The organism is Bacteroidales bacterium (assembly GCA_029210725.1).
Lineage (GTDB): Bacteria > Bacteroidota > Bacteroidia > Bacteroidales.
This window is the reverse complement of record JARGFM010000020.1, coordinates 1-57,671: the sequence shown is the minus strand read 5'-3', so window position 1 is coordinate 57,671 and position 57,671 is coordinate 1. Positions and strand designations below refer to the sequence as shown.

Genomic DNA, 57,671 nt, shown 5'->3' with positions numbered 1-57,671 from the left:
CTGCACGCCTCCATTCGACATATTCTCCACTATGAAAACGGCTATGTCCTGCTGCTCACTGCGGTTCAGGGCGGCACGCAGAACGATGTTGTGAACATTCCCGTCGACGTAATCAGAAACCGTTATATAATCAATGAGGTTGTCCCCATTCAGGTCCAGGTTATTGATCATTTGTTCTTCACTATTCAGCGCCTGCTCAAATTTTTCAAGAGTCTCCGCTTCCTGGAAAAGGTTCATAACGGCATAGAGGTTCAGGTTGTCTCCCGGCAGACCAAGATATTCATCGGGATAGTCCTGGGCACTCACGAACATGGTGGCTGCTGCGAGGACTATGAATGTATATATGGCGTGTATTGTTTTCATGGTGTTCAGTTTATTGGTTCTGGTAATTCATAAGCAAATGCTGTGCCAAGTAATTTCAACCAGCCCTAAAAGATGATCTTCTGGCAATATGCGGGTGATCCAGGGAATTACAGTGGGTATTCCAATACCTGCTGATTTAGCCGGGCGTCGAAACAGGCCCGTTTATATCAAAGATTATTTTCATATTCCCGGTTTTGGAGAGCTTCTGCATGTCCTCTTATTCAGTTATATCAAGTATATAACCAACGGTTGGGATTGTGGTAATTTTGGCCGAAGAATCTTCTTTAAGATAAGCTCTTAATTTTGAAATAAATACATCAAGACTTCTGCCTGTATAATAATCAGAGTCACCCCATACGTTCAGCATGATTTCTTCTCTTTTTACAATATTATTGATGGAACCGGAAAGCATTCCCAGGATATTGCTTTCCTTCAGAGTGAGTCTTTGACATTTGTCCCTAAACCTTAGAACCTGATTTGCCTGGTCAAACTCATACTGGCCTACCATGGTTGTTTTAAGTTCTTTCTTTGTTTCCGGAATGAGATTTGTTCTGTTCAGGATGGCTTTGATGCGATATAAGAGCTCTTCTTCGTCAAAAGGTTTAGTCAGGTAATCATCGATGCCAAGTCGGAATCCCTTTATTTTGTCATCTTTTAGTGATCTGGCTGATAAAAGCATGACAGGTACTTTCTTGTCAGATTCTTTGATTCTTTCAAGCAAAGTAAATCCATCCATGCGGGGCAGCATGATGTCGAGAATGCAAAAGTCAAAATGGCTTAAATGAAATCCTTTTAGTCCAGCTTCTCCATCCCTGTACAGGTTTACATCATATCCACTGGATTCAAGAAAATCGACAAGGAGAAATCCGAGATTCAGATCATCTTCAACCAAAAGTATCTTTATTTTTTTTTCTTCTGGTTTCATCCTTTTGAAACAGGAAATACTAAAGTAAATGTGGTACCCTTATCCATGTTGCTTGTCACCCTGATGTTCCCATGCATTTGTGCAACCGTATTTTTAACAAAGTATAGACCGAGACCGAATCCTTCATTTTCGTGGATATCCCCGGTTGGGATTCTGTAGAATTTTTCGAAAATACGCGGAAGGTTTTCTTTACGGATACCCTTTCCATTATCGCTAATGGAGATTGAAATACGTTCACTGTCGGATTTCAGGTCGATGATTATCCTTGGAGAATTACTATTATACTTTATTGCATTATCTATCAGATTGCCTATGGCAACCTGAAACATTTCGATATTTCCCGATAAAGTAAAATTATTACCTGAAGAATTGACAGAAAACGAACCTTTTCTTTCATTTATCCGCACCGTAAATGTATCAACGACATTTTTTATTTCAAATGCAGCATCAAACTGTTCTGTGCGGAATGGATTTCCGTTTTCTGATAAAGCGGCTTGTAAGAGTACCTGAACCTTCTCTTTAAGCCGCTGGTGTTCGTTTTTTATGACTTTGGAATAGGAAGCCAGCTTTTGATCCTTCTCAACAATCTCGTTCTTTGAAAGCATCCCGTTGGCCAATGCGATGTTTGTCAGAGGCGTTTTAAACTCATGGGTCATGTTATTTATGAAATCAATGATATTTTCGGTGAGTTTCCTTTCACGTTTGTAAAATTTATAAATTAGTATAAAAGAGCCGTTTACAAGCAAAAGCAAGGCAATTGAACTAATAAAAATATATCCGATCTGAGCCTTGATGAATTCACTTTTCTCCGGGAACCTGAGTCTTAGTTCATACCCGGCCTGTTCCAGTACTTTCTCAAGATTATCATTTATATAAGTGTCCCCGTCTGAAATCAAAGAGACCTCTGCTCCCTTTTCAACGATATCAAATTCATAATCGAGGTTGATGTTGTAATACTTCAGATCATTATTAATCAGCGTGTCCAGATACACCCATTCCATTCTGTTTTTCATAAGAAGGAAACAGGAGTGTGATTTGCCTGATCGAAGGCAATTATTCATTTCGGAGCATATGTCCTGGTTTTGCGAAAGATTCTCCACGATTCGGTTCATTGCCAGGGTGACCGTATGATTGAACTGGGCTTCCTGCATCCTGGCCGATTTCAATACCCAGCTGATCTGGATCCCAACCAGCAGAATCAGGCTGGTTATTGTAAGAATAAGCAGAATTAACTGGATTTTTTTTCTTTTCATAACGATCAAAAATACACAGTATTTAGATAGATGAGAACAATTTAACATCAGCATAACATGAATTAACCCCGGCTTAACCCGGAGCCAGTCGTATTTGTTATATTTTCGAATGGTATTAAACTAAAACCAATGAACATGAAAAAACTGTTAATCAGCATCGGAAGCATATTGATCATGACCTTTGTGGTTATTCTGTTTGTAAATGCTGCAGAATCAAAGAAAGACCCGAAGAAAGCCAAATCTGAAACCACAAAAACAGAAGTTACTGCACCATGCCCGGCGACCTGCAATCACTCAACAGGTGAAAAACCAACAACCTGTGATCCCGCGTCCTGCCCTGATCACAAAGACGGAGCATGTGATCCTGCAACCTGCATGGCTCATAAGGATGGAAATTGCGATCCGGCTGCCTGCGCAGCTCACAAGGAGGAAGCAAGCACAGTAGGACCTGCATGCGGAGGCACAACTCCCTGCAAGCATGTAAAACCCGCAGAAATTTAATCAGGCTTTTTACTTTCCTGCAAGACGGATCCGGACTTATAGAAAAACAGGTATGTGTGCGGCCGAAGGAAGTATTTTCCTTTTGTTGCCCATGACATAAACCGGATGCAAATTTCAACAGAAAAGCTCCTTCTCCCTGCGAATAAAGTCGCGCAGGCTAGAAGGTGCCTTTCCTGTCAGTTGCTCATAAGAGCGTGATATGCTTGGTTCTTTCTGAACCCTTGGCAGGAAGTGGAGCAACAGCATTACCACGATCATCCCCCGGACCATTCCTTCCTTTTTCCTGATCCGGAAGAACCTCAGGGGATTTACGCTAACATACCTGACCGGTAAATTTATTTCTTGATTAAACAATTCAGCTACCTGGTAGAAGTTTTTATTCTCATATCCTGTCAGTTCGATTGCCTGATTCTTATGTGTTGAAAAATCAGAAAGCATCATGGCAGCAACTTCTGCAATATTTTCAATATCGATCCAATTAAATTTTCCCCTGCCCGATGGAAGGATGATTTTCCTTTTTTCCTGGATATCCTGGAGCAGGGTGGTGGTCAGATTCTGCATGAAATAGCTCGGACGGAGGAAGATAAAGTCCAGATCGTGTGCTTTGATCAGTTGCTCGATCCGGTGGTGGGGGATCACCTTGCTTCGTTCGGCTCCCTGAACGGAAAGGAATACAACCTCCTTTATCTGTTTCTCCTTCAACACCGAGATCAATGGCCTGAAATATTTTTCGATATCCGAGATGTGCGGCGGCCGCAACAGAAATACCGTGTCGATGTTCTCAAGCGCAGTTTCAAATGTATCTGGCTGCTCAAAATCAAATCGGACATATTTTAATTCTTTGAATTCTTTGAGTTTTTCCCGGGCTTTATCCATATGACGGACACCGGCTACGATGTTCCTGGGCTGAACAGTTCTTTGCAGGTATCTGATTACCTCTACTCGATATTTCCGCTTGCCCCGGTGATCAAAATATGTTTCATACGCATTTGCAGTCCTATTGCAGCATTCATTCTTTTCTGATTTTTGCCCGAAATGATTCGGACTATTGGTTTAACCACTTCTTGAAATCTGCAGAGCGGTCAATACTTACGATGGTCTCATCCTCTTTATCGGGTCTGGGCCTGATCTCAAGCTTAACACGTGAATGGGAGTAGGCCACCATATTTTCGATAGAAGCAATGTTAATCAGGTATTTGCGGTTTATCCGGAAGAACGAATACGGGTTGAGCATTTCCTCCAGTTTATCCAGATTGAAATCGACATTGTAGGTATTTCCCTGGAAAGTCCGCATGTAAACCCCTTTATCCAGTACAAAAAAGTAAGCTATATCGCTTACCTCCACCATCTTGATTTTACTTCTGACTGCCATGGAGAAACGTTCGCGATAGCTTGCTTCCTTCGTGGTAAGAAGATTGTAAAGCGATTGCAAATCAACAGAACTGGTATGCAGTCCGCTGAACTGATTGTACTTTTTCAGGGCCGATGCCAGCTCTTCATGAACAATGGGTTTAAGCAGGTAATCGATGCTCTTTAGCTTAAAGGCCTTAATGGCATACTCGTCAAAAGCCGTGGTGAAGATAACAGGGCTTGAGATGCTCACCTGGTCGAAGATGGCAAAGCTTAGATCATCCTCCAGGTGAATATCCAGGAAAATCAGGTCGGGTTCGGGGTTCGATTTGAACCACTTTACCGATTCGGCGACCGATTCGAGTTCAGCCACGATGTTTATTTCCGGATTGTAATCCAGTATCATCTTTTTTAATCTTAAAGCCGCAAAGCTTTCGTCTTCTATTATTACAACTTTCATCTCTTTAATATTATTCGTTCTCCGATTTCAGTAAAGGCAGTCTGGCAATAAACTGATCTTTGGTTTTGAAAAACTCCGGTTTTTGTTCGGATACCAGCGCATACCTTCGCTTTATATTCTCCAGTCCGACTCCGGTTGAAACCAGTTTTGTTTCGCGTATATTTAGGTTGTTTACAATGTTTAATCGCTGCTCCTTATCCACGAAAATATCCATTTTCAATGGCAGAGTTTTAGAAAAGACATTGTGCTTGATCGCATTTTCGATAATGAGCTGGATGGCAATGGGCAGTATCTGGTAATCGTTATAGGATTTGTCAATTTCAATATGGATCAACAATTTATTCATGAATCTGATTTCCAGGAGGAAGAGGTAGGAGTTCAGGAATTCCAGCTCGGTACTCAGCGCTACCAGGTCTTTCTCCTTGTTTTCCAGCACGTACCGATATACTTTCGACAGTTGCTCGGTAAACGATTCCGCCAGATCGGGATCAATCTTGATCAGGGAGGTCAGGACATTCAGGCTGTTGAAAAGAAAATGCGGGTTTACCTGTTGTTTAAGCACTTCGAACTGCGATTGCAGATTTTCCTTCTGCACTTTTAATAGCAGTGTATTTGTTTCGGTCAGCTGTTTCGTACGTTCGGTCACGCTTTGTTCAAGCATGTTGTTAATCCGCTCTAATAAGACAAATCAACAATTATTTTCTGCTGCAGCGATGAAAACGGAAGAAATTCTTCATGGACTTCATAGAATTGCAAACGATTATTCGACCATCGCCCTGATCTGGCATGTTCTTTTTTATGCCCTGATTATCTTATTGATTGCCAGGTGGCTGCCGACAAACAGGTTATTTGGGCTTTTTATTTGTGTACCCTTCCTTTCTGTTGCGGCATTGGCGTTTCTCTCTGGAAATCCGTTTAATGGCATCCTTTATTCACTTCTTACGGTCCTGCTATTCGTTTTCGGTCTGAAGGCAAGCACTCAACCCGTACAGATGTCACAACTGGTTTTCATGGTCACCGGCATACTGATGATTGTGTTTGGTCTGGTATATCCGCACTTCATAACTACAGATTCCTTCGTAAAATATCTCTATGCATCTCCTGCCGGACTGATTCCATGCCCGACATTATCCGTGATCATCGGTTTTTTGCTTCTGTATAACGTATTTGGTTCCCAGTCGATTACCCTGACTGTGGTAATCTTCGGACTTTTTTACGGGATTTTTGGGGCGCTGAAACTGGCCATTTATCTGGACCTGTTCCTGATATTTGGAGCCGTCTCATTGCTTGTCAAATATATTTTGGCTGTTAGAGCATAATTTCTGAATTCCTATAATTATTTGAAGATTTCCGGAATTCTCTTATCTGTCTTTTTGTGCGCTGTTATCCATGAAAGAAATGAAATTACAGGAACAACCAGGAGCAGCTTCCCTCATCCGTTTTGTTTCATAAACTTCTTTTTGTAATTAAAGGATCCATCCGGTATCACTGGGACAGCTTAGTAATTCTCCGGCAGCTTTCGGGGTGCCAAATACAGGAATGTCATGCTCCCATTTGAATTTCTGGATAAAGGTGTAGCGGGGGGTGTTCCCGTCAGGGCTCAGGCGGGCGTGAAAAACGATCCAGTCCTCTGTTCCGTCCGGGGAGGTGGTGAAGGAGTTGTGACCGGTGGAATAGACTCCCGCTTCCGGATCCTGCTGGAATACGGGACCGACCTTGGTCCAGGAGCCGGGATTCAGGAGGTCTCCGTCCGTATTTACCAGGTATCCCAGTGCATATTCGGGAGTCAGGTAACCGCTTCCGGAATACACGATAAAGGTCTTCCCGTTCTTCTGAAGCACGGCAGCCCCTTCGTTCACGGGCCATCCATTCAGTTCCCAGGGCTGATCCGGGCAGGAGATCAGGACTCGCTTTACCCCGATGGAAGTGGGGGAGAGGAGTTCAGCAATATAGAGGCACTGGCTCTGGGGCTGGCCCGGAATATTGAACTGGGACCAGATAATGTAGTGTTTGCCATCGGTGTGCGTAAAGATGGTCTCATCGATGGCACCCATTCCGGGCATCAGCCAGGATACAAATTCATAGGGGCCGAACGGATCTCCGGTAGTGCTTTTGAGCACGAACATTTCCTGATCCTCCTGGATATAGGCTCGTGCTTCCTGGTTGTTGTCCAGTCCTGTATTCTGGCCACAGGAATATATGTACCACTGCTCATCGATCCTGTGCAGTTCAGGGGCCCATATATGACCTCCCACAGGGGTATTCCGGAATTCCCAGGCACGGATCTCGTTCAGGGGTCCGATCTTCTCCAGTTTCGGGGAGCTTTTGATTGTGATCCGGTCGCCCCGGGTCACCAGGAGGTAATATTTCCCCTCGTGGAAAGATGCATGCGGATCGGCCCCCTCCATAAGCGGGTTCATATAGGTGCATTGCGCGTTTGCGTGTCCAGCCAGCTGAAACATGAAGCTGATCAGCAGGATCACTCTGGAGAATCTGAATTTCCTCATTTCATTCGTATTAGTCCTGAAAATAATGGTGCAGCCTGTCTTTTGAGAGCAATTCCCACAGGGAGGATACCACCCACCCCGGAGCAAAAATGTCGTTGTAATACCCTTTGCCGAATTGTCCGTAATCCCAGTTGGTGTGCTGTACAACTTCGGGATAGTACCCGATCTTGCCGATGCCGCACATCCTGCCTTCCACCGGGAGCAGCTGGTCGCGCATGGAAGTACTTCCACCAGAGGGATCGATAATTTCCATCCGGGCATTGAAGGCATTCAGCAGGACCCAGTCCGGGAGACCAAAAAAGCGCTTATAGAAGGAGAAGTAGTTCATGCAGAAAGTGCTGCGAAGACTATGATGCTTAAAAATCCATAAAAGCTGTACCAGATAATTTGATCCATCTACATGACCGGGCATGGAACCATTTTATGCCTGGTTCTTCGTTTTTTGTGTTCATTGAATATGTAGCTCAATGAAATTTCATGAGCTCCACCTGTTTGATTAATCAAGCGGCTCAGTGTAAAATCATAACTATATCCAATGTGTATGCCCTTGTGTTTGGCTCCGACAGAAAGAGCAAGGGCGCCTACGTTAGGATTGTCCGGAAAGATGGGGAGCCCCCTGTACCAGATACCGAAAATGATGGGTGCTTTGGTGTAGTACAAGCCTAAATCCATGTACTTTATCCTGTTCTGGGTCATAAAATTCAGTGCAACTGTAATGCTCTCTTCCCTGCGCATCAGGGTGTTGCCATATATCATGTGTTTTGCCCCCCCGAAGACCGAATACCTCGGTGGGATATAGTCGCCCTGCTCAGAAAGTATTTCACTATAATACATCAGGTGATCCAGCGTAAATCCAACCCAGTAGATTTCGGAATAGGCCATCACTGAAGTGGCAAAGTCAAAATGGGAGACGGGCTCCAGATTTTGAAGGGTTGTCATTTCCACCGAGGAGCCTGCATTGCCATAGTTGTCTCCACGTAGAATCTGATCGCCGAATCGAAAGGCATTAAAATTAATTGACCTGGTATAATAATAGGCAGACAAGCCAGGGCGAATGCTCCATTTCGGACTAACGTCAAAATTGTAGGAATATACCAGGCCTGCACTGGTGGTATTCATCAAGCCGTCCTCTCCTGCCTGATCACGCAGCACCATCAACCCGATGCCGCTCTTGTATTTTCCGTAATAATAATCTGCTGAAAAGGCATAGGTGAGATAAGTAGAGGCAAGTTGTGGCCACTGATCCCGGTAATTCAAAATAACTCTTCCGCCACCCGTTGCTCCGGCAAATGAAGGGGCCAGGTACAGGGGAGAGGAATAAAACTGGGAAAACTGAGGATCCTGTGTCTTTCCGACCGAAAAGACAAAAGCCAGTATCACCATCAACTTTATATGTTTCAAATGAATGAACATGGCTTATTCGTTATAAATTATCATCACACTTCCCACATCAGTGAATGTTTCCCCACTATTGTAGGTTCCGGAAATCCGGAATACATACACCCCTTCCTCTGCAAGTTCTCCATTAAAATATCCATCCCAGCCCACATTGATATCTTCGCTTTCAAACATCCGGATTCCAAGCCGGTTATATATCTCCAGCCGGTAATCATCCACATCCCTGGCGAAGCAATGGAACACATCGTTGCTGTAGTCGTTCTCGACCACTATTCCACCTGTTCCTCCTCCAAGATTCGGAGTAAACACATTGGGGCACTCGATGGATCCCTTCAGTTTAACCATTACGGCCCCCTGTATTGTTTCACTGTCGTAGCACTGGTTCTCTGTAACCACGTGCAGGGTGACATCATACACACCAGTCTCCAGGTAGTTGTGAATGGGGTTAATTTTGGTGGAAGTGGTTCCATCCCCGAAATCCCAGGTTACCGTTTCATATTCGGTGGTAAGGTTATAAAAGTTAACAGGTTTATCAGACGGACTTGGAGGATCTGAAACAAAGACCAGGTCAGGAGTAACTTCTAATTCAGCATCGGGCTGTTCGTATACAATAACCGTGGTGTCCTTCGTAATGATGATGCCATCGGGGCCTGTACCGGACAGGCGCACATGATAGGTGCCAGGCGTATCATAAGTATGCATGGGATTGGTCTCTGTGGAAACCGTGCCATCTCCGAAATCCCAGTTGAAGGGATATCCTCCTACGGAGCTGTTGATAAAGTCAACCAATAAGCTCGGACAGCCATTCTGAGGCGTTGGCATAAAGTCTACCTCAGGCAGTACATAATAGGTAATGATCACCGCATCACTTGCCACGCAGCCATCATTGTTTATGGTCCAGTAGAATGAATTGGCACCCTCGCCCAAATTAGTTACGGTGGTTTCAAAGTTGTGAGGATCTATAATGACTCCCATTCCTGCATTCAACTGCCATTCACCCACGCCGGCCTGGGGCTTGTTTCCCACAAGCTGGACAGTGGGCTGGTACACAATCTCATCCAGGCCCGCATCCGCCACGGCAAGATTGTTAGTGATGATCACGTCGTCCACCGAGGTACAACGCCCGTTTTCGGTTGTCCACCTCAGGGTATTGGAACCAAATCCGAGATTTGTAATTTGCGTATTGTAGTCGTTCTCATCTGCAATGATTCCAAATCCGCTTACCACATCCCAGGTCCCGGTACCTGTTACCGGCGGGTTGGCCAGCAGGTTGGCGGTCGTATTGCACACAGCCCGGTCTTCGCCCGCATAGGAAATTGTTGGCATGCTGTTGATGATGAGCACCTCGTCACTGATCTGACAACTTCCATTGGTCGTGATCCAGCTCAGCGTGTTGACCCCATTCCCAACATTGCTTATTCTCGTATAGGGATCATTCCCATTCTCGAAGGTGGCAGAGCCACTTACTATGCTCCAGTGCCCGGTCCCGATCTGGGGGGCATTTGCAGCCATTAATGCTTCAGCAGAACACAAGTCCTGGTCTGGCCCGGCCGATGGGATAGATGGCAGATTATTGACGATCAGTACAGTGTCGGAATTGCTGCAACCAGAGATGGTCACGGTCCAGACGAGCCTGTTTTCACCCATTTCAAGGTTGCTGACATCGGTGTTGTACAGGGTGTTATCGTCAAAGGTCGCTGATCCTTCGGCAATGGACCAGCGTCCATATCCACCCACGGGTTGAGAGGAGTAGAGCGATGTGTAACTGGCACATAAATACTGATCCAGGCCTGCATCGATATTAGTCGGTTGGTCGTTGGTGATATTGACCTCATCCGTGGATATACACCCGGCATGACTGATCGTCCATCTCAGAGTGTTGTTTCCCACACTTAAATTTGAGACCTCCGAATTATACCGATCCGGCGATTCGATGGTTGCCGAACCGCTTAACACCGACCATGTCCCAAGCCCCACGATGGGATTGTTCGCGTTCAGGTTGATGGCTTCGCCACATACGGAACGGTCGGCTCCTGCGTAGGCATCACTTGGTCTGTTATTGGTAATGATTACATCGTCGTAGGAGACACAACCGCGGTTTGTTACCGTCCAGCGAAGCAGGTTATCGCCCCTGTCGAGGCCGGTAACTTCCGTGGTGGCCATGTCCGGGTTGGTGAAGACCGCAGAGCCGGAACCTCCAACGATGGACCATTGTCCGCTTCCCACCCCCGGGCTGCTTGCCGACATGATCGTGAAATTATCGCATAAGGTCAGATCGGGTCCCGCATTTGTGAAAATCAGGTCATAACTCACATCGAACTCCGCATAGGAGGTACACTCCTCATAGCTAATGGTCCACCTGAGCCTGTTCAGCCCCAGTCCCAGGTCTTCGGCCAGGGTATTGGGATCTGAGGGATCCGTCAGGACCGCGCTTCCGCTTAATATGCTCCACTGACCGGTACCGTACTGGGGGGCATTCCCCGGAAGTACCATGTTATCAACACAAATGGATAATGGTGACATAGGCAGGGCACGGGATGGTTTATGACTGGTGATCATGACCGTATCGGCAGATATACACCCATTATTGGTGATGGCCCACCGGAAGTAGTTATCATTGGTAGCAATGCCATAGGCCATATTGCCCACGAAGGTGGCCGATCCACTGACCAGGCTCCATTCGCCCGTTCCAACGGTAGGTGTATTGGGGAAGAGGGCAATGGAATCCTCGCAGGTAATCTGGTCCACCCCGGCATGGGCTGTGGTGGGCATATCGTTGATAATAAATATCTCGTCGGAGGAGCTGCAGGCCCCATTGGTAATGGTCCACCTGAAGGTGTTGGTTCCACGGCTCAGATTTCCTACGGCAGAATTGAATGCGTGATCATCAGCAATATTTGCCGAGCCCCCGATGATGTACCACTGTCCCGATCCGATAAGCGGTTCATTCCCGAAAAGGCTTGTCTGGTCCATGCAGATTCGCTGATCTATGCCGGCATTGGCGTTATCCGGTGCCTGATTGGTTATGGTGACCTGGTCGGATTCTGTTTCGTATTCGTAAATGGTCCACTGGAATACATTGACTCCCTGACCCAGATCGTACACTTCTGTTTCGCGATCTGAAGCGTCAACGAAGCTTCCTGATCCCTGTACAACAGTCCACTGTCCTGTTCCATAATTGGGCTGGGAGCCGGACAGGGTTGTGTTACTGGTACACAGGGTCTGGTCGGGTCCGGCATCTACGATGGAGGGACTGTAGTTGAGCACGCGAACCAGGTCTTCAGAAAAACAGGCATTGTTGGAGATGAACCACCTGAATATATTCTCCCCAATGCCCAGGTTCGTTACGGTGGAGGTGGGCAGGGAAGGATTCGTGATGGATCCGGAACCACTGACCAGGGACCAGGTTCCGGTCCCGATGCCAGGAGTATTTCCTTCCAGCGTATAGGCGTCAGTTAATAATATGGTATCACGGCCGGCAAAGGCATTGCTTGGCAGATCGTTGATGATCGCTACCGTATCCCGGCTGTTACATCCCGCATTATTAACGGTCCAGATGAGCAGGTTGGTGCCTCTTTGTATAAAGGTAACCGGGCTGCTTGGATTCCAGGGCTGGACAATGTTAGCGCCTCCGCTGCCCGATGCAATGGACCAGCTTCCGACTCCCTCTGATGGTACGGAAGCATTGAGAACGGTGGAAGTACCGCACAGGATCTGATCCTGTCCGGCATTCAGTGTTACCTGGTTGTTCCTGATGGTAAGCGTATCCGAGGAAACACAGCCGTTTTCCGTTACCGTCCACATCAGTTCATTGTCTCCCCGTCCAAGATAGCTTACCCCTGTATTATACAGGTCCGCATCATCAAAAGTGGCAAATCCACTCAGCAGGGTCCAGGTACCATTGGGATTGTTATTTGCATTGAGGGCCGTGCTTGAACCGCAGATGCTCTGGTCAAATCCGGCCTGGGCTACGGGTTTTGGATGGACCGTGATGGTAAGTGGTGCCGATACAGGCCCCACACCACAGGCATTGCGTCCCCTTACGGTGATCATTCCTCCTACGGCATCCAGTCCATAGTTCACCACGATAAACCTGCTGCCTGCTCCGCTCTCAATGGTTGCGCCATAGGGCAGGGTCCATTCGTAGAAATCGGCGTTGGCGATATCAGGCACCTCGTATGAGAAGGCTGTCTCTCCCTGGCACAGGGTGGTGGTGCCGTTAATAGCTCCCGGGGCAGCCGGGTATTCATTCACCGTAAGGGTGGAAGGATTTGTTATAATATTGCCGCAACTTCCCGTGATGACGCAGCGGTATGTGCCTTCGTCCGTCGTTGTTACACTGGAAAGGCTGAGTATGCTGCTGGTGGAACCAAATACGTTCCCGCCGTCGACCAGAGCGGTGCCATCCTTTTCCCAGGAATAGACCAGGTTATCTCCCGTTACCTCCACCGTAAAGAAGATATTTTCGTTTTCACAGGTGTTCCGGATGCCCGGGGGCTGGGAAACCAGCATGGTGACGGGCAGAATCTCCAGGGTGACAGCAGCCGTACTCGCCTCCCCTCCATCTCCTGAAACAACACAGGTATAGCTTGCCATATCGGCCATTGTCACCAGCGATATGGTGAGGTTGGGTGTGCCTGATCCAGCAATCCTGCCGCTCTGATCCACCAGGGCGACCCCATCCTTCCTCCATTCATAGCTCAGGTTCTCGCCGGTGGCGGTGACGGAGAATACAACAGCGTCTCCTTCACATTTGACCTGGCTCAGGGGATTGCTGGTAACAAGGGTTTCCGAGTTGACCGTCAGGTTTGCCGGGTCACTGAAGGTAGTATTACAGGGGCCGGTGACCACACAGGTATAGGCCCCTTCATCGGCTATAGTCACGGCCGGGATGGTATAGAAGCTGCTGTTGGCTCCCGGAATATTGGTGCCATTTCGCTGCCACTGGTATGTGAGCGGATCGCCCTGTGAATCAATGGTAAAGGTAACAGGAGATCCTTCATCCACATTCTGGTGCAGGGGCTGCATGGAGATGATGGCCGTTGGCAGCACCTCCAAATCCGCCAGCCCGCTGTTCACGCTGTCGCATACCCCGTATATCAGGCAGCTGTATACGCCTGCCTCGGAAAGAGCCAGGCCGGTGATGGTAAGATTTGGGGTGTTCACACCTGAATACTTGCCTCCCTCCGTGAGTTTAACCCCGTCCTTCTTCCAGTGGAAACCATTGGAGACATTCCCCGATACCACGGTATAGGTAACGGACTGGCCCTCACACCTGCTTTCGTCAACGGGCTGAGTGATGATCTGGACCAGCGGGTTGACAGTGAGATCGGCAGGATTGCTCAGGTAGTCCCCACAGGTACCGGTCACAAAGCACTGGTAACTGCCCTCGTCGGAGATTAGCAGGTCGTTAATGATCAGGGTTTTTGTGTCGGAACCAATGATATGCGCACCGTCCTCGACCAGGGCCACCCCGTCCAGTCTCCATTCGTAGACCAGTCCCAGCCCCTCGGCTTCCACCAGGAAAATGGCATCGTCTCCCTCACAGAGTTCTTTATCGGTGGGCTGACCGGTAACGAGTGTCTTGGGGCTCACCGTGAGCGTAGCCACCAGGGAATTATCGGAGCCACACGGTCCGGCCACCTCACAACTGTAGGCTCCTTCGTCGGATACCAGTAGACCTGATATCGTGAGATCCCTGGAATTTGCGCCGGATATCCTCCCGCCGTTCACCAGGTTCGTACCGCCCTTTTTCCACTGGTAGGAGATAGCCCCGCCGTCGGCAGTGATGCTGAAGGTGGCCGGGGCTCCTGCGCACCTGGACAGGGATAGGGGCTCCGAGGTGATGGCTGTATTCTCATGTACCACGAGCGTGGCCGGGTTAGACACATCGTTGGCGCATACACCCGTCACGATGCAGGTATAAATACCGCCGTCGGCCACCGTTAGACTGGAAACAGACAAAGTCTCCGTATCCACGCCACTTACCCTTCCGTCCTCGACCAGGTCCACCCCGTCCAGTTGCCACTGGTAGCCCGTTATATTTCCGGCCACCCCGATCACAAACAAGGCATCGTCCCCTTCACAGCGGTTAGCATCCAGTGGCTGCAGGGTGATATTTGTCAGTTCATTGACCACAAGCGTGGTGGGGTAACTGTTTTCTGTGCCTTCGTCGCCGTTCACCAGGCAGGAATAGGAGCCTGCATCGTTAAACCGGAGATCATCGATGGTCAGGCTGGCCGTTGATGAACCGCTGATCCGGAGATCATCCACCAGGTCCACCCCGTTCCTGCGCCAGACAAAGCTCAGGTTGGTACCCGTGGCAAGCACATCGAAACTGACGCTTTCCCCCACGCATTTTTCCCCGGGATCGGCAGGGTGGACGGTGATCAGAGTCAGCAGGTTCACATTCAGGAGTCCCGGTTCACTGGTAACCGTATTGCACGTGCCCGTGATGACGCAATAGTATGAATCGGCATGGATTGAAGTCAGGTTGGTCAGGGTCAGGATGGAAGTGGTGGCGCCACTAAAAACACCGCCATCCGCCACAGGCTGGCCATCGGATACCCGGTACCACTGGTAGGAAAGGATCTCGCCCGAGGCATTTACCGAGAAGCTTGCATGGCCATTTTCCACGGCATTAAATACCACCGGCTGTGTGGTAATGGTCACCGACTCATCCACCACCAGGCTGGCAGGAGCGGTATTTTCAAAACCGCAGGAATTGCTGACCTGACAGGAGTAGGCAGCCTGGTCCCCTTCCACAATGCTATTGATGTTCAGGGTGCTGGAATTTACTCCCGTGATCCGGCCGTCGTTGACCAGATTCGCCCCGTTCTTTTTCCACTGGTAGATGAGGTTGCTGCCAGTGGCCGTGACGGAGAAGCTCGCATTATTGCCTTCACAAATCTGCCTGTTTGCAGGCTGGCTCACAATACTTACAAGATTTGTCATGGTCAGGCCGGCGGCAGTGGAAAAGCTTGTTCCACAGGCCACGGTGAGCCTGCACCTGTATATCCCTTCATCGGCAGCGGAAACAGCAGGTATCAGCAGGGTGCCGGTATTGGCGGTAGGATTGACTGCCAGGGGAATATCGGCCCCGTTGTGCTGCCACTGGTAGCTAAGATTGGTTCCGGAGGCCTCGACAATGAACTGGACATTGGTGCCCGGACAAACGGTCTGGTTCACCGGTTGCGAGGAGATGCTGATATTTTCATTGACGATCAGCGTGGCGGGATTGGAGTTGATGTTTCCGCAGCTGCCGGAGATCTCACAAACATAGATCCCGCCGTGGGTCATGTCCAGGTTACTAATGATCAGGGAGGCGGTCCCGGTGCCTGAATAGTTTTCCCCGTCGTTGATGGCTGACCCGTTAAGTGTCCAGGAGTAAGTGATATCCGATCCTGTTACAGTCACGGTCATGTTGGTATTATCCCCTTCACACATAATATCATCTGTTGGCTGGGCCACAATAACCGTGGGATCGTTCATGGTCAGAACGGCAGTTTCAGATGTTTGCGGTACGCAGGAATTGGAGACCTCGCAATGGTAGGATCCCTCATCAGCAGCTGTTGTCCCGGCAATTACCAGGCTGCTTGAAGTTCTGCCCGGGAGGATGGCTCCGTCCCTGTACCACTGGTACTGCAGGTTAGTGCCCGTGGCAACCGTGTTCAGAATAACATCGTCCGTTTCGCAGAAATCCTGGTCCGCCGGGTTCGTGGTAATCACGATGGCCTCGTTCACCAGCAGGCTCACATTATTCGAAGTCACGCTGTTGCACTGGCCGGTCACCACACAGCTGTAGGCTCCGGCACTGGCCGCTGTGAGGTTGGAAAGGGTCAGGTTAGGGCTGTTTGTCCCTGTGATATCGGGGGAATTCACCAGCGCTACGCCGCTTCTCCGCCACTGGTAGCCGGTCATGGATCCTGAAGCAGCTATATTGAAATCAGCTGACGCTCCCTCGCAGGTAGCCACCGAGGTGGGTTGGAGGGTGATGCTCAGGTTCTCATAGACCACCAGGGTGGCCTGATTGCTTGTTCTTGTCCCGCAGGTGCCGGTGATCACACAGTTATAGATGCCCGCATCGGTAGCATCCACGCCGCCAAGGTTCAGGGTCGGCGAAGTGGCCCCCGGGATATCCACATGATTAAACTGCCATTGATAGGACAGCCCGGTGCCTGTGGCGGCCACCGTGAAGGATGTGCTGTTACCCGGACAAATGCTTTTGCTTAAGGGCTGGGAGGTAAAGATGATATTCTCGTTCACTGTAAGGACAGCAGGGGCGGAGTTAAGGTTTCCGCAGCTTGCGGTGATTTCACATACGTAGACCCCCTCATGCGAAATATCCAGGTTATTGATGAACAGGGAGGAGGTCTTGGTTCCCGAGTAGGCTCCGCCATCGTTGATGGGGGTCCCGTTATGCGTCCAGGAATAGCTGATATTCGAGCCTGTTACGGTAACGCTCATGTTTGCATTGTCCCCTTCACATACCAGGTCATCCAGGGGCTGGGTCACAATAAGGGTTGGTTCGTTAAGGCTTAATCCCACGATGTCGGAAGTCTGGGAATTACAGGAATTGGAGACACGGCTGTAATAGGTCCCCACATCAGCGGCCGTAGCCCCGTTGATCACCAGGTTGCTGCCATTTTCACCGGGCATGATGGCCCCATCCCTGTACCACTGGTACTGCAGGTTGGTTCCTGTGGCAACCGAGGTAAAGATCACATTCTCCGTCTCGCAAAATTCCTGATCCACCGGATCCGTTGTGATCAAAACCGCCTGATCCACCACGAGCCCCACGGTGTTGGAGGTCACGTTGTCACACTGTCCGCTGACCACGCAGCTGTAGCCTCCAGAATGTGCCAGGGTGAGATTGTTAATGGTCAGGTTCGGACTGTTTGCTCCCGAGATGTCGCCGCCATTCACAAGCGCCACACCGTTCTGTCGCCACTGGTATCCAGTGACGGATCCGGAGGCTACCACATTGAAAGCTGCCGTTGAGCCCTCACAGCCGGATACGGCCGAGGGCTGAAGGTCGATGCTCACGTTTTCATGCACCACCAGGCTTGCCAGGTTACTTATTTCTGTATTGCAGCTGCCGGTGATCACGCAGTTGTAGTTTCCGGCATCCGCGGCATCCGCAGCAGCGAGGTTCAGCGTGGGTGAATTTGCTCCCGGGATATCCACATTGTTATGCTGCCACTGGTATGCCGGGTTGGAGCCTGTGACCTCGACGCTGAAGGAGGTGGTCCCCCCTGTGCACAAACTTTTCGTAACCGGCTGGGTGATGATAGAGATCTCGGTATCCACGGTTAGTGTCCTGGAGATAGTCGTCTGGTCGCCGCAGTCGCCGCTGACCACGCAGGTGTATACGGCCATATCGGCAAGCGAGATATTGGAGATCACCAGGATGTTGGTGGCCGAACCGATGATGTTTCCGCCATCTGACAAATCGACGCCATTCTTTCTCCAGGTATAGGTGAGCCCCGATCCGGTGGCCTGGACCATGAAGCTGACGTTGGTCCCTTCACATTCATTCACCGCCACAGGTTGTACGGTTATCACGGTAGGGGGCAGCACATCCAGGGAAGCCGATGCGCTGGTGAGATCCGGTCCGCATGAGCTGGACACCACGCAGCGGTATTCGCCTGCATGCGAAGCGTTTATATTGCTCAGGCTCAAAATGCTGGACGTGGCCAGGGGAATATCCACTCCGTTAAACTGCCACTGGTAAGTCAGGTCCACGCCCGTGGCTGTTACGGAAAAACTTTCGTTATCGCCGGCGCAGGCTATTTTGTTTGTGGGATTATTGACCAGCACTGAAAGGGGATTTACCGTCACGGTGCCCGTTCCGTTACCCGCATTGCTGCAGCCGTTTGCTTGTGTTACAGAGAGGATCGTATAGACCGATGAAATGGTGGGGGCCAGGTTCAGTACATAGGGATTGGCCACATTGCTGATGTTCTGGTTGGAGGTGCCATTATAATAGGTGAAGTCGAAGGGCCCTGTTCCCGTGAAAGTTACATCAAGGGTGGCGGGATCTCCGATACATATGGTAGCGCTTCCCGAAATGGTGGCCGTTGGAATGGGCAATATGGAGGTCTGTTTCGAATTGGAATTCGTGCAGCCGGTGACCCCGTCCGTATAGGTATAGGTCACGGTATAGGGACCTCCCCCCACGGAGAGGCTTGAAGGATCAAACGAGGCGGTGCCATTTCCCAGGTCAGTGATCCCCGGACCCGAGAAGGTGCCCAGGGGGGCCCTGTTCCCTGTAAGAATCACAGCTGCTTCATTGATGCAGTATCCAAGGGGGTCAAATCCAAAAAAATCCACCACCGGCGTGGAATACACCGTGACTGTTCTTGTCAGCGTACTGGTACAACCCATGTAGGAATAGGTATACTGGATATTGCTGGTGGTTCCCCCGGCTGCCGCGGGACTGAAGGTGGCTGTTCCATCCCCGTGATCCGTCAATCCCGGGATGGAGGTGAAAACGCCGCCCAAAGGACTGTAGGTGAAATCCACATCCGGGTCGTTCTGGCAATACTGACTGTTGAAGGATGAGAACACAATGGGTTCCGGCCCCACCATGATGGTTTGCGCCTCGCTGGTATCCCTGCACAAGCCGTTGCTCACCACGTAGGAAATGGAATAATTTCCAGGGCCGTAGAGCCCGGGATCAAATTCGGTGATTACCGCCACTTCGTCCAGGAGATAGAAGCCATTGGCCGGATTCCCTTCGTTTAAAAAATGCGGGGGATCATCTTCGCATAGAAAAGCAGGAAGCGGACCAAGGGTTGCATCGGGGATATTGCTCCTGACGGTAGTCGTAAAATCCACGCCCTCATAGATGATGTGCGCCGTGTTACCAGTAAGATCAGCTGCTGCGGGGTAAAATACGGCAATGGCCGGATCCCAGGATATCTGGGTTACTCCTGTCCGGTTACCCGCCCCGTAAAATGCCTCGAAAACTCCATTGCTGGGACTGTTACCGTATATGGTATCCACAGGGGAATTAGTGCAGTATTCCACATTCAAACCGGTTACGGTCTGACTGAATGTATCAGTGGAAAATAGAACTATCAGAAATACCAGTGTGATAATTAGGATATTCCTCGCCTCTTTCGTCTTCATGTATGTATCTGTAACCTTGGGGTGTTAACTGTTGATACGAATTATATCAGATTTTGTTTGCTTTTTACTCCGGCCTGTTCAAGCTGACAACTCTCTTTATTTATTTTCATTCCGGAGTATAAGCCATAAAGAGTAAATGATTACCAGCAGCAGTTTTACATAGCCAACGGAACATTCTTTTTCAATACCGGGCCAGAGAGTGGTCATCTCCCGTACCTGATTATGTCAAAAGAGAACGATATCCTGAATGGAGGGACTCTTATATTAAACAAATGCCTGAAATCATGAGAAGATCCTTCCAGTTATTCCTGATGCTGCTGTTTTTGGTGCCCTTGTCCTGTTCTGAAAAATTAAAAGAAGCGCCTTCACCGGAAAAAAGGTCATAATTGGCTTCGTGCCAGGTTTCCGGGGGCTGGATCAGTTGAAAGAGATCAATTTGGATCTGAAGATTTTGATTTCCATCGGGGGCTGGATGATGTGGTCCACCAGGGATTTCACAATAGCTCCGAAGTATATTGCCAATATCAGGCCTACAGCCATTTCAATCACATTGCCTTTGGCAATAAATCGTTTAAATTCTTTAAGCATCGTTTAATGAATTAATAATTGTAATAAAAATATTAAAAATTGATTCTCAATCTCATAGCGGCACATGGTCCACGTTTTGCTTCCTGCAATTTAATGGAATTTAGGACCTCTATTCACTTTTCAGAGGCCGGGATGGACGATTTTCTTCGCCCGGAATCGCACGCTGGTATGTACGAAAACGGATAATTGCCGAACACCCGAACAATGGTAACTGTTTAAATATCAGCAGATAATAAATTATGGCCCTTTTTTTGAATGATTCATGAAATTTTTAAAATGAACCCCATGCATGTTTCCAGAATCGTTTTCCTCCCGGCACTTTTAATATTCATTCAGCAATTGGGATTTTCCCAGCCTTACTCAGCAAACCATGCGACCGGACCTTCGGAAAACCTCCGGTGCGGCGAACTGATCTCCACCTACCGGGAATTCTTTAAATACAAAGAATATATCCTGGGCAAGGATGCCTGGTGGACCTTGTTTCATGAGTTTCCTGGTGAAAGCGAGCGGCTTTACGTGGATGGAGTGACCATGTACCGCCACTTTATCGAAGATGCACCCGATGGACCGTGGAGGGATGCCAGGATAGATACCCTGATGCTTATATACGACCAGCGCATGGCGCATTTCGGGGGAGAGGGGAATATTCTTGGCCGCAAGGGATGCGATTTACTCAGGTACCGGAGTGCTGACAAAGATCAGCTTCAGTCGGCCTATGGAATGCTCAAACAGAGCCTGGAAATCCAGGGAGCCCGATCCCTGGAAGTGGTTATGCTTAATTACATGGCAGCCGGTCTCAAACTGAATCAGGCAGCTATCATAGAAAACAGTCAGGTCCTGGAGGATTACTTGCTGGTTACCGGGCTTCTCGACCAGCAGGAGTGAAGAAGTTCCCACAGGGAAAGAGCCAGGGCCTCTGTGGATGAAATGGTAAAGAAAGAAGGTATTCTCACCTGTGAAGGACTGGATCTCCATTTCGGACCGCAGTTTGAGAAAAACAGCGGGGAACCGCATCTGCTTGAAAAGATAACGAAGGCCTATACCTATGCAGGATGCGGTCAGTCGGCTCTTTATATCGCTGCATCTGAAAAGCTGTATGAAATAGATCCCGGTCCTGAACCGGCGCATCAGCTGGCCCTGCTTTTTATCGGAAGGAATGAACTGGATAAGGCTGCCTGGTACTTGCAGATGGCCGTACTGGATGATCATCTTCCCAATGAAACCAGGGCTGAATGGTTTTTTGAACTCAGCATCGTTAGCCTGGCCAATGGAGAGCACTGCGAGGCCATCAATTTTGCCAGGGAAGCCATTGCCTACAGAAATGGTTATGGGAAAGCATACATGGCCCTTGGAGATGCTTTTATCGCCTGCCGCAAACATCTGGGTGATGACTTTAAGCAACAGAGTGTTTACTGGGCAGCAGCTGACATGTATCAGGAAGCTGCCAGGGTGGATCCGGCCCTTGCTGAAAAATCCAGTGAAAAACTGGCTATGTGTACAGCCCAGTATCCCAGCACAGAAGATATCTTCTTTCAGGATCTGCAGGCGGGAAGCAGCTTTCTGGTGGGCGGATGCATCCAGGAAAATACCACTGTAAGATCCAGGGATTAAGTCTAAAGTAACATGGAGATGGCCAGAATGATCAGGCCCAGCAGAAAACCGGCCACAGCCAGGACCTTCTGGGACCGTTGAGCTCTTCGCAGTTTTGGGCCCGGGCCTTCTGCCGCTATCCGTGCCACCCTTGGCCCAAGCATCTCAAAGGAGACAATGGCCAGGATAACTGTGAGGACGTACAGGGGAACCTTGATGACCAGAATGCCTATCATTTCGGTCCTGCCAGAGACAGATACACCGGAATTCAGATACAGGGATCCCAACAGAATGCCGGTAATCAGAAACACGGCCATGGAGATGTAGACCATCAAGCGGAACCGCTTCAAAACAGCAGCCATAAGCTTCCCGGCAACCGGGGAGTCCAGGGTCTTCCCGATAGCGGGAGTGTAAATCAGGAAACTGGTAAACATTCCACCGATCCAGGCCACTGTGGCGATCAGGTGAATCCATTTGAGCGAAAGAGAAAGTAATGTATCCACTGGAAATCAAAATTTGTGAGCTAATTATTTTTTTGAGGCAATTTAATATATCAGTAACCTTTTACCATGGGTTTTGTTTTGGCAGACCGGGTATTTTTTAATTTGTATTCTGGATACAAAATCAATGATATTCAGATTACATATTCCTGCCCGAATCTTATTCGAATAAGAATGTAATCCACAAAAATTCAGATCGGCTTACTGATGTTTTCGGGTTGGAACGATAAACAGGGGAATGGAACTATCCTGCACCACGTTTTCGGTAACACTTCCCATAAGTATGTTCTCCAGCCATTTCTGACTGTGTGACCCGATTACAATAATATCGGCATGTAATTCTTCTGCGGTTTCCAGAATGGTTTCTGCAAAGTCCCCTTCTTTCACCAGGGTTTGAATCGATTGGTCGCCCAGGTGTTCCCGGGTTTTGTTCAGATACTGAAGGGATGCATCCTTCAGCCCTTCTACACTATCCATTACCGTCGGACTTACGTCCACAAAGCCGTTATAGCCCATTATCGGAGAAAATCCAGGGGTGGCATAAAACACCAGATCTTTAATTACATGCAATAAGGTCACTTCGGCTTTCAAAGATTTTGCCAGTGTAAAACCTGTTTCAGCCACTTTTTGTGCAGTGGGATCATAATCCAGAGCAATTAAAACTTTTTTCATTTTATTTGGTAAGTTAAGTTTCTAATTGCAGTTAATGGTCATGATGGCCAAAGAAAATCTCCAAATATCTCTCCGGACTTTCCTGGTCCGGAGTCAGGCTGCTTTGGAGACCTGCTGCTGAGTCCACCTTTGTTGATTCCAGCAGGGGAAGTACTGTTCTCTTCAGATTCTTCAAAACTATTATATATTTACGGATCATGAAAACCGGAATTCACAGAATATACATCGCTGCCCTGGTCTTGATTTTGGTAGCAGTGACCTTCTGGCTTGGGTACAGGGGGTATTCGTATTACGGCACCTCTATGGAAGAAAGGTTTTATCACGACGACTACCAGTTGCTGAAACCTAACGGATTCCTTGGGCACGGGCTGGGCATCTTTGGATCGCTGTCCATGATCCTGGGTGTCAGCCTGTATATGCTCCGTAAACGGGTACGGGTATTCCAAAGGCTTGGACTGATCAGGCACTGGCTGGAATTCCACATCTTCCTGTGCGTACTGGGACCTGTTCTGGTTCTCTTCCATACTTCCTTTAAAGTCGGGGGACTGGTGGCGGTGAGCTTCTGGAGCATGGTGGCGGTGGTCCTGAGCGGGGTGGCCGGCAGGTACATTTATATCCGTATCCCCCGGACCATAGAGGGCCGTGAGCTGAGCCTGGTGGAGATCCGTAATCTTAAGAATGACCTGAACGAGTCGCTTTCGGCTACCCATGGACTTGATCGGGAAAGCCTGAAGGATATTGTGGAGGCGACGGAAAAATATTTCCATACCCGGAAAGGGATCCGGCTCACCCGGAAGTTTATCCGGAAGAGGGGGGTAAGAAGGAGGGAGCGCAGGAGGATCATCAGGCTTGTCCGGCGCGAGATCTCTCTGAACCGTCGGATCGACCGGCTCCAGCTGATGCAGAACCTTTTCAGATACTGGCATGTGGCCCATCTTCCCTTTGCACTGATCATGCTGGTAATCATGCTGGTCCATGTACTCGTATCCATTGTATTCGGCTATACCTGGGTCTTTTGATCCTTGCAGGATGCAATCCTTCCCCCTGTTGTTATTTAAATGAATTTTAAATAAGAGTTATCTACCGGCTTCCTGCACAACTATAAGAGTTCTCCGGGCGTTTTACTGGCAGTTTAAGTCTACATTTATTTCAGGGGAGCCCGGCTGTTTTATTAAATTAATGCCATGGAACTGCTACTAGAAAAGATTATTATTTACGGATTGGTGTTTCTCCTGTGCCTGCTGGTGCTTGTCATATACATGTTCAAGCTGAGGCGGACCAGCAGAAAAACCGCAGATAAAATTGCTGAAGCCAGGGCCTCCGGAACCTATGAGCCGGTATCCCTGCACCCGTTGGTGGATCCAAACAGTTGCATCGCTACCGGGGCATGTATTTCGGCCTGCCCTGAAAAGGACATCCTTGGCATTCTCCGGGGGAAGGCCACCACCATCAATGCAGCCCGGTGTGTAGGGCACGGGGCTTGTTTTCATGCCTGCCCCACCCAGGCCATCTCCCTTTGTATAGGCACCGAACAGAGGGGGGTGGACCTGCCTCACATGAACCGGGATTTTGAGACCAATATTCCGGGGATCTCCATTGCCGGCGAGCTCGGAGGGATGGGACTTATCCGTAATGCCGTGGAACAGGGACGGCAGGCGGTGGATCATATCGTCCGGGTGCTGGACCGGTCGCACCGGGCCGGGTATGACCTGATCATCGTGGGAGCAGGCCCGGCAGGGATCTCCGGTTCGCTGAGCGCAAAAAAGCATGGTCTGAGATTTCTCACCCTGGAGCAGGATTCGCTGGGCGGGACGGTTTATTCCTATCCCCGAAAAAAGGTGGTTATGACCTCTCTCATGGAACTTCCCCTGTATGGCCGCGTGAAGATGCATGAAACAAACAAGGGGGAACTTCTGGACCTTTGGAACCAGGTGCTCACGAAGCAGGACATTCATGTGATCGAGCACACGAAGGCGGAACGGATCTATCCGGACGGGAACCACTTCCGGATCACCACCTCCGCTGGTCAGGAATACACGGCCAAACATGTACTCCTGGCCATAGGCCGCCGGGGTACGCCACGAAAACTGAATGTTCCAGGGGAAGGGACCGAAAAGGTTGCCTACCGGCTGCTCGAACCCGAACAAATCCGGAATGAACACATTCTGATCGTTGGCGGCGGCGACTCGGCGGTGGAGGCGGCCCTGCAGCTCTGCGATCAAAACATCGTTAATCTTTCCTACCGCAAGGAGACTTTCAGCAGGATCAAAGCCAAAAACCAGGAAAAGATACAGGAAGCCATCCGCCTGGGTAAACTGGAGGTGTGGTTCAACAGCAACCTTCAGAGCATTGAAAGCGAAGAGGTGGCCCTGGTCAACGGGGAAAGAGGTGAGCAAAGGTTCCGGAACGACCGGGTGTATATTTTTGCCGGAGGCGAACTTCCCACCCAGTTTCTGAACAAGATCGGCATCCAGATCACCAGGAAATTCGGAGAAGCGATCCTGAAACACGACTAAGTGGCGAAGTTTTGAACAGAATAAGCTCTTATATACAAACCCTGGCGCTGCTGCTCCTTCTTACTGGTTTCCAGACAATTTCGCTTTTTGCCCAGCTTAGTCCGGGTGATCTGGCTAAGGCCCATGCACACCTGGAGGGGATGTCCAATTGTGTCAAATGCCACGTTCTGCGAAAGCAGGTCTCCAATGAAAAATGTCTGGACTGCCACCGGGAGATCGCATCGAGAATCGAAGCCAACAGGGGATATCATGTTTCAGTGGAGGTGAAGGGAAAGGAATGTGCCTCGTGCCACAATGACCACCACGGCAGGAATTTTGAGATGATCCGTTTCGACAGGGACCGGTTCGGGCATTCTCTGACGGGATACACGCTACAGGGTGCCCATGGAAGGATCGGTTGCAGCCAGTGTCATAAAAAGGAATTTATCGGGGATCCGGAGCTCAGGGAAAGGACAGACACTTACCTGGGGCTCGGGCAGGCCTGTAAGGATTGCCATGAGGACTACCACCAGGGGGACCTGGGGGTGAATTGCAGCTCCTGTCACGGGTATGAGCATTTCCGGCCGGCCCCTGGATTCAACCACAACAATTCCGCTTTCAGGCTGGCGGGGAAACACCAATCGGTCGATTGTGCAGCATGCCACCGGACCACTACCAGGAACGGCAGGGAAACCCGTATCTTCAGGGGGGGTGCCCATGGTAATTGCACCGACTGCCACCGGGATGTGCATGAGAACCGCTTCGGGCAGGACTGCAATAAGTGCCATACGGAGCTTTCCTTTAAGCAGATCAAAAATGCCGGGGATTTTGACCATGCGGCCACCGGCTTTCCTTTGAAAGGAAAACACGAATCGTTATCCTGCACCTCCTGCCACAAGAACGGGTACTCGGGAACGCTGAAGCATTCCCGCTGCGCCGACTGCCATACGGACTGCCACCGGAAACAATTCACCACCGTGTCGTCAGTGCCCGACTGCGCTGAATGCCATAGCGAACAAGGGTTTTCCCCCTCGCTGTTCACCATCCAGCGGCATAACAGTTTGCCCTTTGCCCTGGACGGGGCCCACCGGGCCACACCCTGCTTCGACTGTCACCGGAAAGATGAGCGCTGGGAATTCAGGGAGATCGGTAAAACCTGCAGTGACTGCCACCAGGACATCCATGCCGGGGTCCTCGATTCAAAGTATTATCCGGATAAGCAGTGTACGGCCTGCCACCAGGATTCCCGGTGGAGTGATATCTCCTTTGATCATGCTTTGACAGGATACCTTTTGGAAGGGGCCCACCGGAATCAGTCCTGCCGGGCCTGTCATATGAGTACCGGCGAACAGGTTTCACCGGTACAAAAATTCTCCAGACTGTCTTCCGATTGTCTGGAATACCACCGGGAGGTACATAACCGGCAGTTTGGCACCCTGGGTATTTCCTGCCTGAAATGCCACGATTACTTCGACTGGAAAGTGGGGCTTTTCGACCATTCACTCACTGCCTTCCCGCTGGACGGGAAGCACCGGGACGTGGACTGCGCCAAATGCCATCCGCAGGTAACAGAGGGCGATCTGATTTACACACGTTACAAACCCATATCCACCACATGCGAATCCTGCCACTGATACTGCCTGTCCTGTTAATGGTCTTCGTAAATGCAACACGGCAGACCGATTCCCCGCATGGGAACGATTTCAGGATTCCCTGCAACACCTGTCACAACACCAGGGGCTGGGAACTGGATCCCGAGGTCTATGCCTATGATCACAATACCGCTGGCATGTCCCTGGTGGGGCAACATGCCGAGATTAATTGCCGGCTGTGTCATACCTCTCTGGAATTCAAGGAGGCGGAAACGGATTGCTACTCTTGTCATACGGACCTGCACGAGCAGACTGTCGGGAATGACTGCGGCAGGTGTCATACCCCCCAATCCTGGATTGTGAGCAATGTAACGGATATCCACCGGCAGGGCCGCTTCCCGCTCCTGGGAGCCCATCTGGCGGCTGAATGTGCCGGCTGCCATTCATCGGCCTCTTCGCTTCGCTTCGAAGCCATGGGTGTGGAATGTGTCGACTGCCACATGGCCGACTACCAGGCCACGACGGAACCAAACCACATGGATGTGAACCTGGGGACGGAATGCGCGGACTGCCATTCCCTCACGGCCTTCAGCTGGAGCGGGGCGGGATTTGTGCACCAGTTCTTCCCGCTCACCCTGGGACATGACATCCGGGACTGCAGCAGCTGCCATAGCTCCGGAAGCTTCAGCGATACCTCCCCGGACTGTTATACCTGTCACCAGGACGATTACCAGAACACGGTAAATCCCGCCCACGAGGCAGCTGGAATCTCCACAGACTGCCAGCAGTGCCATACTACCCGGCCTGACTGGAAACCGGCCGGTTTTCCCATCCACGATGCTCAGTTCTTCCCCATTTATTCGGGCGAGCACCGGGGCGAATGGGACAACTGCACGCAATGCCATCAGGATGCGAACAATTACAGCAATTTCACCTGTCTGACCTGCCACGAGCACAGCCAGTCGAGGATGGATGACAAGCATTCGGGGGAGAACGATTATTCTTACAACAGCATGGCATGCCTGGAATGCCATCCAAGAGGGAGCGAAGATTGATGGGGATGCGCTACACCATATTACTCCTGGGGCTGTTCCTTGCCGAAGCACTTGCATCGGGACAGGCCCCCCTGGAAGGGAAGGTAAGCTACCTCACTTCCCAGCACGTTTATGTCAGGTTCAGCTCCACCGACGGGCTGCATGATGGAGACACCCTATTCATGAAGGATAGCCGGGGGGAGATCCCCGTGCTGGTGATCCTCAGCCACAGCTCCACTTCCTGTGTTTGCGATGCACTGAGGGAAAGGGAATTCCGTATATCAGATCCGGTTTTCGGCCGTCCGGTAGAACTGAAATCGATCGAATCGGCCAAGCCTTCCGAACCGGCCAAGCCTGCCGAAGCCGGGGAGACCGTGGAGGAAGCCGTCGATGAAGCAGCCCTGGCTGCTGCCGGCAAGAAGCAGGAGATCGATGGACGGTTCTCTGTATCGTCCTATACCTACCTGAAGAACCAGCAGACAGACGGCCGGCAACGCCTGCGTTACGCCTTCTCCCTGGCGGCCCGGAACATCGGCGGAAGCGGTCTGACGGTGGAGACATACTCGATTTTCAGCCATACTCTGGGGCAGTGGGATGAGATCAGGGAGAATGTTTTCAACGGAATGAAGATTTATAAACTTTCGGCAACTTATGCCTTCAGAAACTCTGTGTGGCTTACAGCCGGGAGGCGGATCAACCCGAAACTATCCTCGGTGGGGGCCATCGACGGCCTGCAGTTTGAAAAGGGATTCGGGGCCCTCTCCGCCGGAATGATCGCAGGTTTCCGTCCCGATTACCAGGATTATAGCATTAACACCGGGCTGTTCCAGTACGGGGCTTATCTGGCACATAATTTCAAGGGGGGGGCCGGGAGTATGCAAAACACTCTGGCCTTTATCGAGCAGATGAATCAGGGGGCAACCGACCGGCGCTTTATCTATATACAACATTCCAACACCCTGGTCAGGGACCTCTGGTTCTTCGGTTCTGTGGAGACCGACCTGTATCAGAAGGTGGGAGAAACCAAAGAAACGGTGTTTCATCTTTACAACACCTACCTGATGCTGCGGTACAGGATCGTTAGTCCCCTTAGCCTGTCTCTGTCCTACAGCGCCCGCAACAACCTGATTTATTACGAGAGCTACCGGGATTTTCTCGACAGGTTGCTGGATGAAAAGATTCTCCAGGGCTGGCGATTCCGGGTCAATTACCGTCCCGTCCCTTCTCTCTACCTCGGAGCCCATGCGGCCTACCGTTACCGGAAGGATGATCCTGTAGCCACTAAGAATGCACACGGGTATGCCACTTATTCCGGGATACCGGGCATCGGGGCAAGGGTGACCGCCACTTTTACCTGGATGCAGTCGGCCTACCTCGATGGTATGATTTACGGACTGGGGATCAACAGGGAGTTCCTGAAAGGGAAACTGCAGGCGGAACTGAAATACCATTATGTGGACCATCACTACCGGAGTGCAGAAATGGCCATTGCCCAGCATGTGGGGGAGGCCGGACTTTCCTGGTCCGTCTGCCGGAAGCTCTTCCTTTCGGTACACTACGAGGGCACCTTCGAAAAATCTTTGGGCTACAACCGGATCTTTGCCAGCCTGAGCCAGCGCTTCTGATTTCAGGGGGGCGTTTTCTTGACAGACCCATGATTATGTCGTACATTTATTTTGATGCCTGAACCGGCAGTTCAATTCAAAGTATAGCAAAATGGCACATCGACCTTTACGACTGGCAATAACAGCTTTTCTTCTGGCGGGTATGACAATGAGTCCATTTACACAGTCTTTATTTGCACAGGCACAAAAGAGTCACCTGAAGAACGGTGCAGCTTTGGAAGAACCGGTTTTATTACTCACACTCAAAGATCGTTGGGAGGAAGCATTGCTGGGTTCGCCGGCCGTATCTGACATTGACACCAATGGCGTTCAGGAAATCATCGTTCCGCGAGCCAATGCACTCGTGGTCTGGAAGGCTGACGGGTCCCTTTTCTGGAAGTTTAACGATACCCCTGGCCGGATATTTGCGGGCCCCGTTGTTGCTGATTTTCGCGGTGACTCCTGTGAGGAAATTGCTTTTGCAACAAGTGACCAGGTTTTTTTGCTTGACGCAGAGGGCAATCTGCTTTCCGGTTTTCCCGTCACCTGGGAAGGCGAGTTACGCAGTCTGGCCGGTGGTGATATTGATGGAGACGGAGAACTTGATCTGCTGGCGTCCCCGGCCATGGTATTACCCACTGACGTGGTGAATGCATGGCATGCCGATGGTACTCTGGTGGAAGGTTTTCCTCCAAATAGTGCCGGATCGAGTAGCTGTGATGAAGACTGTTTTCCTGCCGGAAGCTATGACCAGAACATAGCCGTGGGAGACCTTGACGGAGATCTTAAAATGGATATCGTTGTAACTCACGACAATATACACGCAAGTTTTTATAAGGGTTCGGGGGAAGCTTTCGATACAAATGACATGTTCCAGAGTTGCACAAAAACCCCCGGTGTACCCTATCTGCACGATTTGGCTCTCGCTATGCAGGGCTGGTCAGGTAACCAGGAAGTGGATCTGTAATCAGAGTTCACCGCTGCGGCACCTGCCATTGCCGATGTGGATGGCGACGGCTTCAATGAGATCGTGCTCCTGGGAGGGAATCTGGTGGGGGCGACCAACCAGGTTGCGATTGCCGATATCAATGCGGTCAAACCGGGCCCGGAATTTATTTTTGCCGGATTCGACGGCAGGATTCATGCCCTTGCTTCAGATAAAAGTGAACTATGGTCATTTATTTATACCACCCTTACCAACGTTTTGACAGGGGGAGTAGTGATCGGCGATCTTTCCGGGGACGGTCTCCCTGAGGTCTTGTTTAATACCTATTCCACAGAAAACGATCAGGGGGCACTTTTTATTCTGGATGCGGGCGGTAAGCTGCTTCACCGGATAATTATTCCCCGCCGGGGTGCCATGCCGGTACCCACCCTGGCCGATATCGATAACAATGGAACCGCAGAAATTGTCGTATCCCTGAAGGATGCTGTGGATAATGTGGAAAGTGTGCTGGTTTATACGCTTCCTTCATCTTCGGCCGACAAGCTGATCTGGTCAACGGGCCGGGGGAACTACTTGCGCAACGGCTGGTGGACAGAACCTGATTCGGGTCCCAACAGCGTGGAGGATGTCAACGGGAAAGCCCTGCAATACCGGCTTGACCAGAACTATCCGAATCCCTTTCATTCATCCACTCAGATTAAGTTCTGTCTGGCAGATCCCGTCGATGTAAGCATTGATGTATATAACACCCTGGGCAAAAATGTAGTGACGCTCCTCGAAAAGCCGTTACATGCAGGCCATCATGAAGTTGTACTCAGCGCCCGGGATTTGTCAGGCGGCATCTATTTTTATAAAATTCGTGCCGGTGCATTCCAGGAGGTGAAGAAGATGATAATTCTAAAATAGCTGCAATATCAATTTAAATGTTTGATTTGTTTCGGTCTTGCGGATTTCCTGGCTATGTTTTATCAGTGATAAACGATGCTCAGGCCGGCATAGCGGTATCCCGGAGTATTCCTGAATTGCCCGTAAGGAATGATCCCGGCGTAATACCTGAAAAAGAATCCCAGGTGATGACCTGAATTTCCAGCGAGATATTTCCAACCCAGATAGAGGTTGATATTCCAGCTTCTCTTCTCCCGGACAGCATCATCGTAGCTGAATTGGAGCCTGTTATTTGCCTCCACGGATAGTACATTCATCCATCTGCCGGAACAAAGAAATCCCCGGGTGCGCTGCCAGTTCAGCTGAACATAATATTCATAGTTTTTTTCGGAGGGGGGTACCATAAGCCCTTTTGTTTCAAGGCTGTCCGTTGAATAGTACCCTTTGCCGGGATTCCACAGCCTGTGGAACCCCAGCTTTGCCGAAAGCAGATTGGATTGAATGGTATCCGGATCATTGATGACAGCGGCTATTTCCCAGGCTTCATAGGAAACATTGACCCGGTTAAAGCCGGGAAGGTCATGATGGCCGTGGATGGAGAATTCATCTCCCAGGTGGGTGCTTTCATGAAACACGGGAACCATCTTCAGTCCGATGTTCCGGATGTAGGGATGATCGACGTATTTAATGGCAGCGGCTTTTAATCCGAAGAAGTAATCTGTGTTGATCACAGGGGCCGTATGCTCTTCAAACATATCGATCAGCAAGATATTCCCGATAAAGCCGCCGGCACTGAATTTGAAATCTTTTTGCCGGTTGACCAGGTAATACACCGGGAGTTCGGTCCCAAGATGTACCTCTATAAAGGGCCTGCCGGTATAGTCGCTTACATAGTAATTCTCATCCAGTGTATTCAGCCGGGCCAGCTCAGCTTTTATGGCAGTGCTCCTGATTTCAGAGAGAAAAGGTTTCAGGATGTAGGAGTCCTTGAAAAAAAAATGCTCCTTGTCCTGCCCCTTTAAGGCGGAAAAGGAAAGGATCAGAAGGATGGCACAAACAGGGATTATCTTCATGGCAGGATGGATTGATCATATATAAATATAGAACATTTTAATGCAGGAGGATCGGCCGTGGAAGGAGATATCATTTGAGATCCCCGTATTGGAATAATCATAAAAGCCAGTAACTTGAGTAAAAATGCTCAGGCATTTATTTATTTATAAAGCTTCACCGACATGAAACAAATTCTTTCAGACAACGATCGCGCCCTGCTCGATAAGCGCATCGCTGAAACTGAACAGCTGACCAGGGCACAGATCGTAGTGGCTTCGGTCCTGTGTAGCGACAGTTATGCGGAAATCCCCTGGAAAGCTTTTGCCTTCGGGGTTTCGATTGCGAGCCTGCTTTGCCTGTTGATGAACCTGTTTTTACTGGGCTGGCTCAGGGAAACTTTGTTACTTGTTTCAGTGGTAGTCATTCTTGCCACCGGGATTTTAGCGGTGCTACTGACCATCCTGTTTCCGGGATTTACCAGGTTGTTCCTGTCCTCGCACCGGAAAGAAACGGAAACCAGGCAATATGCCGAATCGCTTTTCCTTTCCCGTGAACTTTTTTCCACGCACGACCGGAGGGGAATCCTACTGATGGCCAGTCAGTTCGAACGGCAGATGGTGATTCTTCCAGACAAAGGCGTCCGGGATCTGCTGGGTGTGGAGGTCCTTTCGAAACTTATATCAAATATGAAAGATCAGCTCCGGAGAAGAGAACTGAGGCAAGCCATGGAGACCGGCCTTGACGGGATCCGGACTGCGCTGGATTCCCCTGTACCGGGCCGGACCAGAACAAACGAACTTTCAGATGAAATTATTGAGGAGGAGGGCTTATGAAAAAGTTATCAGCATGGGTTCTGCTCATTCTCCTGTTTGCGACGGTTCGGGTTGCCCGGAGTGCAGAAATTCCTTATTTAACCGGAAGAGTGAACGACTATGCCCAGATCCTTTCGGAGAATGGGAGAGAATTGCTGGGAGCGAAACTGAAGGAGCATGAAGACAGGACCACGAACCAGATTGTGGTCCTGACCATCCCTTCGCTGGAGGGGGAGAGCATCGAGGATTATTCAAACCTGGTCTACAACGAATGGAAATTGGGACTGAAAGACAGGGATAACGGTATTCTTATCGTGGTAGTCCCCTATGAAAAACAGATGAGGATCGAGGTGGGTTACGGCCTGGAGGGTGTGATAACGGATCTGATGGCCGGCCGCATCATCCGGGAGATCATGGCGCCCATGTTCAGGGAAGGGGACTTTGAAGGAGGAATTACAGAGGGTGCCCTGGCTGTAATAGGTGTTCTCGAGGGCCAGGAACTTCCCGAATACATGAATGAAAGCTCCGATTCTTCTTCCTATTCAGGCTTTTCGGATCTTGAAAGTCCGGATATGTCCCTGGGTGCGCGGATCCTGTTGGTGCCTTTATTTTTGGCCTCATAGGTATGTTCACGATCATTGGTGTTATAACCCCGGGCTTTGGATGGTTTCTCTATGTTTTCTTAATCCCTTTTTGGGCCACCTTCCCCATCATGGTTATAGGCTCAAGGGGAACCCTGGTCTGTCTGATTATCTATCTGATCGGGTACCCGGCAGCGAAATTGTATATCCGGACCACTCCGTGGTTTAAAAAGGCTAAATCAGATCTGCGTACCAAAGGAAGGGCTTCTATCGGGGGATTTTCATTCTCATCGGGAAGTTCCGGCGGATCATGGAGTTCAGGCGGCAGCAGTTCTTCAGGCGGGTTCTCCGGGGGAGGCGGATCATCGGGAGGCGGTGCTGCCTCGGGCGGATGGTAAAGTTAATAAACCGGAGAAAGAGATTTATCCCGGTGTTTTTTCCGGTTCCAGACAAAGCGTATGCTTATGGCCTTCTTGCTGCAGGTATCCACGCATCTGCCACAGAGGATGCACTCCGAACTGGTGACTAATCCGTTCCGGCTATCTGTATATGCTGTTAAGGGGATATTGACCAGGCATACGGCTTCGCACCTGGCACAGTAGTTGCAGGCTTCCGTATTGATGACCGGGATCAGCCTCGACCATGTGGATCCAAGGGCTGTGAAGAATCCCATAACGCAGAGATTCTTACAGGCCCATCGCTTCTCGAGCAAAAGTCCCAGGATCAGTGCTCCGACGGTATCATAGATCCAGATATGCTGATAATGGGAATTCAGTTCCGTGGAGAAGAAGCCGGGCTCAAAGCGAAACCCGCTGATCTCACCCCCGTTCTTCCGGATCAGGAAAAAGGTGATCGAAGATGCCAGAAATGCAAACGGCGCCAGTAGTCGAAGCCAGGTAATGGGCTTTCGTTTCTTTTGCATGAAAACCCCGTATCCGAAGGGCAGATCCTGCGTGGTTCCCACAAAGCAGAACCAGCCGCACCCGATGCGCCCGAACAGTGGAGAAACCAGAATAAACCCGAGCCAGATCAGGACCACGATGCTCCATACTCCCCAGTAGATGGAATGCCAGATAAAACCGAAGTTAAACCAGCGAAAAAAGGCCGGAGTTAACAGCAGGAACAGAATCCGGCTGACCGTGTTCCAGAAGGACAATTTCTTAAGCATACGATGCGATTTTGATTTAATGGAGGATTGAAGTTAGGCAGAGAATGTCTCACAGGGAAATGAATCGCCAGAAAGTACGTGAGCCTGTTGGTGGGTGGTGTGAACCTGTCGATGGTCAGAGTGGACCGGTCAGATCTCAAGCAGCTCCCGGATCTGTTCCGAGTAACCGGCACTGCTGACCAGTTCTGTGCGATCATCATTCAGTCGGACTTTATACCGCTTATGAGTATGTTTTGAAAGGGACCGGATTTTCTGCTTGTTTACCAGGTGTTTTCTGTGGATACGAATAAAGGCATGATCCAGTACCGGTTCCATGTAGCCCAGCGAATAATTGCACAATAATTTTTCCCCGTTGGTGCGAAACACAAAAGCATAATTGTCATAGGCTTCGATGTAAAGTACGCTGTCCAGTTCCACCAGGAGTGTTTCCCGCTTGTACCGGACGGGTATTCTGTCCAGACGGGTGGCCGGTTTCCGTAAAGAAAATGGAGGTGGGGAGACCTTCCCGGACTTTGTCGGAGCATCTGATACATAGTAGAATGTAAATCCCAGTACCGAAGTGATTACGGTGTTGGCCAGATAAAACTCCGGATTGCTGAAGGGGGAATAGGAGCTGTGGTTCCGGATGAAAAAACGAAATATATTCTCCAGTTCGGATGCCAGCAAAGCCAGCACTGCGAAGCTTAACAGGAGGAGGGCGATCTCCCCCAGTCTGGACCGCTTACCATAGAAGGTGTGCTTGTTGAAGATGATAATCATTAGCGGAAACCCGATATTAAAGGCGGTGAAAACCTGAATCAGCAGCACCTGCAGAAAGGATTCCTTTCCCTGAAAAAAATAGTGACCGATGGACAGAACAACACCCACCAGGACGACCAGGTACAGATTCCTGAGCGGCCTTTTCATATCTATTCTCTTTGCTGCAGCTTGTGAGTTCATCGTTCCTAAAATTACAACTTACCCGGAACATAGCGGCCAGATGGATGTACTTCCTTGACTCCACTTCGCTGTTAATTTCAGAATGCCACCGAAGAGTCCTTTCTGTAGCATCGTGTTGCGAACTTTTAGCTTAGTTGCTTGTTTAGGAATAAACAATCATATTTTCAGATAAAGAGATGAAAAGAAACATTATAATAAGCGGATTTTTAATCATGATGATGGGTACAGGATTTGCACAGACCAGTTTTTACGACTTTACGGTCAAAGATATTTCGGGGAACGATTTTCCCCTTTCGCAGTTGAAAGGCAAAAAGGTGCTGGTGGTGAATACCGCATCCAAATGCGGTTTTACGCCTCAGTATGAAGGCTTGCAGGAACTTTACGAAAAATACGGGGAAGATGATTTTATGATCATCGGATTTCCTGCCAATAATTTTATGAAGCAGGAACCCGGGTCCAATGAGGAAATAGCCACATTCTGCCAGAAAAATTATGGAGTGAGCTTCCCGATGATGAGTAAGATCTCAGTCAAGGGCGATGATCAGCATCCGCTTTACCGGTGGTTGACATCCAAAAGCGAAAATGGGGTAGAGAATAGCAAGGTCACCTGGAACTTCCAGAAGTATATGATCGACGAAGAGGGACAGCTGGCTGGACATTTGGCACCCACGACGAAACCGGATAATGAAAAGCTGGTCAGCTGGATTGTTAACTGAGAAGACGCCGGACATCTTAGCCTTTGGATGTCCTATGAACCCTGCGTTTAATTAATTTACACGAGGGTCTATGAATATAAAGGAGAGGCTTATTTACCCTTTTTTGACCAGGCTGTGAGCATCCAGTGATCCTTTTCGAAATGCTGGATAAAAGAAATCAGCATTCGTTCCGAACCTAAATCATTGATCAGCCGTGCTGATTGCACAGCCTGCTCGAGCAGGTCAATGAGGGTGCGGATGTCACTAATGACGATCTTTACCATTTCAAACGAGGAGACAGGAGGCTCCTGTTCCTCGATTTTAGATAGCTCGAGATATTCAGCCATGGTCGAAAGGGGGAATTTATCGAACAGCCTGATGCGTTCGGCGATTTCATCCGTCTCTGAGGAAGCCCTGAGGTACATGTTCCCGAACTGCTCATACAGCTCAAAAAAATCAGGACCGATCAGGTTCCAGTGGAAATTCCTGATTTTCTGATAATAAACGGAATAATGCGCCAGGATCCTGTTCAGATTGCTTACGATCTCAGCGGTATCCATATGCGTGTATCCCAGCTTTGCAAATGTTCTCTTTTCTGTTTTTGCTAAATTCATTTCGATTATTCCTGGTTAATAACAGGGGTTCAATTTCGCATTAACAATACCGCAATCTTCATACCTGAATGGGCCGCAGGTTCCGGAATATTCGAATACCGCACCTGATCAGTCAATTAGAGTGATCACTTTCATTCCGGCGGACTGTAAACCCCGGGCTGCATTGTAGAAAATCAGGGTAAAGTGTAGAGGAGATTCCTCACCTGATGATCACAGATCCGGCTCGCGGTCCGACGATCCCGGTTGATTTTTTTGCGATGTACATTACATGGAGAAATGTTATCTTTATCCATAAGGTATCGGGCCGGCCCATGCAAAAGATCCTGATCATAGACGATGACACCTATATCTGCAAGTTGCTGGACAATTTCCTGGCGAAAAGCGGATATAAGACCGAAACCGCTTTTTCGGGAGCCTCGGCAGCAAAGCTGATTACCCGGAACACCTATGACCTGGTTATCAGTGATTACCGGCTTCCCGACCGTGACGGATTCCATGTCCTGGAACAGGTCAGGAAGAAGAACCACCAGACGCCGGTCATCATCATGACTGCTTACAAGGAACTTGAGACTGCCATAAAGCTTATTAAGGCAGGAGCCTATGACTATATCACCAAGCCCCTGATCCCGGAGGAACTGCTCGGACTGATCCGGGAAGCCCTTCAAAAGGAGCAGAAAAAGGAAACATCTCTCTCTTTTGAACAGGGATTCATCCGGGGCGAAAGCAGAATCTTCATGGAAACCATGGAGCATGTGGAGATCGTCTCGCCGGTGGATTTGACCGTCATCATAGAGGGGGAAACAGGGGCCGGGAAAGAATATGTGGCCAGGGCCGTTCATTACAACAGTGAGCGGAAGAAAGGGCCTTTTTTGGCCGTGGATTGCGGGGCCCTGCCCAAAGGAGTGGTGAACAGCGAATTGTTTGGTCATGTAAAAGGCTCTTTTACAGGGGCAACTTTTGATAAGAAGGGTTTGTTCGAGCAAGCCGACGGGGGCACTCTTTTTCTGGACGAAATCTCTAACCTGGATGCGGAAAATCAGATGAAGCTGCTCCGCGTGTTGCAGGAAAAAACGGTGACCAGGATCGGTGACAGCTTGCCTGTCAGGGTGGACCTGCGGCTTATTGTTGCTTCCAATGAAGACTTGCTGGCAGAGGTCGGGAAAGGGAAAATCCGGGAAGATCTTTATCATCGCCTGAATGAATTCAAAATCAGGGTACCGCCCCTGCGTGAGAGGGAACAGGATATTTTATTGCTTGCAGACGCGTTTATCCGGGAAGCAGCCGGGAGGTTTGGAAAGGAGGTGAAGGGATATGACAACCGGGTGAAAGAGGTGCTCCTGAAATACCACTGGCCGGGAAATGTGAGGGAATTGAAGAATGTAATCACCCGGGCAGCCCTTCTGGCCACAGAGGATACTCTCACCCTGGAGCTGATCCCGGATGAGGTGAAAACCGGGCATGCCCTGCAGGGTCCGGGCGACCATGGCAAGCGGGGTGAGCTGAAGGAAGTCAACCTGAAAGATGCCGCTATACAGGCTGAAAAGGAAGCGATCATCCGGGCCCTGCTCAGAGCCCGATACAATAAATCCGAGGCGGCCCGCATTCTGAATATAGACCGTAAGACGCTCTACAACAAGATCAGGCAGTTCAAAATCTCCCCCATTGACTTAGGCTGAAGATTTCACCTGCTGCCTGGCTTCCTGAATGGCTATGGCGGTGACGATCTTCCTGTGGAGCCGGATGTCTCCATCGGCAAACATATTGTTGGCATTGGTGATGGCTCTGTTTCTGACCTCTTCAGGCAGCTTGTTCATTTCCGAAGGATAATCTTCTTTCGTATAAAAAGGTCTGTTTCCCATAGTTTTTTCTCCTATCCGTGCTAAAATAATGCCATAAAATGGAAGGTTCCTGCTAAGCAAGTATCGACAGAGCTTTCCGAACATTTGGCCGATCTGCCAATCCGGTCCGGTGTAGAAAAAATTCTACAATCACTGTACATCTTGAGGATCTGAGGATTGGATATATGAAGAGAAATTAGTATTTTTTGCTTATGTGGTTGCAATCGCTGAAAGCGGACCGGATCCGGGAAGTTATGGATCTTCTTCCGGATACTTCCTGGGTGCTTTACAACCGGGAGATGGAGATTCTCGAAGTAGCCGACCGGAACCGGGTCTTGAAGGACATACTGAAGAAATCCCGGCTGAGCGAAGATTTGCATCAAATTGCCGATCCTCCTTTCCATCCGGAGGTGAAAAGAGTCTCGGAGGAGGCCTTTACCCGGGGCCCCACCCAGACCCGCCTGAACAGTAAATCCGGTTTGGTGAAAGTGAGCGCTCTTCCGCTTGGAAAAGAATGCAGCCACCAGATGGGGCTGCTCATGGTTCAGGGAAATGAAGGCAGCCTGGTGGAATACCGCAGCGGACTGGAAAAAGAGAAGGAGGAGGCCCGGGAGACCAGCGAAGTAAAAAGCAGGTTCATGGCCCGGATCAGTCACGAGATCCGGACTCCGCTGAATGCCATTATCGGATTCATCGAACAGCTGCAGAAAACCAGCCTGGACAAGACTCAGAAAAATTACCTGAACATTGTCGATAAATCTGCGGTGTACCTGCTTGATCTGGTCAATGAGATTCTCACTTTTTCAAAGCTGGAATCTGGTAAACAGCAGCTGGATAAGGTCGATTTTAACCTGAAGGACATGTTCGGGGAAGTGTACAGTACCATGAAAAACAGGGCCGCTGAAAAAAAAATTAACCTGCGGTTTTCATTCGATAAGCAGATGAGCCAGGTGGTCCGGGGCGATGCCTTCCGGCTGAAACAGGTGCTCATTAACCTGATCAGCAATGCCATCAAATTCACAGCCTACGGGTACGTGGAAATAAAAGTGAATAAGCTCCGCGACGAAGGGGACCGGATCTGGACAGAAATCATCGTGGCGGATACAGGCATTGGCATCCCCGAAGAAAAGATCAGGGATATTTTTAAGGAATACAGACAGGCCAGTATCGGGATCGCGAGAAAACACGGGGGAACAGGGCTGGGTCTGACCATCTGTAAGCGACTGACCGAGCTTATGCATGGAAGCATTTCTGTGCAGAGTACGGAAGGAAAGGGATCCCGTTTTTTGGTGACGATCCCCCTGGAAAGGAGCAACCTGACCTATCTGACCAAGAATACGCTCCGGATAAATAATAAGGTGCTGGCACAACGGAGAGCAATGATCGTGGATGACGATGCCATGAACCGTATGCTGGGCCGGATTATCCTGGAAGGATTCAACATGGAGGTCAGCCTGGCTTCGGATGGCCGGGAAGCCATGGAACTGGCAGGGAAGAGTGCTTTTGATGTGATCCTGCTGGATATTCATATGCCCGAAATTAGCGGGTTGGATGTGGCACGCTACATCCGGAATGATCTGAATAATCAATCAGTGAAGATCCTGGCGGTCACCGCAGATATGATCAGGAAGGAACTGGAAAAGTACAAGAAAGAAGGGATCGACGATTATATGATCAAGCCTTACAGGGAAATAAACATGTTCAATAAGCTTTGCCAGGTGCTGGATGTGAATCCGGAGCTGATCAGGTACGAGACCGTTAAGATTGTGCTCAAGGAGGACCCCGGTGATGCCCTGTACGATCTGACAGAATTGCGTTCGGTAACCCGGGACCAGGCGTCTTTTTTTAATGAAATGCTTGAAACCTTTATGGAGAATGCTGCCGGGGGAACGGCCCGGATGCAGAAAGCCTTTGAACAGGGAGACTACGCCCTGGTCATGGAGACGGCACACCGGCTGATTCCTTCCTATAAACACTTAGCGATCACGAAGGTCGTTTCTGACCTGGTGGAGTTAAAGAACATCTGCGCCAGGGAATCTGACTCGGAACGCATGAATATGCTGGTCTCCCGGATAGCAAGCGATTCTGTGCGCATTATCGGGGAGCTGAAAAAGGAATTCATGTAAACCTGAGCAAGTTTTAGAGGTCGCCTGCAGGTCAATGGTCCTTCCGGCTTAGGTTTTCCCGGGTCAGATCATCAAGCTGCTTCCGGAATTCTTTATGTTCTTTCTGGATCTCAGGAATTCCAAGCTTTTCTCTCAGTAGATCCAGGTTTATTTCATTCTCCAGATGCTCCTTCAATTTGCCACGTAGCATCCGGTCCTTAGTTTTTCCCATTTCGACTCCATGTTCCAGTTCAAGGATGATTTTGCGCAGACTGGTAATATAAGTGATCCAGCTCAATACGCCAATCAGTATAAATCCCAGCAGGAAGAGTATAATGGATGGAGGCATTCTGACCACGCCAAATCCAAGGTTCACATTCAGGGAAAGGGTGAATACCTTCCAGTTGAATATCATGTAGTACAGGTATACAACGGAATATATAATCAGCGGAATCAGCTTTTTAAGTAGAAGGTTTTTTAACATGTTCTATGATTTGCTTTCTGAATCCAGTTTTTCCCCAATCTGGATGATTTGTTTGTCCAATTCTCTGACCTGCGCCATCAGTTTTTTGAATTCTTCACCTTTCAGGAACTCCACCCTGAACCTGTACCTCCCTGAATACTCCATGAAACACATGTATCCCAGTTCTTTGGCCACTTCATCCCTCTCTTCCTTCAGTTGCCTCATTTCGTTTTTATCCCTGAATTGTTCCAGGTAGCCCTGTGCGGACAGCGATACGCTTTCGTATATTTCGTTACCGGTATGAACGGCTGTTTCCGCGGTTTCTTTTACTTTTTCCAGAAAGGTGTCGAAGATGTCGGAAGCCTTTTCGGAAAATACTTTGGCACCTGTGACGATATGATCTGTTGATTCAGGGAAAACATCCCTCAGAGTTTTTTCGTTTTTTTGTTTGCTTGTTGTCATTGTTATCTGTTTTATAAGGTTACCAATTTCTTTGATCGTATACCTGGACGCTATTTGTTCTTTTTGGCCCTTTTACCCAGGAAATAAAATAAGCTTAACATGCCTGCTCCGGCCAGGATAATAATCAGTACCGTGACTCCGGCAACTCTTCCATACCGGGCTCTTTGTTCTGCAATCCTGGCCCGTTGTTCTGCCAGCCGTTCCCGGGTGCCCGCAATCTCTGCCTTTTCTGACTCGATCAGTGCGTTCAGTGAATCGATTTCATCGCCCAGCTGCACCAGACTTTTCATTTCTTCACTCAGGGAATCTGTCGTTTCTAACAGGGGCGGGTAAAGCTGTCCAACGAATTCTTCCAGCATACTGATCTCCTCGCGTGCCAGGTCCGCCTCTGTCTGTTCCATGGAGGCCTGCCGATCGAGGATATCGCTCATTTCCCTGTTTCTGATCAGCTTCATGTCCCGGTCCAGGTCGGCCATCCGCTGGTCGATATTATCAAGTTCAGTGGCAAAGGAGGCCTGTTCTTCCATCATCCGTTTGCGGGATTGACGGATGTTCTCCAGTTCTTCCTGCAAACGGTCCTTTTCAGAGGCAATAAAAGATTCAATAATTTCCTGGCGGTTGTATTCTTCATGGATATTTTGGTTCAGGTCTTCCATGACACGGTCGGTTTCGGCAATGAACTGCTCTGCCTGTTTTTTCTCCTCTTTCAGCGAACCAAGGGATTTTTTTTCTGCGGCAATGATGCTGTCCATTCTGGAGATCCTGTCACGGAAAGGGACCAGTTCTTCGTCCCCTGCGTTTGACCGGAGCAGATCATCCCTCTCATCCACGTACAATTGCCGTTCCATCTGGTAAGCTTCCATTTTTTTCCCGGACACGTCGATTCTTTTGTTTAGCAGATTCACCTTTTTCAGTTCCTGATGCTTCCGGCTTTCGCGGTTTTTCATTCTGCGGTCGATTTCTGCCACACCAGATTCCAGTCTTTCAGTGGTCCGGTTTTCCTGGACCTGATAAACAGCCATATTTTGAGTGATGGAATCCAGCGATTCGTTTAGCTTTTCCATTTCATTTTTCAGGGAAGCCACTGAATCATCGTATTGCTTGATCATGGATTCCAGTTCCTTTTTGCGCACCGTAACATCTTCGGTCTCTTCTTTGTTGACTTCTTCCACCAGGCGGGCCTGATCGCTCTCAAGCCGTTTTATTTCCTGATCTTTGTTGCTTCTTTCTTCCAGCAGGGAGAATTGTTCCCTTTCCAGTGATTCCTTCAGTTCTTCCAGGTTTTCTACAGCTGCTTCCTGTCTTTCCTTGATCTGGGTCTGCCGTTCAAGTAGCTTATCAATATTTTCCTGTTCATTTTTCCCGGACTGGCATGCGGTCAGCAAAATGATCAGGATTAACAAAACGAATGCTTTTATTTTCATCATACTTTTTGCTATTCTTATGAAAGAATCATTCCACACAGGGATAGAAAATTTAATACTCAATTAATCAAGCACATAGCCGGGCCCGTCTCTTTGTCAGGAACTTCAGGGTGTGGATTTTTCGCCCCAGAGTATCCCTTTATATCCACACCTCCCGCAGATACCCAGGTCTGTCAGAGGCTCCTTAAATGCATGTTTTACAGGGCACACGGGATATTTCCCTGAATTGGTACATGGATTGCGTCTTCTCTAAACAAGACAAACATTAAGATTCAAAAGCTGATAATTATGAAGACAATACTTGCAATGATAAAGCATCCTGCGAGTGCAGAAAAATTCCTGAAATATGCCATTGGAGTTGCGGGAGACATGAAAATGAAGCTGCACGTGATGTACGTGGAGAGCCCGGCCCACCACCCCGTTGGTGGACATGAGCTTTCGGGGGTTGTTCTGGCCAGGATGCAGGAGAGCCTGAGTGTTCAGATCAAGCAGGGAAAAAAGCAACTGGAGGAATTGGTCGCTGAACTGATACCGGATGGATCCGGCTTGCATAGCTATGAGGTAGGTGCTGAAACAGGAGATGAAACCAGTATCATTAATAAGCTGGTGCAGGAGGATAGCATCCACATGGTCATGCTCAGGAATCCGGAAGAGGACTTATGGTTCCGTGACTCCCGGGTGCAAGCCATTTCCAGAGAGGCGAAATGCCCGGTATGGGTCATCCCCGAGGATGTTGCATACACACCTTTCAGAAAGGTCCTTTATATCACTGACTACAATGAAGAAGACATTCCAACCATGAATATGCTGGTTGACCTCTTGCGCGTTTTCAAGCCGGATATTACGGCTCTCCATGTCACAGAGGATCTGGATTTTGAATTGCGAATTAAGAATGCCGGCTTTCAGAAAGTACTTAAAGATAAGATAAATTACAGCCCCATCAGCGTAAAAGCGCTGGTGCCACAACGTGGCGAAGATGGAATGGAACTGGTAAACAGCTATGCAAAACGCATCCAGGCAGACCTGATCGTGGTCCTGCAGGAAAACCTGTCATTCCTGGAGCGGCTGTTCCGGCAGGATAAAGCAGCCAGGCTGCTTGAAGAGGCCAACAGGCCCGTTCTGAATTTAGCCGGTTATAAATAAGTTAATGATTAATACCTGAGAGATTATGATTTCTAAAGAAATGGTGGTAAAGGCCATCATCGAAAAAGTGGAGAATGAATCCGACGATGCACAAATCAAAACCCCCCTGTTAGCCGGGTACGACAAACCAGACAGGATCGGCTTCAAGGGAAAGAGCGGGGAGGGATATGTCCCCGATATCGTATTGAGCCGGCACGACAGAACAGAGTTCTACTGTGTGGAACTGGATGAGGATCTTCCGGTGAACAAATGGAGGTTGTTTTCCCTGTATACCATGAAAGAAAACGGTTCCCTGAATATTGTGGCCCCCGAAGACAACCTGTCCCATGTCAGGGAAGTATTGAACGAGAACAACATCAACGCCAGGATCCTATATTTCAGTTAGCCGAAATGCTGTCAGCATCAGTAAATGATGCTGGCTCTGGGATCTTACTTGACGAAGCCGACTTTTATTCCGAAACTGGGCATGACCCCGGAGAAATCAATATTCTGTAACTGGCTGTATTTTGTGAATTTGGATTCTCCGTCATATTTGCTCAGGCGAAGCGCTCCTCCAACATATACATCTGCGGTGAGGGCCTTCCATAAAACAAATTGCCATCCGGCATAAAAACCTCCGGAGAAAACATTCAGTTTTTGTGTGACCTCGATGATTTCGTTTATTTCTTCCTCTTCATTGTATACCTGGTCAAAGCCGGAAAGAGTAAGCCTCCGGTACATGACAATGGGTGCTACATAGAGACCCCGCGGTGCAGCATATTCTGCTTTGCTCCCGGGAAGCAGATAATTTCTCCATGCAAGTGATCCGCCCAGTCCGGAAATATTCTCACTGTTATATGGAATATAGTCGTTTGCAATGACACTAAAGTATTCGAGACTCTGGTTAGAGAGATAGTAGTTTGCAATCCCGTCTTTTGAAGCATAGGTGGCCATCACGGACAATTCCATGGAGTTTCCACGGTTTAATACACGTTCGACGGAGAGCTGCAGGGTGCCTTCAAAAAGCTTCACCGGATAGATCGAGATGACATATTTATAAGGTGGTAGTATGACAGGCTCGCTAAGGTCATCGGATTCCATTTCTGTTTCTCTTCTGCTAAGCTCCTCGGGCAATGAAGCCATGATTTCACTTTGTTCGGCCATGAAGGATTGCTGCATATCAATCAATGAATCGAGCAGGAGAAATTTCTCATTAAATTGTTCCGGACTAAAGGTGAGTTGCGCTATGTTTTTCTCAATCTCCCGCAATTGCATTTCAAGCACAGCAGGTTTTTCTTCCCAGAGGCGTATTTTGGAATCCAGAAGATCCAGTTTGGTCTCTGCCAGGTTCATTTTCAGGTCAATCATTTCAATTTGTTGAAGATTTGCATCTTGTGCAGAAAATGGCACGAATACGGAAAGGAGGAAAGCGTACAGGCAGAATGCCAGGGTCTTGGATTTTTTCATAATCATGGATTTAACCGGGTTAGTTACGATTCTGTGTGCATATGATGAAAAAAACGATGACCGGGTTGCGTTATATCCACCGGTCATGCTTGATTTCACCGATATTTTCTAATTTGGGAATATCAGCTTCCGTATTATCTTTACAGAAGGTGAATGCATGATCCGCTCGCCTCAGAGTTGTTATTGTTAACTCACAAAAAAAACTGAACCAATGAAAAGAAAAATCACAATGCCAGTTCTGCTCAGAGTATTGAGTATTGCAGTGTTTGGTGTAATGTTGTCCTGCACGGGAAGAGTGAAATCCACGGCTGAACAGACCGAAGAAATCCGGCAGGCCAATGAGGCTGAGCAGGCCGATGAATGGATTTCCTTATTTGACGGGGAGACTCTCGATGGCTGGAAGCGCTATAATGCGGATGAGATCGGTCCTCTGTGGACCGTGGAAGAAGGAGCCATTAAGTGTGACGGAAGGGGACATGGCGAAGGCAGCCCTGAATCTGGCGGCTCGCTGATCACCCTTCAGACCTTCGGTAATTTTGAGCTTGAACTGGAATGGAAGATCTCAGAGGGAGGAAACAGCGGCATTTTGTACCACGTGGTGGAGAAACCGGAATACAGTCATGCCTATGTGACCGGTCCGGAATACCAGGTGATGGACGATCCTGCAGGTGCTGTCAGTGAGGAGATGCTCAATAAAAGAGCCGGTTCGAACTATGATATGTATGCGGCTCCTTCCTTCAAGAAACTGAATCCTGTCGGAGAGTGGAACACCGCCGGAATTGTTTACAAGGACGGAAAGGTCGAGCACTGGCTGAACGGGGAAAAGGTGGTGGAATTTGATGAAAACAGTGAGGATTACAAAGAAAAATTCAATAAGAGTAAATGGTCTTCCGGGGATTATCCTTTCTGGAATACATACAAGGAAGGTTCCATCGGACTGCAGGATCATGGTGCGGCGGTATGGTACCGGAATATCCGGATCCGGGAGCTGTAATTCTTTTTGTCGTCCGTATTTTAGATAATAATCAGAGATGCGCAGAATCGTATTGCTCCTCCTGTCAGGGATCTTTTATATTAGTGGCCATGCACAGGACTGGCCCGACTGGCGGGGCGAAAACAGGGATGCTGTCTGGGAGGCATCCGGTATAGTGCAAAAATTCGATTCGAAGGTCATCGACCTGAAATGGTCGGTTCCCATCGGACCGGGGTATTCCGGGCCGACGGTGGCAGAGGGGAAGGTGTATGTGACTGACCGCCTTGAGCGGCCGGCTCAGGCAGAACGGGTCTTATGCTTTGATGAGCAGACCGGGGAACAGATATGGATTCATCAGTATGATTGCGTTTACGAGGGAGTCGGTTACCAGGCCGGACCCAGGGCCTCGGTGGTCATAAAGGACGGGAAAGCCTATTCCCTGGGTACCATGGGACACCTGTTCTGCCTGGATGCCGGAACAGGCAGGGTACTCTGGCAAAAGGACCTGAACAACGAATATGAGATCGACATGCCCACCTGGGGCATCGCATCCACCCCCCTGGTGCTTGATGATAAGATCATTGTCCATGTAAGTGGCCGAAAGCAGGCCTGCGTGGTGGCTTTCAACAAGGATACGGGGAAGGAGGTCTGGCGCAGTCTGGATGACCGGGCCGGGTATTCTGCTCCGGTCTTTTTTGAAAAGAACGGTGTCGGGGTGGTGGTGAACTGGACGGAACATAGCCTGTCGGGCCTGGATCCGAAAACCGGGGAGATATACTGGCGCTTCCCATGGAGCACCGGCATGGGTATGAGTATTGCCACTCCGGTGCTTTATGACGACCATATTTTTGTGAGTGCCTTCTACAGCGGATCCCTGCTGGTCAGATTGGGAGACGATTACACCTCCGCGGAAATAGTATGGCAGCGCTCCGGCGAAAGCGAAAGGCATACCGACGCCTTGCACTGCGTGATGAATACCCCGGTTATCATGAAGGATTATATTTACGGGGTGGATAGTTACGGCGAATTGCGATGCCTGGAATTCTCCACGGGCGATCGGATATGGGAAGACCTGAGCGCAGTGAAATCCGACCGCTGGGCCAACATCCATTTTATCCGGCAGGGGGATAAGATCTGGATGTTCAACGAGCACGGCGAACTGCTTATTACCCGCCTGTCCCCGGAAGGATTCGAGGAGATCAGCCGGGCAAAACTGATAGAGCCTACCAGGAAGCAACTGCCCCGGGGAGTCACCTGGTCGCATCCCGCCTTTGCCAACAGGCAGGTATTTGTACGGAATGATGAACGCCTGGTGTGTGCGGATCTCAGCAGCGAATAATAACAGCCAGACCGGGATCGCTTAATGCGGCAGTTCAGTCCCGTCCAGGGATTGTGCATATTCGCCGGGTTGGCCGATAAGTTTCGTGATTAATCCGGCCCAGTCCGGACCGGCATTCAGGGAAGGTACCAGGGTGAGCTCCCTGCCTCCTTCGGACATAAATACGGTCTTGTATTCGTCCCCGATTTCCACCGTGGTTTCCAGACAGTCGGCAACGAAGGACGGACTGATTACAAGAACCCGGGCCTTTCCTTCCCCGGCCAGCTTCCTGAGAATATCGACCGTGAAAGGTGATAACCAGTTCCGGCCAAACCTGGATTGAAAGGAAGTAATTAGCTGCTGATTTTCCAACTTCAGCCGGGTGGAAATAGACCTGGTGGTATGAAAGCAGGCTGCCCGGTAACAAAATCTGTTCGCGGAGCGGTAGCTGTTTTCGCAATCCATGGTTTCACAGGAATGTCCCGGATGTCCTTTCAGGGTCTGCCGCACCGGGATGCCATGATAACTGAATACCAGGGCATCGTAACTGCCGGGCCGGAGAACCGAAATTTTTTCTGCCCATAATCCGGTGAAGCCTTCTGCAGTATGAAAGGGCATGATCAGGGAGGTCTTCGCTGCTATTTCGAATCCATCCAGCTCCTGCAGCAATAATTTAACGATGCTCCCGGTGGTGGAAGTGGCAAATTGAGGGTAAAGCGGGATCACCATCAATTCGGTATAGTTCCTGGTCCGGATACTACGGAGCAGATTCTTCAGCGAAGGTTCTCCGTACCTCATTGCCAGAAAGAGTCTGGTATCCGCCGGCAGTTGCACCCTGACCGCATCCTCCAGGTCCCGGCTGTGGTAAAGCAGGGGAAACCCCCTTTCTGTCTGAAGTTTTGCATATCGCTTTGCAGAGCGGAAGGAACGGAGCGGAACAATAAGGCCATGAACCAGGGGCTGCCGTATCCAGGCGGGCAGATCTATGACTGAGGGGTCGGAGAGGAACTCTTTCAAATAGCAACGCACATCGGTGATCCGGGACGAAGCGGGACTTCCAAGATTCACCAGTATGACTGCCTTTTCCGGTTTGCTCATAAGCCTTCTTTGATATGTGCTGCAGACAGTTTTCCCTGCCTGATCCGGTCGGCCAGTCCGATGCCTCCCTGAAAATTGCCCCGCAGGAACAGGCCTTCGTACTCCTTTTCAATCTGTTCCACGGCCTCAAACCTTCTGCCACTGGATTTTTCGTACTGAGGTATGGCCCACTCATGTCTGAATATCCTGAAAAGGCGGGGTTCAAAGCTGTCGGTCCCCATCAAAACGGTGAACTCTTTTTTCACGGTCTCAAATATTTCCTCATCACTCAGATCAAAGAGTTCGGGTCTTCTGATTCCGCCTAAAAAAACCGTAAACAGCGAACCTTTTTCCGGTGCCCTGCCGGTGAGGAAGGCGGAGGTGAATAATATCCCGAGTAAATCACGGTTTTCCTTAAATGGGATCAGTCCGCCGAATGCATCCAGAGTCATTCCGCTCCATTCCTGAAAGCCAACGGCTACCTCGATAACCCTGGCATATCGCAGGTTTGTAAGAGCTGCGAGCTTATTATCATTCAGGTCGGCAACCAGCCCCGGCAACTTGTGCGAACCAGTGGTGATGATCACATTATTTGTCTTACAAACCTTCAGAGTGCCATCCGGAGTGTTCCACGATACCTTGTATCCCTGCTGCTGCTTTTTAATCCGGATATCGACGGCACCCAGGCGAAAGTTTCCCGTGCCCGATTTCACGTATAGTGCCCTGACAAGTGCTTCCAGGCCTCCTTTAACTGAAAAAACCTCCCGGGTGGCTTTCTTTTCCGTTTCCCCTGTTCCTTTCCGGAATCTCTTTTTGAAGGCACCTCCGATGAAACTTCCGTATTCCTGCTCGAGAGCGTATAATTTTGGCAAAGCATACCTGGGGATAAGCAGCTCCGGATCGCCTGCATAAACGCCCAGAATGAAGGGATCCACGGCATAATCCAGATAGGACCGGCCCAGACGCCGGATGACCATTTGTTTCAGGCTCTCCTCCGGGTTAATCCCCCTTGGACGAAAGGGTTCTCCCAGGATCCTCAGTTTATCCTGAAAGGAAAACAAAGGGGTCCGGATGGCCTGAACCAGCCCGGAAGGAAGGGCCTGCCATTGGCCCTCTTTTAAAACATATCTTTTTTTGACCGCCGGCCTGGCTATTTCTATCTCAACCTCACCGGCCAGGTCCTCAAACAGAATGGCTGTTTCGGGATTCCCGAGTACCCCCGAATTCGGACCGGTTTCGAACAGGAAGCCATCCTCCCGGATCGTTTTGATCACTCCGCCCACCTGCTCTTTTTCTTCCAGAACCAGGAAATCCACTCCGGCCCTTTGCAGGTAAAATGCAGCGCTTAAACCTGTGATCCCTGCTCCGACGATTATACAGTCTTTTGTTTCCTCTTTCCCTTTATCTCCCATTATATGGTTTTTGAAAATACGGTTTGATAGCTTGCAAAATCAGGATCCAGCTCTCTGGCAATAACCCGTATGAGCAACATCCCCAGCCTGGTGGATTCGATCCGACCCTGACCGTTTACCAGGAGTCCGTCCTGCTCCAGCTTTTGGAACTTTTCCCGGGAATACTGAAGCATGCTTTCCAGTTCGGCCGGGAGCATACCATGTTTTTTGGCCTCCTCTTTAAAGTCCACCATTCCATTGCACATGAGCTGATTGATCACATTCCGGATGATTCTCTCCCGAGGGTTCAGCAGATATCCTCTTTCGCTGGCCAGCGCACCGCTTTCTATCCTTTCCACATAAGCAGCCGGTTCCTTGGTGTTTTGTATATATGCGTTTTCCAGCTGACTGATGGACGAGGCACCAAACGCGTAAACCTGTCCCGTATGTCTTTTGGTGCAATAACCCTGAAAATTCCTGTGCAGTGTTTTGTCCCGGTACGCCTTGGCCATTTCATCCCCGGGAAGTGCAAAGTGATCCATGCCGATGGGATCGTAAGCCGCAGAGGTCAGATATTCGCAGCCCTGCAAAAGCATTTCAAGCTTTATTTCGGGCCCGGGAATATGGCTCCTTTCGAGAATCTTCTGGTTCTTTTTAACCCAGGGAACATGGGCGTAAGAGAAAGTGACCATCCGGTCGGGCCGGATGGAGGCCCCTCTTTTCAATGTCTCCAGGTAGCCCTGCAGGCTTTGTCCGGGCAGGCCATACACAAAATCCAGATTGACCCTGGCCTTGCTTTTCAAACGGATATAGCCCACCAGTTCCTCCACGGGCAATCTGGAGGGTGCCCGGTTAATAATATCCAGGACCGACTCATTGAAATCCTGAATGCCCAGGCTTATGCGGTTGAACCCCATGTCGTTCAGTCGGTCAATATCGGAGAGGCCGAGATAGGCCGGACTGCACTCCATGGCTACCTCTGCATCTTCAGCCATCCTGAAATGTGAGCGGAAGCGGTCCATGACTTTTTCAATCAGCGACCACTCCACGGAGTTGGGAGTGCCTCCTCCCCAGTGAATCTGGGTAACCATCCGCTTCCTGTCCAGATATCCTGCAACCCGGTCGATTTCTTCAAGCAGGGCGTCAAAATATCGGGCGATAAATCCCCGGTCTTTCCCAAGGGTGGTGTTGCACCCGCAGAAATGACAAAGGCGCGGACAAAAAGGGACATGGACATAAAGAGATATTCCCGGATGGCCATCCCTGTTGGACAGGACGATCGCCTCTGTATACGCTTTTTCAGTGAATCCTTCCTTAAACAGGCTGGCCGGGGGGTAACTGGTGTATCTTGGGCCGGGCTTGTCGTAGCGTTCGATTATTTTCTTATCCATTTCCATGATAACTTTCGTTCCCCGGAGGTCCATAACTCCCAGAGTTCAGGATCTCCGTGTTCTTTATATAGCAGTGAAGAAAAAATCAGGACCATAAATGCCCAGGTGGCTTCCATACCAAAGAATCCGGCATAATTGATTCTTTCAGCAATAAAGCCGCTTAACACAGCCATCAACAGTCCGCTGAGGTGGGTGACAACGATCTGAATGGAATAATCGGTGCCTTCCCTGCCCGGCCTGACCAGGTTCATTGAAACGGTATACACGACCACGGACGACATGGCATAGCTGCTCCACAGAAGGGCCACTCCGATATAGATGACCAGCGGATGGGGCATATGGATCATAAAACTTGAAAAATATAAGGCAGTCAGAAAACTGTAGCCTGCCATGACAAATACCGCTTTGCGATTCCCGATCCGTCTGATGATGAACCCTGATAAAAATGCACAGGCAGCACCAATTCCCGTGCCATAGATCCCTGCAATAAATCCGATCTTCTTTATCTCATAGCCCAGGTCAACCAGATAGGGTTTCAGCATGACCAGGATTCCCAGGATTCCCGAGTAATAAATCATCAGGAAGAGAATCCGTCTGACGACAATGGATGAACGGAAAAATGTAAAGACATCGCGCCAGTTTGCCGGAGTGGCATCGACCGGGGCCAGGGTCGAAGCATTCTTTACATTGAGTATCATCGGGACCAGGGCGATTAGTACAATGCCGCTTAACAGGAACATGATCCCCTGCCATCCGAGGGAGGGATAAAGGATCAGCAAAACACCACTGCCAAACAGGGTCCCCAAAAAACTGCCGGACGATTGCATGCTGTTACCCATGGAACGCTGGCTTTTCAAAAGGATCTTTATCGCCAGGGCATCGGAAGCAATATCCTGGGTGGCCGACAGGAAAAAGGCTGCGATCATCAGCACGACAATGGTTTTAAAATCGGTAGCCAGGCTAAAAAAACCAATGGATATAATAACCACGGCGTAAAATAGTTCTGAGGCGATGATCCAGCTTTTGTATCCGTGTTTTTTTCCGGCATTCCGGTCAACCAGCGGGGCCCAGAAGAATTTAAGGATCCACGGGATTTTGATCAGCTGCATCAGGCCGATGCTTTCCAGGGAATAGTTTTCCATTCGCATGATCACCGGCAATACCGTGGAAAAAAAGCTCATGGGAACGGATTGCGCCACATATAAGCTCAGCAGCGTAGTATGTTTCTGCACTGGATTCATCTTCATCGCTTTGTCCCGGGATCGTCTGACCGGACGATTATAGTGAATAGCTCAGGGTGAGACCGAAACTGCGGGGCCTGCCGGGTTGCGCATAAACTAGTCCGAGCGATTCAAACTGGAAGGAGCGGTAGCTGGTATTCAGCAGGTTCGCGGTCCAGAGTCTGAGGGTAAAATCTGAAATTCCGATGGCCATATTGGCTGCCAGTAATCCGTAAGCCTCCTGAAAATACTCATTGGCATCGTTCCAGAAAATTTTACCTATCTCTCTCCAGTTTGCAGAAAAAACAAGATCGTGAAAGATATCTCCCTTCAGGGGGACCCTGAAAGAGGCTGATAAAAATCCGGTGAGATCGGGAACATAGGGGACCTTATTTCCGCTGTAATTCAGGGTTTCATCCGGATCGGGAGTAAAATCCACAAAACGGGTGTCTGAGTAGCCCAGGTTTCCGGTGATCCTTAGATTGCTTACCGGAAGCAGACTCACCTCCAGCTCTATGCCCTGACTGAATGCACTCGCTGCATTTTTCAACATGGAGCCCCTTCCGCTGGGCACCGGCTGATACACCTGAAGGTCCTCCCAGTCGATGTAGAAAAGGGCCATCCGCAGATTGGCTTTTTTACTTTCCAGGGAAGCCTTCCAGCCCATCTCATAGTTCCAGCTGTACTCCGGCAGGAAGGAGCGGTCCTCCTCCCGTTCAAAGGTGGTATTGAATCCACCGCTTTTATATCCCCGGGTCACGCTCAGGTAGTTCATCTGGTTCTCCGACCATTTGTAATTCAGGGAGAGCTTGGGGAGAATCTCGAAAAAGTCAAATCCGGATTCAAAATCCTCTGTGGGAACTGTCGCTCCGTCCGGGTATCTCTCATAATAGTAATCCAGTGCATCATTTTCGTAATCCACACGCATCCCCAGGGTCAGGGACAGGTCCCGGACCAGCAGGTCGCTCAGGGTTCCCTGCCCAAACATGGCCAGGCCGTAATTGGTCATGTCGTTCAGCTTCTTATAGGAATAGCTTTCATACGGAAGCCTGAATCTCGTTATCCCGTCCAGGCCAAATTCCACACCCACCTCCTGGTCATTGGCCTGGTAAAATCCATATATGCCGGTGACCCAGTTGAGCCTGGAACGATTATCCGTGTTCCCGATCCGGATTTCCTGGGTAAAAAGTTTCTGATCCTGGTCCTGGGTCACGGTAAACAGGTCGTCCGGAGTAAAATCCTGATCGATGTCCTGCAGGCCCTTCAGGCTTTGAAAGGAAGAGATGCTATTGATCGTGATCACATCACCGGTCCGTTCATACCGAAGCGAGGTCCCGGTCATTTCCCGCTGGTACGAGCTTTCATGATCGTAATTGATCGGCAGTTCATCTCCGTCTTCAGTCACCACGGCATACGGATAGGCCCCTTCCGAACTCAGGTCGAGGCTGGTACTGAGGGTGATTTTTGAACGGGGCGATGGATGGAACAGGAGTTTAATACTTCCGCCGCCACTGTTCATCCCGTCCACCGCTTCGCCGTTAAACTGATTGATATGGAAACCATTTCGGGTGCGGTAATATCCATTGACCTGTACATAAAGCCTGTCCCTGACGACAGGATTTTCCAGCATTACCTGATACTGCTGGTTCCCGTAAGTACCCAGTTCTGCAGAAATTCCCAGGCCCGGCCGGTTATCGGGTTCTCGGGTAATCACATGAACGATACCGCCCAGGGTATTTCTTCCGTATAAGGTACCCTGAGGACCACGCAATACTTCGATCCGTTCGATGTTGTAGAGATCCAGGTCAAAGGCCGCCTTTTCAAAGAGCGCCACCTCATCCATATAGAACCCGACAGAGGGAGAGTTTATTCTGGATCCGATCCCCCGGATGTAAATGGGAGAGGTCAGCCTGGAGCCATAGTCGGGCATGTATAAATTGGGGATCGGACCGGTCAGATCAGTGGTAGAACCGATCCTGTCGTTTTTTACTGAAATACCAGAAAGCGAACTTACCGATGCAGGCACGTCCATGATGCCGGATGCTCTTTTGTCGGCCGAAATCACTACGCCTTCCAGATCATACTGGTTGATTATCAGAGTATCGGGCTGTCCGGACAGAATGGCCTGTGAGGCCCACAAACAGAGAATTATAAACAGAGTTTTTTTCATTGCGTGGTTTGTTTGATTTTGATTACCCGAAAGTAGAAGTCAATTTTGTGGCAATTTTGAAGAAGACAAGCTCTCTCCGCTTCGCTCAGGAAAAGAGGTTAAATAGTGCGCACTTGTTCAGTGAGTTGCAAATTAATATAGATCAAATATAAATAATTACGGAGCTCCTGGGAAGCTGCTCCGGCAGCAGTGGCTTATTGATCGACTTTGTTAAATACCCTCCAGTAGAGATCGATTTGCCTGGCCACTTCCTGGAATTTCTCAAAGTCCACCGGTTTTACAATGTAGGAATTTGCGCCAAGCAGGTAGGCGGAATGTACATCGGACGATTCGGAAGAAGTGGTGAGTACCACTACGGGGATGGTTTTGAATTCCGGATGTTTTTTCAGGACTTTCAGAACCTCCAGACCGGCAACTTTTGGCATATTTCAATGAAAGCCAGGGCTTCTTTTCTCTATACCTGGCTTTTCTATCTCCACCAGGTGTACGGGTTAAGGTTTGAGCATCCCGTAATCCGGGCGCATAGAGGACTTTCACCTTCAGGTATCTGTGCCCTGCCGGGCATACCATACCATATCAAAACCCCGGCGCAAACTTTGCGCCGGGGTCAAGACAACTTGGATTCATCTCTCAGAATTTAAAGCCAATCCCCAGATTAAGATAGGCAATACCATATCCCAATTCAGCAAATCCGGAGAATGTGTCTGAGAAATAATAGCGACCACCAACGAATCCGGAAAACGCAATACTGCCAGCATCTGGTGTATAGTCATATGTTCCCGCATCGGTTCCGAAGGAGCTCGAACTGACAATATTGTAACCCAGCATGACCCCCAGATAGGTATCCAGTTTATCAAGCAAGGGATAGTGGAAAGTACCCCGTGCACCAATCACGATGTTCGAATATTTCCAGCCATAATCTGTATTGATGTAAGTATATTGCCATTTGTAGGAAGTATAGCCCAGATAGGCCCCGACTCCAATCACCCCTTTCCCCAGCACTTCATCCTTAATGCCTTTTTCAAAGGAGATGGAAACAGGAGGTATGGTGGTATTGCTATAAATGCCAGATCCATAAATGGAACCAATGCCAACTCCCAGATTTACTACATTGTCTTTCAGTTCAAACATGCTATCCTGCGCATTCAACGAAGAACTGAATAAGAATACCAGCATTGTAAACGCTATAAAGTGTTTCATATCTCTAAAAGTTAGATTAAGTGACCTTGGATATATGTATTCAGATTTTTATTAGTGTATTTCATCATATAGAATATTAGACCATGCGGCATAAGTAAGGGGATTAAGAGCGATTTTGATCCCCTGCCAGTCACCATCCTGGGGTACAAGGGCAGAACCCATGCCATCCGTATCCCCTAATAATGTATCATCACGTAAGGAGGTAAAATATACTCCCGGACCATCCCTGTTAATGATTCCATCAGGATTTTGTATCAGGTCAATGCATGTACCCACAACTATTTTTACAACTGCATTATCCGGCAGGGTAAGCGAACCGCTTGATTCAAGTCGCAGACCTGACTTATTGGCAATGACAAAAGGTACTTCAGTTTCATGCCATGAAACGTTAT

The 57,671-nt window shown here is 49.4% G+C and carries 51 protein-coding genes and 1 pseudogene (1 of these 52 running past the window's edge); 21 read left to right on the top strand and 31 right to left on the bottom strand.

Annotated elements, in window-relative coordinates; translation table 11 throughout:
* From P1P86_11895 to P1P86_11885, 3 genes are all read right to left on the bottom strand, one after another.
* Positions 1–363, bottom strand: partial view of a hypothetical protein gene (locus P1P86_11895; GenBank protein ID MDF1575880.1) — the 5' portion only. Its footprint begins 885 nt before the window's first position; only the first 363 of its 1,248 coding nucleotides appear in the window; it begins with the start codon at positions 361–363; its stop codon lies beyond the left edge, outside the window.
* Positions 364–580: 217 nt separating this feature from the next.
* On the bottom strand, positions 581–1,288 hold the full coding sequence (locus P1P86_11890; GenBank protein ID MDF1575879.1) for a response regulator transcription factor: 708 nt from the start codon (positions 1,286–1,288) through the stop codon (positions 581–583).
* Positions 1,285–2,541, bottom strand: coding sequence for a HAMP domain-containing sensor histidine kinase (locus tag P1P86_11885; GenBank protein ID MDF1575878.1), 1,257 nt, complete (start codon positions 2,539–2,541; stop codon positions 1,285–1,287). Before P1P86_11885 ends, P1P86_11890 begins: the two co-directional genes overlap by 4 nt.
* Before the next feature lie 135 nt (positions 2,542–2,676).
* Between P1P86_11885 and P1P86_11880 the strand changes: the two genes are divergently transcribed.
* Positions 2,677–3,042, top strand: coding sequence for a hypothetical protein (locus P1P86_11880; GenBank protein ID MDF1575877.1), 366 nt, complete (start codon positions 2,677–2,679; stop codon positions 3,040–3,042).
* A 114-nt stretch (positions 3,043–3,156) separates the two neighbouring features.
* On the opposite strand, the gene P1P86_11875 is transcribed toward P1P86_11880, so the two are convergent.
* The 3 genes from P1P86_11875 to P1P86_11865 form a co-directional block, all read right to left on the bottom strand.
* Positions 3,157–3,939: an NmrA family NAD(P)-binding protein gene (locus tag P1P86_11875; protein ID MDF1575876.1), complete on the bottom strand. Its 783-nt coding sequence runs from the start codon at positions 3,937–3,939 to the stop codon at positions 3,157–3,159.
* A 148-nt stretch (positions 3,940–4,087) separates the two neighbouring features.
* A complete protein-coding gene (locus P1P86_11870; GenBank protein ID MDF1575875.1) occupies positions 4,088–4,852 on the bottom strand; it encodes a LytTR family DNA-binding domain-containing protein in 765 nt (254 codons plus the stop codon).
* A gap of 10 nt (positions 4,853–4,862) precedes the next feature.
* The gene (locus tag P1P86_11865) at positions 4,863–5,513 is read right to left on the bottom strand and encodes a histidine kinase (protein MDF1575874.1); all 651 of its coding nucleotides are present in this window, start codon (positions 5,511–5,513) and stop codon (positions 4,863–4,865) included.
* A 52-nt stretch (positions 5,514–5,565) separates the two neighbouring features.
* Here P1P86_11865 and P1P86_11860 point away from each other — a divergent pair, with 52 nt between their 5' ends.
* Positions 5,566–6,171 carry a hypothetical protein gene (locus P1P86_11860; protein MDF1575873.1) on the top strand — a complete coding sequence of 202 codons (606 nt, stop codon included), beginning with the start codon at positions 5,566–5,568 and terminating at the stop codon, positions 6,169–6,171.
* Between the two features lie 147 nt (positions 6,172–6,318).
* On the opposite strand, the gene P1P86_11855 is transcribed toward P1P86_11860, so the two are convergent.
* The 5 genes and pseudogenes from P1P86_11855 to P1P86_11835 all read right to left on the bottom strand — a co-directional run bounded on the left by P1P86_11855 (position 6,319) and on the right by P1P86_11835 (position 20,478).
* Entirely contained in the window at positions 6,319–7,359 is a 1,041-nt protein-coding gene (locus tag P1P86_11855; protein MDF1575872.1) for a glycoside hydrolase family 43 protein, read from the bottom strand.
* A gap of 10 nt (positions 7,360–7,369) precedes the next feature.
* Positions 7,370–7,585 (bottom strand): annotated as a pseudogene (locus P1P86_11850) (hypothetical protein).
* 170 nt (positions 7,586–7,755) lie between these two features.
* Positions 7,756–8,745, bottom strand: a complete 990-nt coding sequence (locus tag P1P86_11845; protein MDF1575871.1) for a PorP/SprF family type IX secretion system membrane protein — start codon at positions 8,743–8,745, stop codon at positions 7,756–7,758.
* Positions 8,746–8,775: 30 nt separating this feature from the next.
* Positions 8,776–19,890, bottom strand: coding sequence for an immunoglobulin domain-containing protein (locus P1P86_11840; GenBank protein MDF1575870.1), 11,115 nt, complete (start codon positions 19,888–19,890; stop codon positions 8,776–8,778).
* 417 nt (positions 19,891–20,307) lie between these two features.
* Positions 20,308–20,478 carry an MscL family protein gene (locus P1P86_11835; protein MDF1575869.1) on the bottom strand — a complete coding sequence of 57 codons (171 nt, stop codon included), beginning with the start codon at positions 20,476–20,478 and terminating at the stop codon, positions 20,308–20,310.
* 285 nt (positions 20,479–20,763) lie between these two features.
* Here P1P86_11835 and P1P86_11830 point away from each other — a divergent pair, with 285 nt between their 5' ends.
* Together P1P86_11830 and P1P86_11825 are read left to right on the top strand one after the other, a co-directional pair.
* On the top strand, positions 20,764–21,363 hold the full coding sequence (locus P1P86_11830; protein MDF1575868.1) for a hypothetical protein: 600 nt from the start codon (positions 20,764–20,766) through the stop codon (positions 21,361–21,363).
* A 42-nt stretch (positions 21,364–21,405) separates the two neighbouring features.
* Complete coding sequence (locus P1P86_11825) at positions 21,406–22,089, top strand: hypothetical protein (GenBank protein MDF1575867.1); 684 nt, start codon at positions 21,406–21,408, stop codon at positions 22,087–22,089.
* A 2-nt stretch (positions 22,090–22,091) separates the two neighbouring features.
* On the opposite strand, the gene P1P86_11820 is transcribed toward P1P86_11825, so the two are convergent.
* From P1P86_11820 to P1P86_11810, 3 genes are all read right to left on the bottom strand, one after another.
* Positions 22,092–22,571 (bottom strand): hypothetical protein, encoded by a 480-nt coding sequence (locus P1P86_11820; GenBank protein MDF1575866.1) that lies wholly within the window; start codon positions 22,569–22,571, stop codon positions 22,092–22,094.
* 198 nt (positions 22,572–22,769) lie between these two features.
* A complete protein-coding gene (locus tag P1P86_11815) occupies positions 22,770–23,240 on the bottom strand; it encodes a universal stress protein (protein ID MDF1575865.1) in 471 nt (156 codons plus the stop codon).
* Positions 23,241–23,271: 31 nt separating this feature from the next.
* The gene (locus tag P1P86_11810) at positions 23,272–23,415 is read right to left on the bottom strand and encodes a hypothetical protein (GenBank protein ID MDF1575864.1); all 144 of its coding nucleotides are present in this window, start codon (positions 23,413–23,415) and stop codon (positions 23,272–23,274) included.
* A 22-nt stretch (positions 23,416–23,437) separates the two neighbouring features.
* Between P1P86_11810 and P1P86_11805 the strand changes: the two genes are divergently transcribed.
* The 7 genes from P1P86_11805 (at position 23,438) to P1P86_11775 (ending at position 31,817) form a co-directional block, all read left to right on the top strand.
* Positions 23,438–24,259 (top strand): hypothetical protein, encoded by an 822-nt coding sequence (locus P1P86_11805; GenBank protein ID MDF1575863.1) that lies wholly within the window; start codon positions 23,438–23,440, stop codon positions 24,257–24,259.
* 165 nt (positions 24,260–24,424) lie between these two features.
* Positions 24,425–25,756: an NAD(P)-binding domain-containing protein gene (locus tag P1P86_11800; GenBank protein ID MDF1575862.1), complete on the top strand. Its 1,332-nt coding sequence runs from the start codon at positions 24,425–24,427 to the stop codon at positions 25,754–25,756.
* An 11-nt stretch (positions 25,757–25,767) separates the two neighbouring features.
* Positions 25,768–27,369, top strand: a complete 1,602-nt coding sequence (locus P1P86_11795) for a cytochrome c3 family protein (GenBank protein MDF1575861.1) — start codon at positions 25,768–25,770, stop codon at positions 27,367–27,369.
* Positions 27,351–28,382 carry a hypothetical protein gene (locus P1P86_11790; protein ID MDF1575860.1) on the top strand — a complete coding sequence of 344 codons (1,032 nt, stop codon included), beginning with the start codon at positions 27,351–27,353 and terminating at the stop codon, positions 28,380–28,382. Before P1P86_11795 ends, P1P86_11790 begins: the two co-directional genes overlap by 19 nt.
* Positions 28,346–29,986, top strand: coding sequence for a hypothetical protein (locus tag P1P86_11785; protein ID MDF1575859.1), 1,641 nt, complete (start codon positions 28,346–28,348; stop codon positions 29,984–29,986). The genes P1P86_11790 and P1P86_11785 overlap by 37 nt, the downstream gene beginning before the upstream one ends.
* Positions 29,987–30,077: 91 nt before the next feature.
* Positions 30,078–30,932, top strand: coding sequence for a VCBS repeat-containing protein (locus P1P86_11780; GenBank protein ID MDF1575858.1), 855 nt, complete (start codon positions 30,078–30,080; stop codon positions 30,930–30,932).
* Positions 30,933–30,968: 36 nt separating this feature from the next.
* On the top strand, positions 30,969–31,817 hold the full coding sequence (locus tag P1P86_11775; GenBank protein ID MDF1575857.1) for a T9SS type A sorting domain-containing protein: 849 nt from the start codon (positions 30,969–30,971) through the stop codon (positions 31,815–31,817).
* 62 nt (positions 31,818–31,879) lie between these two features.
* Here P1P86_11775 and P1P86_11770 read toward each other — a convergent pair whose 3' ends face one another.
* Positions 31,880–32,869, bottom strand: coding sequence for a DUF1207 domain-containing protein (locus tag P1P86_11770; protein MDF1575856.1), 990 nt, complete (start codon positions 32,867–32,869; stop codon positions 31,880–31,882).
* A 162-nt stretch (positions 32,870–33,031) separates the two neighbouring features.
* Here P1P86_11770 and P1P86_11765 point away from each other — a divergent pair, with 162 nt between their 5' ends.
* From P1P86_11765 to P1P86_11755, 3 genes are read left to right on the top strand one after another with little or no spacing between them, the layout of a single operon-like run.
* Positions 33,032–33,682 carry a TPM domain-containing protein gene (locus P1P86_11765; protein MDF1575855.1) on the top strand — a complete coding sequence of 217 codons (651 nt, stop codon included), beginning with the start codon at positions 33,032–33,034 and terminating at the stop codon, positions 33,680–33,682.
* Positions 33,679–34,284, top strand: a complete 606-nt coding sequence (locus P1P86_11760) for a TPM domain-containing protein (GenBank protein MDF1575854.1) — start codon at positions 33,679–33,681, stop codon at positions 34,282–34,284. The genes P1P86_11765 and P1P86_11760 overlap by 4 nt, the downstream gene beginning before the upstream one ends.
* Before the next feature lie 2 nt (positions 34,285–34,286).
* Positions 34,287–34,640 (top strand): hypothetical protein, encoded by a 354-nt coding sequence (locus P1P86_11755; protein ID MDF1575853.1) that lies wholly within the window; start codon positions 34,287–34,289, stop codon positions 34,638–34,640.
* A 2-nt stretch (positions 34,641–34,642) separates the two neighbouring features.
* Here the strand turns inward: P1P86_11755 and P1P86_11750 are convergent, their stop codons facing one another.
* Together P1P86_11750 and P1P86_11745 are read right to left on the bottom strand one after the other, a co-directional pair.
* Positions 34,643–35,410 (bottom strand): 4Fe-4S binding protein, encoded by a 768-nt coding sequence (locus P1P86_11750; GenBank protein MDF1575852.1) that lies wholly within the window; start codon positions 35,408–35,410, stop codon positions 34,643–34,645.
* A gap of 129 nt (positions 35,411–35,539) precedes the next feature.
* Positions 35,540–36,316 (bottom strand): LytTR family DNA-binding domain-containing protein, encoded by a 777-nt coding sequence (locus tag P1P86_11745; protein MDF1575851.1) that lies wholly within the window; start codon positions 36,314–36,316, stop codon positions 35,540–35,542.
* 245 nt (positions 36,317–36,561) lie between these two features.
* On the opposite strand from P1P86_11745, the gene P1P86_11740 reads away from it, so the two are divergent.
* The gene (locus tag P1P86_11740) at positions 36,562–37,065 is read left to right on the top strand and encodes a glutathione peroxidase (protein MDF1575850.1); all 504 of its coding nucleotides are present in this window, start codon (positions 36,562–36,564) and stop codon (positions 37,063–37,065) included.
* Between the two features lie 89 nt (positions 37,066–37,154).
* On the opposite strand, the gene P1P86_11735 is transcribed toward P1P86_11740, so the two are convergent.
* Entirely contained in the window at positions 37,155–37,658 is a 504-nt protein-coding gene (locus P1P86_11735; GenBank protein ID MDF1575849.1) for a DNA starvation/stationary phase protection protein, read from the bottom strand.
* Between the two features lie 257 nt (positions 37,659–37,915).
* Here P1P86_11735 and P1P86_11730 point away from each other — a divergent pair, with 257 nt between their 5' ends.
* Positions 37,916–39,334 (top strand): sigma-54 dependent transcriptional regulator, encoded by a 1,419-nt coding sequence (locus P1P86_11730; protein ID MDF1575848.1) that lies wholly within the window; start codon positions 37,916–37,918, stop codon positions 39,332–39,334.
* Here the strand turns inward: P1P86_11730 and P1P86_11725 are convergent.
* Positions 39,326–39,517 carry a hypothetical protein gene (locus P1P86_11725; protein MDF1575847.1) on the bottom strand — a complete coding sequence of 64 codons (192 nt, stop codon included), beginning with the start codon at positions 39,515–39,517 and terminating at the stop codon, positions 39,326–39,328. The two genes, P1P86_11730 and P1P86_11725, sit on opposite strands and share 9 nt — an antisense overlap.
* Before the next feature lie 191 nt (positions 39,518–39,708).
* Between P1P86_11725 and P1P86_11720 the strand changes: the two genes are divergently transcribed.
* Complete coding sequence (locus tag P1P86_11720; GenBank protein MDF1575846.1) at positions 39,709–41,622, top strand: ATP-binding protein; 1,914 nt, start codon at positions 39,709–39,711, stop codon at positions 41,620–41,622.
* 31 nt (positions 41,623–41,653) lie between these two features.
* Here the strand turns inward: P1P86_11720 and P1P86_11715 are convergent, their stop codons facing one another.
* Genes P1P86_11715 through P1P86_11705 form a run of 3 tightly spaced genes read right to left on the bottom strand, consistent with a single transcriptional unit; the run spans position 41,654 to position 43,953 of the window.
* Complete coding sequence (locus P1P86_11715; protein ID MDF1575845.1) at positions 41,654–42,085, bottom strand: hypothetical protein; 432 nt, start codon at positions 42,083–42,085, stop codon at positions 41,654–41,656.
* A gap of 3 nt (positions 42,086–42,088) precedes the next feature.
* Positions 42,089–42,526, bottom strand: coding sequence for a hypothetical protein (locus P1P86_11710; protein ID MDF1575844.1), 438 nt, complete (start codon positions 42,524–42,526; stop codon positions 42,089–42,091).
* A 50-nt stretch (positions 42,527–42,576) separates the two neighbouring features.
* Positions 42,577–43,953 (bottom strand): hypothetical protein, encoded by a 1,377-nt coding sequence (locus P1P86_11705; GenBank protein MDF1575843.1) that lies wholly within the window; start codon positions 43,951–43,953, stop codon positions 42,577–42,579.
* A gap of 285 nt (positions 43,954–44,238) precedes the next feature.
* Between P1P86_11705 and P1P86_11700 the strand changes: the two genes are divergently transcribed.
* The gene (locus P1P86_11700; protein MDF1575842.1) at positions 44,239–45,093 is read left to right on the top strand and encodes a universal stress protein; all 855 of its coding nucleotides are present in this window, start codon (positions 44,239–44,241) and stop codon (positions 45,091–45,093) included.
* Positions 45,094–45,118: 25 nt separating this feature from the next.
* Positions 45,119–45,478, top strand: a complete 360-nt coding sequence (locus P1P86_11695; GenBank protein ID MDF1575841.1) for a hypothetical protein — start codon at positions 45,119–45,121, stop codon at positions 45,476–45,478.
* A gap of 44 nt (positions 45,479–45,522) precedes the next feature.
* Here the strand turns inward: P1P86_11695 and P1P86_11690 are convergent, their stop codons facing one another.
* Positions 45,523–46,539, bottom strand: coding sequence for a hypothetical protein (locus P1P86_11690; protein ID MDF1575840.1), 1,017 nt, complete (start codon positions 46,537–46,539; stop codon positions 45,523–45,525).
* Between the two features lie 211 nt (positions 46,540–46,750).
* Between P1P86_11690 and P1P86_11685 the strand changes: the two genes are divergently transcribed.
* Together P1P86_11685 and P1P86_11680 are read left to right on the top strand one after the other, a co-directional pair.
* Complete coding sequence (locus tag P1P86_11685; GenBank protein MDF1575839.1) at positions 46,751–47,533, top strand: DUF1080 domain-containing protein; 783 nt, start codon at positions 46,751–46,753, stop codon at positions 47,531–47,533.
* Positions 47,534–47,570: 37 nt separating this feature from the next.
* Positions 47,571–48,851, top strand: coding sequence for a PQQ-binding-like beta-propeller repeat protein (locus tag P1P86_11680; protein ID MDF1575838.1), 1,281 nt, complete (start codon positions 47,571–47,573; stop codon positions 48,849–48,851).
* 21 nt (positions 48,852–48,872) lie between these two features.
* On the opposite strand, the gene hemH is transcribed toward P1P86_11680, so the two are convergent.
* From hemH to P1P86_11640, 8 genes are all read right to left on the bottom strand, one after another.
* The gene (gene hemH / locus P1P86_11675; protein MDF1575837.1) at positions 48,873–49,928 is read right to left on the bottom strand and encodes a ferrochelatase; all 1,056 of its coding nucleotides are present in this window, start codon (positions 49,926–49,928) and stop codon (positions 48,873–48,875) included.
* The gene (gene hemG, locus P1P86_11670; GenBank protein MDF1575836.1) at positions 49,925–51,319 is read right to left on the bottom strand and encodes a protoporphyrinogen oxidase; all 1,395 of its coding nucleotides are present in this window, start codon (positions 51,317–51,319) and stop codon (positions 49,925–49,927) included. The genes hemH and hemG overlap by 4 nt, the downstream gene beginning before the upstream one ends.
* A complete protein-coding gene (hemN, locus tag P1P86_11665; protein MDF1575835.1) occupies positions 51,319–52,689 on the bottom strand; it encodes an oxygen-independent coproporphyrinogen III oxidase in 1,371 nt (456 codons plus the stop codon). The genes hemG and hemN overlap by 1 nt, the downstream gene beginning before the upstream one ends.
* The gene (locus P1P86_11660; GenBank protein ID MDF1575834.1) at positions 52,674–53,930 is read right to left on the bottom strand and encodes an MFS transporter; all 1,257 of its coding nucleotides are present in this window, start codon (positions 53,928–53,930) and stop codon (positions 52,674–52,676) included. Before P1P86_11660 ends, hemN begins: the two co-directional genes overlap by 16 nt.
* Positions 53,931–53,967: 37 nt before the next feature.
* On the bottom strand, positions 53,968–56,079 hold the full coding sequence (locus P1P86_11655; GenBank protein MDF1575833.1) for a TonB-dependent receptor: 2,112 nt from the start codon (positions 56,077–56,079) through the stop codon (positions 53,968–53,970).
* A gap of 194 nt (positions 56,080–56,273) precedes the next feature.
* The gene (locus tag P1P86_11650; protein MDF1575832.1) at positions 56,274–56,504 is read right to left on the bottom strand and encodes a response regulator; all 231 of its coding nucleotides are present in this window, start codon (positions 56,502–56,504) and stop codon (positions 56,274–56,276) included.
* A 205-nt stretch (positions 56,505–56,709) separates the two neighbouring features.
* Entirely contained in the window at positions 56,710–57,279 is a 570-nt protein-coding gene (locus P1P86_11645) for a hypothetical protein (GenBank protein MDF1575831.1), read from the bottom strand.
* Between the two features lie 51 nt (positions 57,280–57,330).
* Positions 57,331–57,671: hypothetical protein (locus tag P1P86_11640; GenBank protein MDF1575830.1), on the bottom strand; the 341-nt coding region annotated here is incomplete at its 5' end.

Excerpts from the sequence above, each read along its gene's own strand:
- P1P86_11790 (MDF1575860.1), top strand. The coding sequence starts at position 27,351 with ATGCGAATCCTGCCACTGATACTGCCTGTCCTGTTAATGGTCTTCGTA.
- P1P86_11725 (MDF1575847.1), bottom strand. The coding sequence starts at position 39,517 with ATGGGAAACAGACCTTTTTATACGAAAGAAGATTATCCTTCGGAAATG.
- P1P86_11890 (MDF1575879.1), bottom strand. The coding sequence starts at position 1,288 with ATGAAACCAGAAGAAAAAAAAATAAAGATACTTTTGGTTGAAGATGAT.
- P1P86_11750 (MDF1575852.1), bottom strand. The coding sequence starts at position 35,410 with ATGCTTAAGAAATTGTCCTTCTGGAACACGGTCAGCCGGATTCTGTTC.
- P1P86_11830 (MDF1575868.1), top strand. The coding sequence starts at position 20,764 with ATGCATGTTTCCAGAATCGTTTTCCTCCCGGCACTTTTAATATTCATT.
- P1P86_11680 (MDF1575838.1), top strand. The coding sequence starts at position 47,571 with ATGCGCAGAATCGTATTGCTCCTCCTGTCAGGGATCTTTTATATTAGT.
- hemG (MDF1575836.1), bottom strand. The coding sequence starts at position 51,319 with ATGGGAGATAAAGGGAAAGAGGAAACAAAAGACTGTATAATCGTCGGA.
- P1P86_11780 (MDF1575858.1), top strand. The coding sequence starts at position 30,078 with ATGGCACATCGACCTTTACGACTGGCAATAACAGCTTTTCTTCTGGCG.
- P1P86_11825 (MDF1575867.1), top strand. The coding sequence starts at position 21,406 with ATGGTAAAGAAAGAAGGTATTCTCACCTGTGAAGGACTGGATCTCCAT.
- hemN (MDF1575835.1), bottom strand. The coding sequence starts at position 52,689 with ATGGATAAGAAAATAATCGAACGCTACGACAAGCCCGGCCCAAGATAC.
- P1P86_11730 (MDF1575848.1), top strand. The coding sequence starts at position 37,916 with ATGTACATTACATGGAGAAATGTTATCTTTATCCATAAGGTATCGGGC.
- P1P86_11865 (MDF1575874.1), bottom strand. The coding sequence starts at position 5,513 with ATGCTTGAACAAAGCGTGACCGAACGTACGAAACAGCTGACCGAAACA.
- P1P86_11880 (MDF1575877.1), top strand. The coding sequence starts at position 2,677 with ATGAAAAAACTGTTAATCAGCATCGGAAGCATATTGATCATGACCTTT.
- P1P86_11735 (MDF1575849.1), bottom strand. The coding sequence starts at position 37,658 with ATGAATTTAGCAAAAACAGAAAAGAGAACATTTGCAAAGCTGGGATAC.
- P1P86_11755 (MDF1575853.1), top strand. The coding sequence starts at position 34,287 with ATGTTCACGATCATTGGTGTTATAACCCCGGGCTTTGGATGGTTTCTC.
- P1P86_11855 (MDF1575872.1), bottom strand. The coding sequence starts at position 7,359 with ATGAGGAAATTCAGATTCTCCAGAGTGATCCTGCTGATCAGCTTCATG.
- P1P86_11835 (MDF1575869.1), bottom strand. The coding sequence starts at position 20,478 with ATGCTTAAAGAATTTAAACGATTTATTGCCAAAGGCAATGTGATTGAA.
- P1P86_11655 (MDF1575833.1), bottom strand. The coding sequence starts at position 56,079 with ATGAAAAAAACTCTGTTTATAATTCTCTGTTTGTGGGCCTCACAGGCC.
- P1P86_11690 (MDF1575840.1), bottom strand. The coding sequence starts at position 46,539 with ATGAAAAAATCCAAGACCCTGGCATTCTGCCTGTACGCTTTCCTCCTT.
- P1P86_11815 (MDF1575865.1), bottom strand. The coding sequence starts at position 23,240 with ATGAAAAAAGTTTTAATTGCTCTGGATTATGATCCCACTGCACAAAAA.
- P1P86_11685 (MDF1575839.1), top strand. The coding sequence starts at position 46,751 with ATGAAAAGAAAAATCACAATGCCAGTTCTGCTCAGAGTATTGAGTATT.
- P1P86_11885 (MDF1575878.1), bottom strand. The coding sequence starts at position 2,541 with ATGAAAAGAAAAAAAATCCAGTTAATTCTGCTTATTCTTACAATAACC.
- P1P86_11840 (MDF1575870.1), bottom strand. The coding sequence starts at position 19,890 with ATGAAGACGAAAGAGGCGAGGAATATCCTAATTATCACACTGGTATTT.
- P1P86_11805 (MDF1575863.1), top strand. The coding sequence starts at position 23,438 with ATGAAAACCGGAATTCACAGAATATACATCGCTGCCCTGGTCTTGATT.
- P1P86_11705 (MDF1575843.1), bottom strand. The coding sequence starts at position 43,953 with ATGATGAAAATAAAAGCATTCGTTTTGTTAATCCTGATCATTTTGCTG.
- P1P86_11745 (MDF1575851.1), bottom strand. The coding sequence starts at position 36,316 with ATGAAAAGGCCGCTCAGGAATCTGTACCTGGTCGTCCTGGTGGGTGTT.
- P1P86_11870 (MDF1575875.1), bottom strand. The coding sequence starts at position 4,852 with ATGAAAGTTGTAATAATAGAAGACGAAAGCTTTGCGGCTTTAAGATTA.
- P1P86_11695 (MDF1575841.1), top strand. The coding sequence starts at position 45,119 with ATGATTTCTAAAGAAATGGTGGTAAAGGCCATCATCGAAAAAGTGGAG.
- P1P86_11765 (MDF1575855.1), top strand. The coding sequence starts at position 33,032 with ATGAAACAAATTCTTTCAGACAACGATCGCGCCCTGCTCGATAAGCGC.
- P1P86_11860 (MDF1575873.1), top strand. The coding sequence starts at position 5,566 with ATGAAAACGGAAGAAATTCTTCATGGACTTCATAGAATTGCAAACGAT.
- P1P86_11760 (MDF1575854.1), top strand. The coding sequence starts at position 33,679 with ATGAAAAAGTTATCAGCATGGGTTCTGCTCATTCTCCTGTTTGCGACG.
- P1P86_11800 (MDF1575862.1), top strand. The coding sequence starts at position 24,425 with ATGGAACTGCTACTAGAAAAGATTATTATTTACGGATTGGTGTTTCTC.
- P1P86_11770 (MDF1575856.1), bottom strand. The coding sequence starts at position 32,869 with ATGAAGATAATCCCTGTTTGTGCCATCCTTCTGATCCTTTCCTTTTCC.
- P1P86_11720 (MDF1575846.1), top strand. The coding sequence starts at position 39,709 with ATGTGGTTGCAATCGCTGAAAGCGGACCGGATCCGGGAAGTTATGGAT.
- P1P86_11715 (MDF1575845.1), bottom strand. The coding sequence starts at position 42,085 with ATGTTAAAAAACCTTCTACTTAAAAAGCTGATTCCGCTGATTATATAT.
- P1P86_11710 (MDF1575844.1), bottom strand. The coding sequence starts at position 42,526 with ATGACAACAAGCAAACAAAAAAACGAAAAAACTCTGAGGGATGTTTTC.
- P1P86_11740 (MDF1575850.1), top strand. The coding sequence starts at position 36,562 with ATGATGATGGGTACAGGATTTGCACAGACCAGTTTTTACGACTTTACG.
- P1P86_11700 (MDF1575842.1), top strand. The coding sequence starts at position 44,239 with ATGAAGACAATACTTGCAATGATAAAGCATCCTGCGAGTGCAGAAAAA.
- P1P86_11785 (MDF1575859.1), top strand. The coding sequence starts at position 28,346 with ATGCCTGGAATGCCATCCAAGAGGGAGCGAAGATTGATGGGGATGCGC.
- P1P86_11660 (MDF1575834.1), bottom strand. The coding sequence starts at position 53,930 with ATGAATCCAGTGCAGAAACATACTACGCTGCTGAGCTTATATGTGGCG.
- P1P86_11645 (MDF1575831.1), bottom strand. The coding sequence starts at position 57,279 with ATGAAACACTTTATAGCGTTTACAATGCTGGTATTCTTATTCAGTTCT.
- hemH (MDF1575837.1), bottom strand. The coding sequence starts at position 49,928 with ATGAGCAAACCGGAAAAGGCAGTCATACTGGTGAATCTTGGAAGTCCC.
- P1P86_11650 (MDF1575832.1), bottom strand. The coding sequence starts at position 56,504 with ATGCCAAAAGTTGCCGGTCTGGAGGTTCTGAAAGTCCTGAAAAAACAT.